This window comes from Nonlabens sp. MB-3u-79, assembly GCF_002831625.1.
Classification (GTDB): Bacteria; Bacteroidota; Bacteroidia; order Flavobacteriales; family Flavobacteriaceae; genus Nonlabens.
In genome coordinates, this window is record NZ_CP025116.1 from 1 (window position 1) to 57,671 (window position 57,671).

General features: G+C 36.6%; 55 protein-coding genes (1 of these 55 running past the window's edge). 32 read left to right on the forward strand and 23 right to left on the reverse strand.

The annotated features are described in order from the left end of the window. Both dnaA and CW736_RS00010 read left to right on the forward strand, forming a co-directional pair. Positions 1-1,428 carry a chromosomal replication initiator protein DnaA gene (dnaA, locus tag CW736_RS00005; protein WP_101011957.1) on the forward strand — a complete coding sequence of 476 codons (1,428 nt, stop codon included), beginning with the start codon at positions 1-3 and terminating at the stop codon, positions 1,426-1,428. Between the two features lie 23 nt (positions 1,429-1,451). Further along, entirely contained in the window at positions 1,452-1,901 is a 450-nt protein-coding gene (locus tag CW736_RS00010; protein ID WP_101011958.1) for a low molecular weight protein-tyrosine-phosphatase, read from the forward strand. A gap of 93 nt (positions 1,902-1,994) precedes the next feature. Here CW736_RS00010 and CW736_RS00015 read toward each other — a convergent pair whose 3' ends face one another. From CW736_RS00015 to CW736_RS00030, 4 genes are all read right to left on the reverse strand, one after another. After that, positions 1,995-3,050 (reverse strand): AMP-binding protein, encoded by a 1,056-nt coding sequence (locus CW736_RS00015; protein ID WP_101011959.1) that lies wholly within the window; start codon positions 3,048-3,050, stop codon positions 1,995-1,997. A 6-nt stretch (positions 3,051-3,056) separates the two neighbouring features. Then, on the reverse strand, positions 3,057-4,019 hold the full coding sequence (locus tag CW736_RS00020; protein ID WP_101011960.1) for a CPBP family intramembrane glutamic endopeptidase: 963 nt from the start codon (positions 4,017-4,019) through the stop codon (positions 3,057-3,059). 3 nt (positions 4,020-4,022) lie between these two features. Next, entirely contained in the window at positions 4,023-5,066 is a 1,044-nt protein-coding gene (locus tag CW736_RS00025) for an o-succinylbenzoate synthase (RefSeq protein ID WP_101011961.1), read from the reverse strand. 283 nt (positions 5,067-5,349) lie between these two features. Continuing rightward, a complete protein-coding gene (locus tag CW736_RS00030) occupies positions 5,350-5,799 on the reverse strand; it encodes a DUF4442 domain-containing protein (protein ID WP_101011962.1) in 450 nt (149 codons plus the stop codon). 160 nt (positions 5,800-5,959) lie between these two features. On the opposite strand from CW736_RS00030, the gene CW736_RS00035 reads away from it, so the two are divergent. The 4 genes from CW736_RS00035 to CW736_RS00050 all read left to right on the forward strand — a co-directional run bounded on the left by CW736_RS00035 (position 5,960) and on the right by CW736_RS00050 (position 9,518). Beyond that, positions 5,960-6,460 (forward strand): DUF4870 domain-containing protein, encoded by a 501-nt coding sequence (locus CW736_RS00035; protein WP_101011963.1) that lies wholly within the window; start codon positions 5,960-5,962, stop codon positions 6,458-6,460. Between the two features lies 1 nt (position 6,461). Further along, positions 6,462-6,803, forward strand: coding sequence for a PadR family transcriptional regulator (locus CW736_RS00040; RefSeq protein WP_101011964.1), 342 nt, complete (start codon positions 6,462-6,464; stop codon positions 6,801-6,803). Next, the gene (locus CW736_RS00045; RefSeq protein ID WP_101011965.1) at positions 6,800-8,584 is read left to right on the forward strand and encodes a PspC domain-containing protein; all 1,785 of its coding nucleotides are present in this window, start codon (positions 6,800-6,802) and stop codon (positions 8,582-8,584) included. Before CW736_RS00040 ends, CW736_RS00045 begins: the two co-directional genes overlap by 4 nt. Positions 8,585-8,693: 109 nt before the next feature. Then, positions 8,694-9,518, forward strand: a complete 825-nt coding sequence (locus tag CW736_RS00050) for a GIN domain-containing protein (protein WP_101011966.1) — start codon at positions 8,694-8,696, stop codon at positions 9,516-9,518. 190 nt (positions 9,519-9,708) lie between these two features. Here the strand turns inward: CW736_RS00050 and trxB are convergent, their stop codons facing one another. After that, positions 9,709-10,695: a thioredoxin-disulfide reductase gene (gene trxB, locus CW736_RS00055; RefSeq protein WP_101011967.1), complete on the reverse strand. Its 987-nt coding sequence runs from the start codon at positions 10,693-10,695 to the stop codon at positions 9,709-9,711. A 118-nt stretch (positions 10,696-10,813) separates the two neighbouring features. On the opposite strand from trxB, the gene CW736_RS00060 reads away from it, so the two are divergent. From CW736_RS00060 to CW736_RS00095, 8 genes are all read left to right on the forward strand, one after another. After that, the gene (locus CW736_RS00060) at positions 10,814-11,362 is read left to right on the forward strand and encodes a cupin domain-containing protein (protein WP_101011968.1); all 549 of its coding nucleotides are present in this window, start codon (positions 10,814-10,816) and stop codon (positions 11,360-11,362) included. 58 nt (positions 11,363-11,420) lie between these two features. Beyond that, positions 11,421-13,199, forward strand: coding sequence for a Na+/H+ antiporter NhaC family protein (locus CW736_RS00065; RefSeq protein WP_101011969.1), 1,779 nt, complete (start codon positions 11,421-11,423; stop codon positions 13,197-13,199). A 51-nt stretch (positions 13,200-13,250) separates the two neighbouring features. After that, positions 13,251-14,126 (forward strand): MBL fold metallo-hydrolase, encoded by an 876-nt coding sequence (locus tag CW736_RS00070; RefSeq protein ID WP_101014967.1) that lies wholly within the window; start codon positions 13,251-13,253, stop codon positions 14,124-14,126. Positions 14,127-14,137: 11 nt separating this feature from the next. After that, positions 14,138-15,049, forward strand: coding sequence for a patatin family protein (locus CW736_RS00075; RefSeq protein WP_101011970.1), 912 nt, complete (start codon positions 14,138-14,140; stop codon positions 15,047-15,049). 413 nt (positions 15,050-15,462) lie between these two features. After that, a complete protein-coding gene (locus CW736_RS00080) occupies positions 15,463-16,098 on the forward strand; it encodes a peroxiredoxin (protein ID WP_101011971.1) in 636 nt (211 codons plus the stop codon). A gap of 91 nt (positions 16,099-16,189) precedes the next feature. Further along, complete coding sequence (locus CW736_RS00085) at positions 16,190-16,501, forward strand: thioredoxin family protein (protein WP_101011972.1); 312 nt, start codon at positions 16,190-16,192, stop codon at positions 16,499-16,501. Further along, a complete protein-coding gene (locus CW736_RS00090) occupies positions 16,482-16,730 on the forward strand; it encodes a DUF6952 family protein (RefSeq protein ID WP_101011973.1) in 249 nt (82 codons plus the stop codon). Before CW736_RS00085 ends, CW736_RS00090 begins: the two co-directional genes overlap by 20 nt. 155 nt (positions 16,731-16,885) lie before the next feature. After that, positions 16,886-17,788 carry a DUF6268 family outer membrane beta-barrel protein gene (locus CW736_RS00095; RefSeq protein ID WP_101011974.1) on the forward strand — a complete coding sequence of 301 codons (903 nt, stop codon included), beginning with the start codon at positions 16,886-16,888 and terminating at the stop codon, positions 17,786-17,788. Positions 17,789-17,876: 88 nt separating this feature from the next. Here CW736_RS00095 and CW736_RS00100 read toward each other — a convergent pair whose 3' ends face one another. Then, positions 17,877-18,419: a hypothetical protein gene (locus CW736_RS00100; RefSeq protein WP_232735371.1), complete on the reverse strand. Its 543-nt coding sequence runs from the start codon at positions 18,417-18,419 to the stop codon at positions 17,877-17,879. 110 nt (positions 18,420-18,529) lie between these two features. Here CW736_RS00100 and CW736_RS00105 point away from each other — a divergent pair, with 110 nt between their 5' ends. Next, positions 18,530-19,240 (forward strand): DUF4197 domain-containing protein, encoded by a 711-nt coding sequence (locus CW736_RS00105; RefSeq protein ID WP_101011975.1) that lies wholly within the window; start codon positions 18,530-18,532, stop codon positions 19,238-19,240. A gap of 265 nt (positions 19,241-19,505) precedes the next feature. Further along, entirely contained in the window at positions 19,506-19,703 is a 198-nt protein-coding gene (locus CW736_RS00110) for a Lacal_2735 family protein (RefSeq protein ID WP_101011976.1), read from the forward strand. A 10-nt stretch (positions 19,704-19,713) separates the two neighbouring features. Here CW736_RS00110 and CW736_RS00115 read toward each other — a convergent pair whose 3' ends face one another. From CW736_RS00115 to CW736_RS00145, 7 genes are read right to left on the reverse strand one after another with little or no spacing between them, the layout of a single operon-like run. Continuing rightward, positions 19,714-20,151, reverse strand: a complete 438-nt coding sequence (locus CW736_RS00115; protein WP_101011977.1) for a hypothetical protein — start codon at positions 20,149-20,151, stop codon at positions 19,714-19,716. Continuing rightward, a complete protein-coding gene (locus CW736_RS00120; RefSeq protein WP_101011978.1) occupies positions 20,148-21,482 on the reverse strand; it encodes a DUF58 domain-containing protein in 1,335 nt (444 codons plus the stop codon). Before CW736_RS00120 ends, CW736_RS00115 begins: the two co-directional genes overlap by 4 nt. Next, on the reverse strand, positions 21,482-22,615 hold the full coding sequence (locus CW736_RS00125) for an AAA family ATPase (RefSeq protein WP_101011979.1): 1,134 nt from the start codon (positions 22,613-22,615) through the stop codon (positions 21,482-21,484). Before CW736_RS00125 ends, CW736_RS00120 begins: the two co-directional genes overlap by 1 nt. A 3-nt stretch (positions 22,616-22,618) precedes the next feature. After that, complete coding sequence (locus tag CW736_RS00130; protein ID WP_101011980.1) at positions 22,619-23,908, reverse strand: DUF4350 domain-containing protein; 1,290 nt, start codon at positions 23,906-23,908, stop codon at positions 22,619-22,621. After that, the gene (locus tag CW736_RS00135) at positions 23,908-24,678 is read right to left on the reverse strand and encodes a DUF4129 domain-containing protein (RefSeq protein WP_101011981.1); all 771 of its coding nucleotides are present in this window, start codon (positions 24,676-24,678) and stop codon (positions 23,908-23,910) included. The genes CW736_RS00130 and CW736_RS00135 overlap by 1 nt, the downstream gene beginning before the upstream one ends. Beyond that, the gene (locus tag CW736_RS00140) at positions 24,668-25,603 is read right to left on the reverse strand and encodes a hypothetical protein (protein ID WP_101011982.1); all 936 of its coding nucleotides are present in this window, start codon (positions 25,601-25,603) and stop codon (positions 24,668-24,670) included. The genes CW736_RS00135 and CW736_RS00140 overlap by 11 nt, the downstream gene beginning before the upstream one ends. Continuing rightward, complete coding sequence (locus tag CW736_RS00145; protein ID WP_101011983.1) at positions 25,572-26,552, reverse strand: stage II sporulation protein M; 981 nt, start codon at positions 26,550-26,552, stop codon at positions 25,572-25,574. The genes CW736_RS00140 and CW736_RS00145 overlap by 32 nt, the downstream gene beginning before the upstream one ends. A gap of 39 nt (positions 26,553-26,591) precedes the next feature. Between CW736_RS00145 and CW736_RS00150 the strand changes: the two genes are divergently transcribed. Then, on the forward strand, positions 26,592-27,314 hold the full coding sequence (locus CW736_RS00150) for an RDD family protein (protein WP_101011984.1): 723 nt from the start codon (positions 26,592-26,594) through the stop codon (positions 27,312-27,314). Further along, positions 27,311-27,937: a trimeric intracellular cation channel family protein gene (locus tag CW736_RS00155; RefSeq protein ID WP_101011985.1), complete on the forward strand. Its 627-nt coding sequence runs from the start codon at positions 27,311-27,313 to the stop codon at positions 27,935-27,937. The genes CW736_RS00150 and CW736_RS00155 overlap by 4 nt, the downstream gene beginning before the upstream one ends. Positions 27,938-27,979: 42 nt before the next feature. Here CW736_RS00155 and CW736_RS00160 read toward each other — a convergent pair whose 3' ends face one another. The 5 genes from CW736_RS00160 to CW736_RS00180 form a co-directional block, all read right to left on the reverse strand. Next, positions 27,980-28,852 (reverse strand): rhomboid family intramembrane serine protease, encoded by an 873-nt coding sequence (locus CW736_RS00160; RefSeq protein WP_101011986.1) that lies wholly within the window; start codon positions 28,850-28,852, stop codon positions 27,980-27,982. 2 nt (positions 28,853-28,854) lie between these two features. Continuing rightward, positions 28,855-29,502 (reverse strand): rhomboid family intramembrane serine protease, encoded by a 648-nt coding sequence (locus CW736_RS00165; RefSeq protein ID WP_101011987.1) that lies wholly within the window; start codon positions 29,500-29,502, stop codon positions 28,855-28,857. After that, positions 29,503-31,335, reverse strand: coding sequence for a DNA mismatch repair endonuclease MutL (mutL, locus tag CW736_RS00170; protein WP_101011988.1), 1,833 nt, complete (start codon positions 31,333-31,335; stop codon positions 29,503-29,505). It abuts the gene before it with no gap. A gap of 8 nt (positions 31,336-31,343) precedes the next feature. After that, a complete protein-coding gene (locus CW736_RS00175; RefSeq protein ID WP_101011989.1) occupies positions 31,344-31,625 on the reverse strand; it encodes a riboflavin synthase subunit beta in 282 nt (93 codons plus the stop codon). A gap of 563 nt (positions 31,626-32,188) precedes the next feature. After that, the gene (locus CW736_RS00180) at positions 32,189-33,808 is read right to left on the reverse strand and encodes an ABC-F family ATP-binding cassette domain-containing protein (protein ID WP_101011990.1); all 1,620 of its coding nucleotides are present in this window, start codon (positions 33,806-33,808) and stop codon (positions 32,189-32,191) included. Between the two features lie 141 nt (positions 33,809-33,949). Between CW736_RS00180 and CW736_RS00185 the strand changes: the two genes are divergently transcribed. Then, complete coding sequence (locus CW736_RS00185; RefSeq protein WP_101011991.1) at positions 33,950-35,419, forward strand: redoxin domain-containing protein; 1,470 nt, start codon at positions 33,950-33,952, stop codon at positions 35,417-35,419. Between the two features lie 72 nt (positions 35,420-35,491). Here CW736_RS00185 and fsa read toward each other — a convergent pair whose 3' ends face one another. Further along, positions 35,492-36,148 (reverse strand): fructose-6-phosphate aldolase, encoded by a 657-nt coding sequence (gene fsa, locus CW736_RS00190; protein WP_101011992.1) that lies wholly within the window; start codon positions 36,146-36,148, stop codon positions 35,492-35,494. A gap of 114 nt (positions 36,149-36,262) precedes the next feature. On the opposite strand from fsa, the gene CW736_RS00195 reads away from it, so the two are divergent. The 6 genes from CW736_RS00195 to CW736_RS00220 all read left to right on the forward strand — a co-directional run bounded on the left by CW736_RS00195 (position 36,263) and on the right by CW736_RS00220 (position 44,556). Further along, positions 36,263-37,075, forward strand: coding sequence for an SUMF1/EgtB/PvdO family nonheme iron enzyme (locus CW736_RS00195; protein WP_232735372.1), 813 nt, complete (start codon positions 36,263-36,265; stop codon positions 37,073-37,075). A 292-nt stretch (positions 37,076-37,367) separates the two neighbouring features. Further along, positions 37,368-38,318 (forward strand): calcium/sodium antiporter, encoded by a 951-nt coding sequence (locus CW736_RS00200; protein WP_101011994.1) that lies wholly within the window; start codon positions 37,368-37,370, stop codon positions 38,316-38,318. 120 nt (positions 38,319-38,438) lie between these two features. Beyond that, complete coding sequence (locus tag CW736_RS00205; RefSeq protein ID WP_101011995.1) at positions 38,439-40,625, forward strand: glutamine synthetase III; 2,187 nt, start codon at positions 38,439-38,441, stop codon at positions 40,623-40,625. A gap of 392 nt (positions 40,626-41,017) precedes the next feature. Continuing rightward, positions 41,018-42,196, forward strand: a complete 1,179-nt coding sequence (locus CW736_RS00210; RefSeq protein ID WP_101011996.1) for an AIR synthase related protein — start codon at positions 41,018-41,020, stop codon at positions 42,194-42,196. 303 nt (positions 42,197-42,499) lie between these two features. Next, entirely contained in the window at positions 42,500-44,074 is a 1,575-nt protein-coding gene (locus CW736_RS00215; protein ID WP_101011997.1) for a hypothetical protein, read from the forward strand. Between the two features lie 35 nt (positions 44,075-44,109). Then, positions 44,110-44,556: a hypothetical protein gene (locus CW736_RS00220; RefSeq protein WP_157810843.1), complete on the forward strand. Its 447-nt coding sequence runs from the start codon at positions 44,110-44,112 to the stop codon at positions 44,554-44,556. A 239-nt stretch (positions 44,557-44,795) separates the two neighbouring features. Here CW736_RS00220 and CW736_RS00225 read toward each other — a convergent pair whose 3' ends face one another. Continuing rightward, on the reverse strand, positions 44,796-45,278 hold the full coding sequence (locus CW736_RS00225) for a peptide-methionine (S)-S-oxide reductase (protein ID WP_101011999.1): 483 nt from the start codon (positions 45,276-45,278) through the stop codon (positions 44,796-44,798). A gap of 62 nt (positions 45,279-45,340) precedes the next feature. Here CW736_RS00225 and prfA point away from each other — a divergent pair, with 62 nt between their 5' ends. After that, positions 45,341-46,417, forward strand: a complete 1,077-nt coding sequence (gene prfA, locus CW736_RS00230) for a peptide chain release factor 1 (protein WP_101012000.1) — start codon at positions 45,341-45,343, stop codon at positions 46,415-46,417. Between the two features lie 32 nt (positions 46,418-46,449). Then, positions 46,450-47,259 (forward strand): orotidine-5'-phosphate decarboxylase, encoded by an 810-nt coding sequence (pyrF, locus tag CW736_RS00235; RefSeq protein WP_101014969.1) that lies wholly within the window; start codon positions 46,450-46,452, stop codon positions 47,257-47,259. A 271-nt stretch (positions 47,260-47,530) separates the two neighbouring features. On the opposite strand, the gene CW736_RS00240 is transcribed toward pyrF, so the two are convergent. Continuing rightward, positions 47,531-48,331 (reverse strand): SAM-dependent methyltransferase, encoded by an 801-nt coding sequence (locus CW736_RS00240; protein ID WP_198519324.1) that lies wholly within the window; start codon positions 48,329-48,331, stop codon positions 47,531-47,533. Between the two features lie 62 nt (positions 48,332-48,393). On the opposite strand from CW736_RS00240, the gene CW736_RS00245 reads away from it, so the two are divergent. Both CW736_RS00245 and CW736_RS00250 read left to right on the forward strand, forming a co-directional pair. Then, complete coding sequence (locus CW736_RS00245) at positions 48,394-49,545, forward strand: class I SAM-dependent RNA methyltransferase (RefSeq protein WP_101014970.1); 1,152 nt, start codon at positions 48,394-48,396, stop codon at positions 49,543-49,545. Between the two features lie 268 nt (positions 49,546-49,813). Beyond that, on the forward strand, positions 49,814-50,482 hold the full coding sequence (locus tag CW736_RS00250; RefSeq protein WP_101012002.1) for a ZIP family metal transporter: 669 nt from the start codon (positions 49,814-49,816) through the stop codon (positions 50,480-50,482). Between the two features lie 27 nt (positions 50,483-50,509). On the opposite strand, the gene CW736_RS00255 is transcribed toward CW736_RS00250, so the two are convergent. Together CW736_RS00255 and CW736_RS00260 are read right to left on the reverse strand one after the other, a co-directional pair. Beyond that, positions 50,510-51,481, reverse strand: coding sequence for a type I phosphomannose isomerase catalytic subunit (locus tag CW736_RS00255; protein WP_101012003.1), 972 nt, complete (start codon positions 51,479-51,481; stop codon positions 50,510-50,512). A 28-nt stretch (positions 51,482-51,509) separates the two neighbouring features. Continuing rightward, positions 51,510-52,325: a dolichyl-phosphate beta-glucosyltransferase gene (locus CW736_RS00260; RefSeq protein WP_101012004.1), complete on the reverse strand. Its 816-nt coding sequence runs from the start codon at positions 52,323-52,325 to the stop codon at positions 51,510-51,512. Positions 52,326-52,507: 182 nt separating this feature from the next. Here CW736_RS00260 and CW736_RS00265 point away from each other — a divergent pair, with 182 nt between their 5' ends. The 3 genes in view from CW736_RS00265 to CW736_RS00275 are tightly spaced (at most 5 nt apart) and all read left to right on the forward strand, a layout consistent with a single transcriptional unit that may run on beyond the window. Then, the gene (locus tag CW736_RS00265; protein WP_101012005.1) at positions 52,508-55,549 is read left to right on the forward strand and encodes a hypothetical protein; all 3,042 of its coding nucleotides are present in this window, start codon (positions 52,508-52,510) and stop codon (positions 55,547-55,549) included. A gap of 5 nt (positions 55,550-55,554) precedes the next feature. Then, entirely contained in the window at positions 55,555-56,781 is a 1,227-nt protein-coding gene (locus CW736_RS00270; protein WP_157810844.1) for a hypothetical protein, read from the forward strand. Next, on the forward strand, positions 56,778-57,671 hold the 5' portion of the coding sequence (locus tag CW736_RS00275; protein ID WP_101012007.1) for a glycoside hydrolase family 2 TIM barrel-domain containing protein. The gene runs 618 nt beyond the window's last position; only the first 894 of its 1,512 coding nucleotides appear in the window; the start codon lies at positions 56,778-56,780; its stop codon lies off the right edge, out of view. The genes CW736_RS00270 and CW736_RS00275 overlap by 4 nt, the downstream gene beginning before the upstream one ends.

The window sequence follows — 57,671 nt, forward strand, 5'->3', positions numbered from 1 at the left end:
ATGGCACTGACTTCAGAATCGGTATGGGAAAATTGTCTAGTATTTATAAAAGACAATATTGCTGCCCAAGCCTACAAAACATGGTTTGCACCAATCAAACCTGTAAAGCTAACTGATACAGCCTTAAGTATACAAGTGCCAAGCCGTTTTTTTTATGAATGGCTAGAAGAACACTACATCAAATTATTAAAAACTGCGCTTACCCGTGAATTAGGAGAAGGAGCTAAATTGATCTATGCGATCAAGATGGAAAATCCTACAAAAGGTATGGAAGCTTTTACCGAAAAAATTCCTAGTAGCAATCGCTCCATCAATAACTCTCAGTCTGTAGATGCACCTGTAAGAAGTAAAAGTCCTGAGCTTAAAAACCCTTTTATCATACCTGGGATTAGAAATGTAAAGATTGAGTCACAACTCAATCCATCCTATAACTTTGAAACCTTTCTAGAAGGAGACTCTAATAGACTAGCACGTAGTGCTGGAATGGCTGTTTCTAATAAACCTGGTGGAACTAGCTTTAATCCGCTATTAATTTTTGGTGGTGTAGGATTAGGTAAAACACACCTTGCTCATGCTATAGGTGTAGGAATTAAAGAAAACTATCCAGACAAAACAGTTCTTTATATCAGTGCCGAAAAATTCACACAACAATATATAGAGTCAGTACGTAAGAATAATAGAAATGATTTTATTCACTTCTATCAGATTGTAGATGTGCTTATCGTAGATGACATTCAATTCTTTGCTGGAAAAGCAAGTACACAAGATGTCTTCTTCCACATATTCAATCACTTGCATCAAAATGGAAAACAAGTCATTTTAACTAGTGATAAGAAACCTGTGGATATGCAGGACATAGAACAACGACTTCTTTCTCGTTTCAAATGGGGACTTAGTGCAGAGTTAAATCACCCAGATTATGAAACTCGTGTTTCCATTATCAAGAATAAGCTCTACCGCGATGGCGTAGAAATGGATGATGATGTCATTCACTATTTAGCAGATAACATTAAAACAAACATTAGAGAACTGGAAGGAGCTATCATCTCTTTGATTGCGCACTCTTCTTTTAATCGTAAGGAAATCACCATAGATCTTGCTCGTAAGATTGTAGAAAACTACGTTAAGAATACAAAACGAGAAATCTCTATCGATCAAATACAACAAGTAGTAAGTGATTACTTCTCTATGGATGTAGAAACTTTGCAATCCAAGACGCGTAAACGCCACATTGTACAAGCCAGACAACTAGCGATGTATTTTTCTAAAAAACTTACTAAAGCTTCTCTTGCAAGTATAGGAACACAAATAGGTAAAAGAGACCATGCTACTGTACTGCACGCTTGCAAAACAGTTGATAATCTTGCTTCTACAGATAAGCAGTTCAACAAATACGTAGAAGACCTTCATAAAAAATTAGCTAATTAGTGAATGAGAAAACAAACATATTAATGGTATGTTTAGGAAACATCTGTCGATCTCCACTTGCTGAAGGCTTGATGAGATCAAAACTCAACTTTACCAAATTTACGGTAGACAGTGCTGGAACAAGTGGCGGACATAAAGGACAAGCTCCTGACAAAAGATCCATCGCTATTGCAAATAAAAATGGTTTAGACATCTCCAATCAAAAGAGCCGTAAGCTTCTAGAAGAAGATTTTAAAAATTTTGATTTTCTTTATGTAATGGATCAGTCCAATTACAATGATGTAACTGCTCTCGCCAGCACAGAAGAAGAGAAAAAAAAAGTGATCAAAATTTTAGACGAAGTTTTTCCAGGTGAAAACCTAGATGTACCAGATCCTTATTACGGAGGTTCTCAGGGTTTTGAAAACATATACCGCATGCTGGACCGAGCCACTGATGTTATTGCTCAGAAAATTGACAATCGTATAGAATAAACACGGTAGTCAGAAAAAAAAACAACCCCATCAAAATCTATTGATTTTGATGGGGTTGTTTTTTTACAGGCTTTTCATTTCCTCCGTACTTTTCTATCGATGATCAGAAAATAATTTTTCTAAAACCACTCTTTTATCCATTTTACCGGTATGCGTTAAAGCAAACTTATCTACAAAATAAATTTCTTTTGGTATTTCAAACTTACCCAGTTTTTGGAAGGCGTGTTGCAGGTCTCTTTCTTTGCCTTCCACAATCAAAATCACTTTCTGTCCTAATTCTTCATCTGCTTTTCCTGATATAAAAAATGATTCTGAAATATAATGAGATAATTTTTGTTCTATTTGAGCAGGATGCACCTTAACAGACCCTGTATTAATGACATCGTCTACTCTCCCCAATACTTTAAATTGTTTGTCATTAATCAACTCTACCAAGTCATTAGTAACTAAAGAAGTTCTCGCTAATTGAGGCGCATAAATTACCAATCGGTTTTCTTTATCTTTTTCAATTTGAACACCGTCCAAAACGGTGTAATTGTCTTCGTAAATAGGATACAACTCTCTTACTGCAATATGAGAAGAGGTCTCTGTCATTCCATAGGTGTGAAATGCTTTGGTATGCTTCCCTTTAAGTTTTTCAATAAGGCTTTGAGAAACCGCCCCACCACCAATAATGACTTTTCTAGCTTTGTGAATATCATCTAGAGATTTAGAAACTTGCAAAGGAGACATAGCAGTAAAGTCATATCTCTTTTCGGCTTTTCGAAGTGGTGTGGTACTCGGCTGTACGAGATCTATATGCCATCCCAACATCATAGCTCTCACCATCATCATCTTTCCTGCTATATAACTCAAAGGCAAGCAGCACAACACCTCTTTTTCTGCTCCTATATCAAAATACTCACCAGTCATTACCGCACTATTGATCATGTGCTGTTTGTCTAATTTATATTCTTTAGGAATTCCTGTAGAACCACTAGTTCTCACGGTAACTACATCAAAATTATCCAGCCAACTCAAGAGGAAATCGCCTATTTGCTTTTCCCACTCCTCGCCTTCTTTGATATAACTATAAGCCACGATCATGACTCCTTCATAATCTAAGGAGTGACCATTTAATTTAAAAGTCGGATGTATTTTAGGGATCATAGTTTATTATTCTTGAAATTCGTCATAAGAAGATTCTCCTTCTATTGCGAGAAACTCCTCCTTGCTCAGTACCCTACCAAACAATTTTTCTTTCCAGTTTTTCCATTTATAAATCTTACCTAAGATAATTAATAAAATAGGGTAACCTATAAATATGGGTAAGGCATCTATGATGGAAAACGAAGGCATAACAGATGTGTCCAAATAAACAGAATCTGTTTGTATAGCGGTCCAAGTAGAGGTTATTAATAAAGCTCCAATTATATTATTTGCTGCATGAAATCCCAACGCAAGTTCCAAGCCCTCATCCAGCAGGGTCATGGCTCCTAAAACAAGTCCTGTACCTATATAAAAAATCATTATTGAAGGACCTAATTTCTCCACTTCTGGATTTGCAGCATGCATCACTCCAAATAATACAGAAGTAACTATCCAAGAAACCGCTCTGCTTTTAGTTGCTATTCCCAAACCTTGAAGCAATTGCCCTCTGAACAAGTATTCCTCAAAACTTGTTTGAAATGGAAATAACACTAATGAAATGATGAGCAATGGCAGGAAACTAGTCCAGTTAAATTGCAACTCATAATTCTCAGGAACTGAGTAAACAGCTATAAGGGTAGTTACTGCAGAAAAAGTTCCCCAAAGCACAAACATCAACCCTATGCGTTTCCAATCTATCTTTTTACGGGAAGTGGTGAATTGAGTAAGTGTCTGTTGATGAATAAATTTTACCCAAAAGAAAACAGCTAATAAACCCACAACGAAAATCATAAGATTTATAGCTAAGAAAACATTCTTCCCTATTTTATCAATCATCTGACTCATAAGCGCCTCCATAGACTGATCACTTTCAGAAAGCATCAGCTTTGTAGACACATAATTAAAAGCCATTAAAAGTATAAATAGTACTGGAATTATAAAAAAGTTCCAAGCCCCTAGTTTTCCTTTATAACCTTGTTCTATATACATATTTTAAAACTTTAAATCATTAGTATTCCAACTGCCAGATGCGTTACAGTACAAATGACCTTTTTTAATCTCCAAGGGTGCGTCTATATTATTAGTGTAAAGCGATCCTGTTCCCAGTCCTTGTGGCATTTTATTGCCTAAGGTGTAAGTAAATTGCGCAATCGCATTAAGACCAATATTAGATTCCAGCGCACTGGTGACCCACCAGTTGATCGCTCTTTCTGTTGCAAGATTGATCCATTCTCTACTGCTTTGAAAACCACCTATTAAAGCAGGCTTTAAAATGATGTACTGTGGTTGGATGGTTTCCAGACAGTTTATTTTTTCTTCAATGTCGTACAAACCTATCAACTCTTCATCCAGTGCAATGTCTAAGGGTGATTGCTCACAAAGCCTGGCCATTTCTTGCCACTGCCCTTGCGCTATAGGCTGCTCAATACTGTGCACTTGATGTGAAGCTATTTCTTCCAATTTCTCCAAGGCATTCTCTGGGGTAAAAGCTCCATTAGCATCTACTCTTATGGTAATCTCGCTTTCGCTAAAGCGGGAACGTATTAATTTTAACAGACTCATTTCAGACTCAAAATCAATAGCACCTATCTTCATTTTAATACAATCAAACCCTGCCTTAAGTTTTTCTTCTAACTGTTGCATCATAAAATCTTGATTCCCCATCCACACCAAGCCATTGATAGAAATAGCATCGTGTCCTTCAGTAAACATAGAAGGAAATAAGGTAAAAGGGTCACTGGATTGCAAGGATTTCATCGCCATTTCATAACCGAATAAAATAGAAGGCCATTCTTTCAACGCCTGCATCATTTTTACTAGTGGCAATTTGATATGATCACAAGTCCATTGAAGTTTTTCTTCAAAATCAGTCCGATCATCTATAGAAAGACCTGGAAACATATTCACCTCTCCTATTCCTTTCTTCACTCCATTATCGATCATCAAAAACCAGGTGTTTTTTGTTTTTAAAATACCACGGGAAGTCCCCGCAGGTTGCTTGAACTCTAAAACGTACTTCTGGAAAGCTGCTTTCATGGGGTGAAGATAATAACTAGTAGTTTTTTGTAGGAAGAGATTATGAAATAGTTAGGAAAAAGAACTCAATATAGAGCTACGAGGTCAGCGATGAGTTGCAAAAGATGTGATTTCTGAGTAGCAGTATGGAGAATGCTACTAAAAATTGACAGACAAACTTGGCTCTCATTTCTTTCCCCTTCAATGTTCCAGAATAAAATGTCCGATTCAGCCTACTGACTACTGGCTATTAGCTAGTGGCTACTGAAACTGTCTACTGTCTACTCAAGACAGACACAACCTACTATTTTCTCTTCACCGTCCATTCAAATTGAAATTCGCTCACTTGCACTCCATTTTCATTCACTCCTTTAGAGGTCATCCATAAAGTTTGCCCTTCTCCTGTGGCTACTGTTTTTGCTATGGCTTCTTTTATCGCTGCTCCATCATGACATTTAAAAGTAATCCGTCCGGTAGCTTTTTTAGTAAAAGAGGCTTTATTGTTAGCCACAAGCATAGAAACTTTGGCGTCACTTTTATGTATATACGACATCACTAAAGACCCAGTAGAAAGTTCTGCTGCCATGGCTTGTACGGCAAAGTACATACTCTTAAATGGGTTCTGATTGAACCATTTGTGTTTTACGCTAACCGTACAGTTTTCTGCATCAATTTCTGTACATCTCACACCCGACCACCAGCAACTTGGTAGCTTTAAAAAGGTAAATGCATTAATTTTTTTAGGCGTGATCATAACTTTAACATTTTGTACAAAAGTAGTAAAAAGGCTTCTATTTATAACGCTTTCGCGAAAGCGAAACTATCAAAAAAACCAGCCGATAAAAAATATATGGTACTTTGTATTGCATAATACTATCTTTTAACCATATATTTGCATAAGAAAATAATAGGCTATGGAATCAACAAATCAAAATAACTACAATAATATCGCTACCGGTATTCATTTATTAACCTTCGGAAAATGGATTTTCCCTCTTGGGAATTTTGTCCTTCCTATTTTGTTATGGATGATTAATTCTAAGAAATCTGATTTTATAGATAGACACGGTAAACAAGCGATCAACTTTCAGATCAGCATCACGCTTTATACGATTGTCCTGGCTTTTATAGGCGGCGGCATCATCATAGGATCGATGATTTCTGGTGGTCCTAGTTTATGGGAAGCGATGGATCACGGTAATGATTTTCCTTTCTGGAATGACATGGGCATTTTTAGTACCATTATAGCAAGTGGTGTTATTTGTGGTACTGCCATACTTATTCTAGGTGTAATCGACCTGGTATGTACGATTCAAGCTGCTATTAAAGCCCATGACGGTAAAGATTACAATTATCCAATAACGATTCATTTCATCCCTCATCATGAGGAGGTAGAAATACCTAATAAAAAATAATATGAAGATAGAAAACACAAAAGCGCAAATGCGCAAAGGGGTACTTGAGTACTGCATTCTATCCATCTTAAAGGAAGAAGATGCCTACGTGGCAGAGATTCTGGGCACCTTAAAAGATGCTAAAATGCTGGTAGTAGAAGGAACCATCTACCCATTACTCACGAGACTTAAAAATGCGGGATTGCTCAACTATCGCTGGGAAGAAAGTACCGGCGGCCCGCCACGTAAGTATTACGGACTCACTGAAACAGGTAAGATTTTCCTGACAGAACTGACCACCACTTGGGATGATCTTAAAAATGCAGTAAATTTAGTAACCAAATCAAAAATGACAAAATCATGAACAAGACCATCAATATAAACCTAGCTGGGCTGTTCTTCCATATAGATGAAGATGCCTATCAACGACTGCAACGTTATATAGCAGCAGTGCGTAAATCATTTGCTGGCACTAGCGGTGCTGACGAAATAATGAGCGATATAGAATCGCGCATTGCCGAACTTTTTCTAGAAAAAAGAGCTAATGAAATGCAAGTCATTTCCATTACTCATGTAGAAGAAGTGATTGTTATCATGGGGCAGCCTGAAGACTATGAAGTGGACGAAGAAATTTTTGAAGAACAAACTTCTCGCAAACAATATAGAAGCAGCGGCAAAAACAAACAACTTTTTAGAGATACTCAAAACGGTTATATAGGCGGGGTTTCTGGTGGTATAGGATACTATTTAGGAGTAAATGCTGTATGGGTACGTGTGCTTTGGGTGCTATTGGTCTTCTTTAGCGTAGGCTGGGCCATACCTGTTTATGTATTGTTATGGATTCTGGTTCCAGACGCAGTAACCACTAACCAGCGTCTAACGATGATGGGCAAAGAGGTGAATATCTCCAACATTGAGGAAAATTTTAAGCAGGGTTTTGAGCCTGTGGTCGATGGGCAGACCGACGCCGACCACCATATCCTAGGTCAAAAAGGAAAACGCGGCTCCATTAGATTCTTTAATTTATTAGGGAAATTAATCAAAGGCTTTTTTAAAGCACTGATTAAAATAATAGGATTGATTGTTTTTTTAGCGGCAGTTACGGCGCTTATTGCTCTAATTATCTCTACCATAACGGCTAGTTTTGTAAATGTAGATGGTCAAAATTTGATACATTTCTTTGACCTAGTGGTTCCTCAACATCAAGCCTCTTGGATCCTCTTAACAGCTGGGGTTTTAGCTTCAGGAATACCTTTATTGATACTAGCTATTCTAGGTCTTAAATTGTTAGTGAATAATTTAAAATCTATAGGGATGCCTGCAAAAATAGTTTTGGTAGTTCTATGGATCATATCAGTAATAGTTCTTAGTGTATCTATTGCAAGAATTGCTGCTAGTCAAGCCTTTGATGGGAATGTCATCAAGGTAAATGAATTTGAAATTGATAAAGAAAAGGTCTTTAACTTACAGTTGTTGAAGGATAATTACTTGGGAGACCAGATTTATGTCAATAACAACGGGATCAAAGTCATCGATTATAAAGGTGAAAAAGCTATAAGAATCGATCAAGTTCACGTGGCCATTGCAGTGAGTCGAGATAGCCTGGCGCATGTAAATCTTAACTTTAAAGCAAAAGGAGATTCTTTTGACACAGCAAAATTAAATGCTGAATCATTAGTATACGAGTACCAGTTAACAGACTCTACTTTTGTGGCACCTAACTATATCATCGCTCCTAAAGGCTCCGGATTACTCGGACAAAAGGTAAATGTGACGATTTACCTACCTGAAGGGACTAAAGCAAAAATGAATGAAAAGTTTCAACACCATTACCGAGGAGACTGGATGATAGATGATGCCTTGAATCTAGGAGGTCTTAAAAATAATACCTTCCAAATCAAAAATGCAAAAGCGGTATGCCTTGACTGTCCTGTTATAGAAGAAAGAGAATCTGGAGATGACCAGAGTTCTAAAGCTATAGACTCCACCACTACCACTGATGGGAAATGGAAATACTCTGATGAGGAAGATGAGAAAATAACTTCTCGTAAATCGATAACTATAGGTGATACAAAAGTGGGTGAGGTTGTGACTTCTAAAAAAGTGACAGAAAAACCTGTTGAAATAAAAGACAACATAAATTAAACAATTTTCAGTTGACGTTCTACGCTTGTGATTGAGATGTAGAACTCTTAGCCGCTCCATTTCGCTATGGAGCGGTTTTTGTTTTACCTTTGACAAATAAATTATCCTCATGAAAAAAATACTGCTTTTTGTTTTTGCGTTGACTACTACCCTGATAAGTGCACAAGATCTGATCAAAGTAAAAGGAAACCGTGAGGTAACTACAGAGATAAGTCCTCTCGCACCTTTTAAGATGTTAGAGATAAGCGATGATTATGAAATAGAAATCGTCCCTGGGGGTTCTCCACAAATAGAAATCACTACAGACTCTAATTTACATCAACACCTTGCGGCAAGTGTTATTGATGGTAAACTAGTGGTTACCACTACGGCTAGAATACGATCTAAAAAAGAGATGAAATTTCGCATTATTTACGGACCTGAATTAAAAACTATAACCGTTACTGATGATGCCGTGCTCTCCTCTGTTACCAGTCTTATATTTGAAGAACTGGAATTGAATATAGAAAAAGATGCCGAAGTTTACCTGACTGCAAGTGTAACACGCTTAACTCTTAATGCAGACCTCAGTACCAAATCAGAATTGAATCTAAGTGGCAAAAATGCCGTGATCAATCTCAAAAATAATGCTGATGTAAAAGCATTGATCAAGTACGACAACTTAGAATTGAATATGAAAGATCGAGTAGACGCAAAAATAGAAGGAGATATCAAAAACGGTCAAATAAACATGACTGATACTGCCTCTCTGGAAGGCAAAAACCTCATTTTTGATGATCTAGAATTAAAAATCAATAATAATGCTAAGACAGGAATTAATGTAAAAAACACCCTTTCCTTAGACTCTAGTGATGATGCAGAAGTAACTCTTTACAACACTCCTAAAATAGACATGAAGAGTTTTATCGGAAAATCTGTTTTGAATAAAGAGTAAAATTAGTCTTAAGTCAATTTTAATAAAACCCCTAATCAAATCCATTGATTAGGGGTTTTATTATGAGATCTTATAAATTTCACAAAACAAATGTAAGGAAATTTATACCTGGCGTTTTAAAATTAAAAAAGTCTCTTTGAAGCTAGTTCAAAGAGACTTTTTTATGATCAAACCAGAGTGCTTGAAACACTTATTTAATACTGTAATCTCCAGCGATAGCTTTTTCTACCACCCCTATTTCGGCAAGATAGCGCTCCGCATCTAGAGCAGCCATACAACCTGTTCCTGCAGCAGTAACGGCTTGTCTATATATTTTATCTTGTACATCACCCGATGCAAAGACACCTGGTAAATTGGTTTTAGTAGATCCAGAAATGGTTTTTAAATAACCGTCTTCTTCCATTTCTAATTGGCCTTTAAAGATATCTGTATTAGGCTTATGCCCTATCGCAATAAACAATCCTGTAATCTCAATATCGTGCTTTTCTTGTGTCTGGTTATTGAAAATACGCAAACCTTCCACAACGCTGTCTCCTAAAACTTCATCTACTTCAGAGTTATACAATACTTTAATATTCTTTAAACTATGTACTCTGTGTTGCATCGCTTTTGAGGCACGCATGTGATCTTTACGCACTAGCATAGTAACGTTCTTACAAATATTAGCCAGGTACGAAGCTTCTTCTGCAGCAGTATCTCCTGCTCCTACTATAGCTACATCTTGATTTTTATAAAAGAAACCATCACAAACGGCACAAGCACTTACTCCACCACCTCGTAGCTTTTGTTCACTTGGTATATTTAAATATTTTGCTGTTGCACCAGTAGAAATAATTACGGTATTGGCTTCTATTTTTGTTTTACCATCTACAATAGCAGTATGAATACCACCTTTTTCTTTAGAAAAATGCACTTCAGTAACCATTCCTATGCGCACTTGCGTTCCAAAACGCTCTGCTTGTTTCTGTAGGTCAACCATCATTGCAGGTCCATCAATTCCATCTGCATAACCAGGAAAATTATCAACTTCAGTAGTTGTTGTAAGCTGTCCACCTGGCTCCATACCTGTATACACCACTGGCTTCATATCTGCACGGGCAGCATAAATAGCAGCTGTATATCCTGCAGGTCCTGAACCTATGATCAAACATTTTATTCTTTCTATATTCTCTGACATAATTGTAAAACTTTGTGGCACAAAGGTAATAGGATGACTTCTCAATACCTTTATCTAATGATCACTATTTATTATCCTTTTATTAAGGAATTACATAATCGCGAGATACCTTTGATTCATGCCACAAATATACCTCAATCCTATAACCAAAGAAAAAGCAAGTATTCTTAAAACTAGTGCTCAAACTCAGGGCGCTTATACCTTGATAGAGGTGGAATTACAACCTGATGGCGGTAACCCCATACATTTTCACGAGCGGTTTACAGAAGAATTCTACCCGCTAAAAGGTACTTTAGGGGTTCATTATTTAGGTAAGGAGCTCTTCTTAAAACCTGGAGCGCATTTTAAAGTACCCGTGTTGGATGTGCATCGATTTTATAATCCAGGCGATCAATCTATTGTTTTTAGAGCAAAATTAGAACCCGGACAGCCAGGATTTGAAAACTTTATTGCCGTCCTTTTTGGTTTAGTCCGTGATGGAAAGACCTTTGGTAGGAATCAGATTCCGTTTCACCCATTTTATGCGATCTTATTACTGCATTGGGGTGATACTCAAGTAGATCATCTCTTGTTTAGACTCATCAAACCCTTTTTTTCTGTATTGGTTACGCTTTCGCGAAAGCTAGGTTATGAAAAACACCTGCTACAAAAATATAAATCTCTTTAACGTCTAGTTTGCAACTCACTTTACAAAATCGTAACATTACAGTTCATCAAACGCCCTTATGGAAAGCCAAAACATCAACCAGGAAGACGAAAAAATAATTGAAAATAGAGAACTAAATATATGGGAAGCGCTGATTCCCGTTTTTGCCCTTGTCGGGATGCTCGCTGTTAATGTGTATATCTACGGTGATGATTCTTTAGCTGGTTCCAACCAGTTTGTCTTATTATTAGGCGCTACGGTAGCTGGAATAGTGGGCTATTTTAATAAAGTTTCTTATACCTCTATGGTAGAAGAAGTAGCACAAAACCTCAAATCTACTACCGGCGCGATTTTAATTCTATTAATGGTAGGCGCGCTTGCAGGTACTTGGATGTTGAGTGGTATTATCCCCACTATGATTTATTACGGCCTTGATATTTTAAATCCGTCTATATTCCTTGCAGCCTGCGTCCTTATTTGTGCGGTAATTTCTATCGCGACTGGAAGCAGCTGGACGACTAGTGCTACCGTAGGTATTGCTTTAATAGGAATTGCCGGCGCACTAGACATCAACGCAGGAATGACTGCTGGTGCAGTATTGAGTGGCGCTTATTTTGGCGATAAGCTGAGTCCGTTGAGTGATACGACTAACCTGGCTCCTGCGATGGCTGGAACAGACCTTTTTACACACATCAGATACATGACCCTGACCACCGTGCCTACTATTGCTATAACGCTACTTGTTTTTGTAATTATAGGCTTTAGTTTGGACACCACTGGGTCTGCAAACGTTTCAGAATATCAAACTACGATTGCTAATACTTTTAATACTAGTCCTTGGTTGTTTTTAGTTCCTGTGATTGTAATAGCAATGATCATAAAAAAAGTATCTCCTTTATTAGCCTTATTAATAGGAACTTTATTAGCTGGAGCCTTTGCCTTAATCTTTCAGACTGGTATTATATGGAGTCAAGGAATGAAGTATGATATTACTGAAGTTAAAGATGAATTAAAACAATATGTAGATTGGGATGCTGTTTCTAGTAATAATTTTCAAAATCCAGGAACATATAATTTAATAGTAAAAGAAAACTCTGGTATTACTTTATCAAATCCTGTTGTATTTAATTTACCGAATGGAGATCAAACGCAGGAGTTTTCAGCTACTGAAAAAACTACTGTGTTTAAAAATGGAAAAACAATAGGAGAGTTATCATTAAACGCAAAGTCGACAAGTTTTGTTATAACAGCATATTTTGCTATAATGGATGCTATTACTGTTCCAACGGCTGTAACGCCAGTTACGGATAATCTTAAAATAAAAGAAAAACTAACTGGCCTCTTTGAAGGAAAAGGAATGGAGTCCATGTTAGGAACGATTTGGTTGATTATTTGCGCGATGGTTTTTGGAGGTATTATGGACGCTATAGGTGCTTTATCACGTATCAGCCGTGCATTACTTAATTTATTTGACTCTGTTTTTGGGCTGTTTGCAAGTACGGTAGTCAGCTGTCTAGCGATTAATGTGACCGCAAGTGATCAATACCTAGCCATTGTCGTACCTGGAAAAATGTACGCTAAAGCTTATGAAGAAAAAGGTCTTGCTCCAGAAAACCTATCTAGAACCCTAGAAGATTCTGGTACAGTAACCAGTGCGCTGATTCCATGGAATACTTGTGGTGCGTATCAAAGTACCACCTTAGGCGTAGACGTGAAGGATTACTTTATCTATGCAATATTCAACTGGCTTTCTCCTTTTATGACCTTATTATTTGCTGCTTTTAGAATAAAGATCAAACAACTAAGTACCCAAGAACCTAACAAGAGTACATTAGGAGAAGAAGCTTCACAATTATAGGAGCAATCCTATAGGGATGGCTCTTTTACCTATATTATAAAAAAAATGAAAATGAAAAAATTACTTTTTGCGCTAACTTTAATAACTGTGCTCTTTTCTAATGCACAAAATAGATTTGATAACGTAGAGATCATTACTCATGAGGTGAACCAAAACGTTTACATGCTAGAAGGGGCTGGAGGGAATATATTGCTTCAAGTAGGAGAATCTGAAGTAGTCATGATCGATTCCCAATATGCACCTTTGAGTGATAAATTAAAAAAGGAAATCGCAAGAATTACTGACAAGCCTCTTACGTACCTCATCAACACACACCATCACGGTGACCATACGGGAGGAAATGAAAACTTTAATACCGACCAAGTAACCATCATTGCACATACAAATGTGATGAAGCGGTTGACCGAAAGTGAAAAAAGCAAAGGTTTTCTACCTGAAAAGGTACTTGAAGAAGCCTATGAACTGTCTCTAGTTGACGAAAACAACTTGATTATTCATGTGCACCATGCGCATACAGACGGAGATAGCTTTGTTTACCTTACTAAAAACAATGTGGTTCATACTGGAGATGTGTATTTTAATGGAAGTTATCCTTTTATAGATCTCAACTCTGGCGGTTCCATAACTGGGTACATCAATGCTCAAAAACAGATATTGACTACCATAAATGAAAAGACTAAAATAGTTCCTGGACATGGAGCTATTGCCTCTTATAATGACCTCGCTGACTACATCCCTATGCTGGTAGATTTAAAGACACAGATTCAAAAAGAGATAAGTGATGGAAAAACTCGAGAACAAGTAGAGAAAAACAATTCCATAACTAAAAAATACGATGCTGAAGGATTTGGTGATGGGTATATCAGTCCAGAGAAAATTCGGACTATAATTTACGATAGTTTAATTCTAGAGGCCACCCACAAGTAAAATAAAATTCTATGAAAGCTCTTGTGATTTCTGGTGGTGGTAGTAAAGGAGCTTTTGCAGGTGGTGTGGCACAGTACCTGCAAGGAGAATTAGGTCGTGAATACGATTTATACATTGGTACTTCTACGGGAAGCCTGCTCATCTCGCATCTCGCATTAAATAAAATAGCTGAAATTAAAGAAGTTTACACTAATGTCAATCAATCTTCGATTTTCAATCGCAGACCTTTTTTGGTAAAGCAGGATAAATTTGGTCAGGATCAAATCAGCATCAACCATTTTAAGGTATTGCGTAATTTCTTTAGAGGGTCTAAGACCTTTGGTGAGAGTAAAAATCTAAGAAAACTAATTACCAACACGCTTTCTAAAGAAGAGTTTTTATTACTTAAAAATGGTCCTAAAGATGTAGTTGTGACTGTTTCTAACCTTTCTTTAAATGAAACCGAATACAAATCTATCAAGGATTTTGATTACGAAGATTTTGTAGATTGGATCTGGATTTCTTGTAATTACATTCCATTTATGAGCTTGGTCACAAAAAATGGTTGTGAATATGCTGACGGAGGTTTTGGGAGTATGGTTCCTATTAAAGAAGCTCTGGAACGAGGTGCCACTGAGGTAGATGTCATTATTCTAGAAACAGAAGTGACCCATTACAGCAACTTACCTTCTAAAAACGTATTCTCTCTTTTATCTAATCTTCATGGCTTTATGATGGACCGCATCGAAAAGCAAAACATAACTATTGGGAAATACGTCGCTGGCCATCAAGATGCAATTATCAACTTATATTACACTCCTACCGTGTTAACCACTAATTCTTTAGTCTTTAAAAAAGAGAAGATGAAACAATGGTGGGAAAGCGGTTATCAATTTGCGGCGAGTAAAAATATAGACAATAATGAAATTAAGACTGATGAATAGTAACCCGTAAAACAAAAAGTATCAGATGATTCTCTTTATAATAAGGAACTTGTTTATTTACTCCGGACTAGACGTCGGTAAGGCTAGGAATAAAATTACAACTAAAAAAAAGCTGCTGTAAACCTGCAAATCCATCAGTTATCGTTTTGTTAACTATTGAATTACCGATAGTTTACATGATTCTAAATTGAATGCAGCTATTCTAATAAGATGTTTTAGGACAGGTATAACTTAACTCAACCCTTCTCATAAGTGTAGAATACTATGGATATCAACGCAACCTATTCTTAAAGCTTACTTAAATAGTTAAAATCTATCATAACATTTGTTAAGTAGATTGAAAATGTTCCGCTTTCGCGAAAGCGGACACTACCTTTGCAGATGCAGTTAAAGAATAACTTAAAACATAAAAAATGGCTATAGTAGGTAGAAAATTTCCGAATCTAGAGGTAGATGCAATGAATGAAATGGGAGACACATTTAAATTAAATGTATTTGAAGAAGCAAAAAAGAAAGGCAAAAAGGTGCTTTTATTTTGGTACCCAAAAGATTTCACATTTGTATGCCCTACAGAATTGCATGCATTTCAAGCAGCTTTAGGTGAATTTGAAAAAAGAAATACCATAGTTATAGGTGCTTCTTGTGATACTCCAGAAGTACACTTTGCATGGTTAAACACCTCTAAAGATAATGGTGGAATAGAAGGTGTTACTTATGACATCCTAGCAGATACCAACCGCAACCTTTCTGGCACACTAGATATTTTAGATATCGAGGTAGAATACAATGATGAGTTAGAAGACAATGTTCTTGTAGGTGATAATGTAACTTATAGAGCTACTTACTTGATCGACGAAGAAGGAACTGTATTTCATGAAGGAATCAACCACATGCCTGTAGGAAGAAATGTAAATGAATTCCTAAGAATGATCGATGCGTATACACACGTACAGAAAAATGGCGAAGTATGTCCAGCAAACTGGGAAGAAGGTAAAGAAGCAATGGGAGCAAATCGCAACGCTACTGCTGAGTACCTTTCTAAAAACTAATTAGAACAATAGTAGAATCCATAATTAATGAGGAAAGTAGGGATCAACATCTTTCCTAGTTTCCTCATTTTTTTTTTAAAACCATTTTATAATGCAAATATTAGATCAAGATAATCTACAAGAAATCGTTGCCAACAACGATACAGTTGTAGTACAATATATGGCTACTTGGTGCGGCAACTGTCGTGTGATGAAACCTAAGTTTAAGAAACTAGCTTCAGAAAATGAAAACACTGTTTTTATTCTTGCCGATGCTGAGAAGTTTCCAGAATCACGAAAATTAGCAACCGTGGATAATTTACCAACTTTTGCTACTTTTAAAAATGGTGCCTTTGTGAACCAAGCGCAAACTAATAAATTTGAGAACCTTAAAGACTTAGTACATGAAGTTACCAGTAATTAGACATTTACAAAAAAATGCTAGCGCAGAAGCTTTAGAAACTACTTTAGAAGTTTTAGAAAGTTTTTCAGAACACAGATCTGTTTCTGAAGAAGAAATGGATGTGGTAGGAGAATTGATTACTAACATATGTGGCGCTCTTGAAGTACATGCTAATGTAGCTCAAGGAATGAGTGGTATAGAAGCTGCAAATGCGTTTGCACAAAAAGTAATGGGATCTATAGACCAATAGTCAGTATTCCTTTAATTAATAGAGTCTTTAACCTGTTTGGTTAAAGACTCTATTAATTTTAATTTTTTTTTAATAAAAAACCTATAAAAATTAAAAAAAATGTAAAATTAATAATCATCGTGGTATATTTTTACTTAATAAATAAAAACAACCTCATGAAATATCAAATTTCCTTATTAGTCATCCTTTTTGGTTTTGGTTTTGCATCTGCTCAAAACTATTTAGATCTCGCTCGTTTAAATGTTTCTAACACTTCTATGGAAACATTAGAAGGAGATCAAGCAGTACATGAAACTGATATCACCAATTTCAATTTTGAATTTCTTTACCCTACTCCTATAAATGATAAGACGGTTCTTATAACTGGTATTACCGTGGAGAACACAGGTTTAAGTCTTACAGCTGGCGCAGCTAGTGAAGGTCTTACCATGACCAGACTTAATCTAGGAGCAAAAATTTCCCACAACTCAAAATGGACTGGAACCTATTTATTACTACCTAAAATCGCTTCTAATTTTGAAGATCTGGGTGGAGCCGATTTTCAATTTGGTGCTATTGCCTTATTAGAATACCGTCATAAAAACAGATTTAGAACGAAGTACGGTTTATACAGCTCTTCTGAAGAGTTTGGCGCAATTATAACGCCTTTATTAGGAGTTTACTATAGAACACCTAACAGTAAATTTTACATCGATGCTGCATTCCCTATTAGAATGGAAGCTAATTACAGTCTGACTAAAAAATTGAGTTTGGGAGCTGATTTACGTACTTCTATCAAATCTTATAATTTAGGTGGTGGCATTGTTGAAACTTATGTTCAAGAAGAATCTATTAGATTTGGGTTGTACGCAGGCTATTCCTTTATGAAAGATCAATTGATTGTGCGTGCGAAAGCAGGTCTAGATACTACCGACTACGGATTGTACCAAAGTGGTGATACCGTAGGCGCACAAGTTCTTACTGTTGCTCTTGGTGGTGATGATAGAACTCGATTGAATAATGAATTTGACAGCAGTATTTTTGTCGGATTTGACATAATTTACAGATTGGATCTCTAAACACTCTTTACTAAAGACACTAATTTGCGCGGCATTAAGAAATTGTGATTTCTTAATGCCGCGCTTTTTATTTCATTAGTTGCTTTGTTTAATTAGGTCGTGTGTCTCCTAATCTCATATAGGTTGCCGTGATGGTTTCCCCTTCGTCACCCACATCACTTTCTAAAAACATGGTGTTACTTGATATTCCCTGAGCTAACAGAAGGTCAGCATTTGCATCATTACCTAAAATAGTTTTTTTACTTACCGTAGATGTGATTAAAATGAGTGTAAAAAAATGGCTGCCTTTTCTAATGACAAAGTAGTTATCTGTAGGCTTTCCTGATAAAATCATGGAATCAAGAAGTTGGTTATTTTGATACAGTTCCACTTTTATTTCTTTTTCATCTGTATATTCAAGGAATACTTGATTCCCCTCACTCGGGTCGTGTACCTTCTTAGAATGGTGTAAACAGAGATCATTCCACAAACTATTTTCTGGATCGTCTGGGATATTATTTTCATAGAGCCCTGTGAGTAGTGTTTTAGTTAAAACAACTGGTTGGGACGTTATCCGACTAGCAAGACCTCGTGTCGTATAACAGCTTGTGAAAAACAAAGAAAGAAATAGCACTAAGAAGATTTGTTTCATGATGGTTGTTTAGATCAAAGCAATTTATCAAATTTTACACCAGTATCCTTCTGTTTTACATTCTTTCCATAGTGTCGTTTTCCTATTATCTTTGAACAAAACACCATCCCATGAAAAAAATCACCTGTATCCTGATCGCTATGATTACTTTGAGCAGTTGTGGCAGCTTGCAAGAAATCGTAAACGACTTACCTCAAGGCGGTGGCGCGCTTTCTCAACTTGATATAGGAAATGGCTTGAGACAAGCACTAGATCAAGGAATTGATAAAGAGGTGACCAAATTAATGGCTACAGACGGTTTCTATAAAAATGATCTCGTTAAAATTTTACTCCCTGAAGAATTACAAAAAGTAGATAATGGTTTAAGAAGAATAGGGTTGAGTAGTGTTGCAGACGAAGGTCTTAAACTGCTTAACCGCGCAGCAGAAGATGCTACTCAAAAGGCGCTACCTATCTTTGTAGAGGCCGTAAAAGACATTAGCTTTGACGACGCAAAGAACATCCTTTTAGGAGATCAACGTGCAGCAACCTCTTATCTAGAGAACAAAACACAGCAAGCTCTTTACGCAAAATTTAGTCCAGTGATTCAAAACAGTCTGGGCAAAGTAGGAGCAACAGACTTGTGGAGCACAGCTATTACTCGATACAATAGCATCCCATTCACCAACCAGGTAAATCCAGACCTAACTGATTACGTAACTCAAAAGGCTTTAGAAGGAGTTTTTAAGATGATCTCTCAGGAAGAAATACAAATAAGAAATAACCTAAGTTCCAGAGGGACAGACTTGTTAAAAAGGGTTTTTGCTTTACAAGACAAGTAAGACACTTTTCTACGCGAGCTTTTCACTTTTTAGTCATCTTATAAGTGTCCATCAAGACATATTAAGGGATAAAAGCTATGGATGTTTACATTCATAGCTTTTTTTATTAAGAGCAGTAAGTTTCTTTCTATTAGGATCCAACCACTGTAAGTATTACTGATATTAATAGATTTTTAACCTAAGAAATTTAAACCTTAACCAATTGTTAGGATTAAAAAATGAGGTTGCTGATTATTTTTGCAACTGCATTTAAAATACCTTAAGAATGGAATATGCTTATAAATCATACGAAATAGACTTCGAGAAATTACAGAGACTTGAAAAAAGATACAGCTCTTTAATGAAGAAGTCTTTTAACGCCGGTTTAAAAAACAGAGCTTATAGCGATGAGCTTAACAGTAAGGCTTTAGAACTCAGAAAAGAGATACATATCTTAAGGTCTGAATTACTTACAGACGCTTAAATTATCAATGTTATTTACTCCTATAATTATAATGCTGTAATTTGATCAGATCCAGCATTTTTTTTATGTCTTTTTCTCTCAAATGATCTAAAGGGAATGTATCTAATCTATTGATGCGTTCTATATGCAGCACCTCTTCTTTTATATAATAAGCAGATAAAAACTTGACGTCCACTTCAAGTTTCTTCCCTTTGATGGTCAATTTAAATTGATCACCTCTCCTCCAATCAAACGCATTTTTTCTGGTGGATTGAAAAATACGGTAAGATATTGTTGACAAATACAGCAACCATATAATATGGCCTAGCCATTCCTTATCCACAGACACCAGATACATTATTACGAGAACCCCTATAATACTCGCTATAGTTACAACAGGATACGACCACTTTGGATAATCCTTGAACAAATCATTAAAAAAATAAAGCTTCTTTTTAGGTTTCATCATAACAATCCGCGGGCTTTAATCTCTAAGTATTTATTGATCGTATTTACTGTTAACTGTTGTGGCTCTGTCAATATGGTTTGAATTCCATATTTGTTCAATTCATTTACAATCAATTTTTTCTCGTAAATAAACTTCTCTGCAATGGTTTTTTGATAAATCTCCTGAGTAGATACCGCAGGTTGCTTGACCAGTTCTTTAAGCTCTGTATTCTCAAAAAAGATAACGACTAACAAATGGTTTTTTGCTATCGCCTGAAGGTATGGAAGCTGTCTATGTAACGCGTCCATGGTTTCAAAATTAGTATACAGTAATAAGAGACTGCGTTGTGTAATGGACCGCTTGATATCTATATACAATCTAGCAAAATCACTCTCTTTAAAATCAGTGTCTAAATTGTATAAAGTTTCTAATATCAAGTTCATTTGAGAGGCTCTTTTTTGAGCCATTACCTGGTTAGAAACTTTATCAGAAAAGCTAAACATCCCAGCCTTATCCCCTTTCTTCAAAGCGATATTTGAAATCACCAGTGTTGAATTGATCGCATAATCCACCAACTTCAATTCTTCAAAAGGCATTTTCATCACCCTTCCTTTATCGATGACCGAGTAAACGGGTTGGGATTTTTCATCTTGGAATTGATTGATCATCAACTGATTTCGTTTGGCACTCGCCTTCCAGTTAATGTTGCGCACATCATCACCAGTAACATAATCTTTAATTTGCTCAAACTCCATGGTCTGCCCTATTCTTCTTATTTTTTTAAGACCGTAGTCTCTTAACTTGTTCGTAAACGCCATCAACTCATACTTGCGCAATTGCAAAAAAGAGGGGTAATTAGGCACCATGGCATTTTGGTTAAAAGAAAACTTTCGCTGAGCAAACCCCAAAGTCGTACTCGCAAAAACTTGCAACCCACCAAAATGATACTCGCCTCGTTGTGTTGGTCTTACTGTATAAGGGAACGTTTTAGAATCCGACATCTGTAGGAGTTCTTTGATCTCAAAGCTCCTCTCCTGAAACTGAACTGGCAACTCATCAATAATTTTTATGTGAATGGCTGAGTTGTATTGATTCGTTATCAATATGTCTACTGGATTCTTATCTCCATTGGAGAATTTATCAGGTAAATTACGACTTGCTTTTATTGCATTTTTAGTCCTGTACAATAGCAAAACATCAAAAACAAGCAAGCCTATCATCACAAAGAACCCGATCTTGAAGTAATCGATCAAACGTTCAAAAAAGAACGCAAAGACAAATAGCACTACCAGGATTCCCAGTGCGATAAAAAATCGTTGTTGCAGATAAAGGCTATTAAAAAATTTCTTCACTATCTAGGAACCTCTATGTTTTCTAAAATCTGTGCCACGGCTCTGTCTGCAGTAAGCCCTTCCATTTCTCGCTCTGGAGTAAGAATAATTCGATGACGCATTACGGCAGTAGCTATGTATTTGATATCGTCTGGAGTAACAAAGTCGCGACCCATAATTGCCGCATAGGCCTTAGCACCATTCATAATCGCAATGGAAGCACGAGGTGAGGCACCGAGATAAAGGTTAGGATTGTTACGGGTGTTTAAGATGATCTTTGCAATATATTTAATCAAGTTGTCTTCTATCACAATCTCCTTAACCGTTCGTTGGTATGTAGCTATTTCTTGAGCATTCATCACCGCATTTACGGTAGACTCTGCATCGGTATTTTTACGGGCATGCTGCTCTGTAAGAATTTGAACTTCTTCCTCTAGATTGGGGTATCCCACATTTATTTTAAACAAGAAACGGTCTAGTTGTGCCTCTGGCAGCCGGTAAGTCCCTTCTTGTTCTATGGGGTTTTGCGTAGCAAAGACCAAAAACGGCGCCTTTAAATCGTACTCTTTCCCGTCTATGGTCACTTGTCGCTCTGCCATAGCTTCAAAAAGTGCTGCCTGCGTTTTTGCTGGCGCTCGGTTGATCTCATCGATCAGTATAATGTTGGAAAATATAGGTCCTGGCTTGAATTCGAACTCGTTATTTTTCATCGAGAATACTGAGGTTCCCAAGATATCTGACGGCATTAAATCTGGCGTAAATTGGATTCGTGAAAAATCTACATCCATGGTTTTAGCGAGCAGCTTTGCTGTTACTGTTTTGGCTACTCCAGGAACTCCTTCTATTAAGGAGTGTCCGTTTGCTAGTATGGAAACGATCAGTAAATTGATCATCTCTTCTTGTCCAACGATCACCTTGCGCAATTCGTTTTTGATTTTATAAACCGCAGCACTCAAGAGGTTCAAATCCAGTCTGTTTTTAAACTGTAAAGAGTTGGCTGGATCTTCTACTGTTGTTTGTTCCGCTTTCGCGAAAGCGGAATCATCTCCTGACTCATCACTTTTTTGAACAGATTGCTCTTGTGCAGGCTCTTGTGCCGGCTGCCCCTGTTGTTGATCTTGTGACTTATTCCAGTCGTTATTATTTTCTTCCATTTCTTAATCTTTAAAAAAAGAGTCTATCTTTTTATTGAGTTGTTTTAATTCGTAATCACTGTGTACTGGCTTGCTGCGTAAGTGATTGATGTATTCTATAACATCTTTAGTTTGCTCTTGTGAAACACCGGTTTTAACGGATAAACGCTGGATAAAAATAGCATTCATCTTCTCCGTATTCACAAAGTATTTTGATCTTAATTTTTGTAGAAAAAAGTTGATTTTCTTATGAATGATTCCGGACACATCACCACTTTGAAAATACAAATTCCCTATAGTCTTTGTAAACTCTACCGTACTGTTCACCAACGGTTTCACCACTGGAATAGCGCGCTGCTCTCGTTTTGCCTTAAATATAAAGTACAACAATACCGCACCCAAACTGATGTACCAAGACCATTTCAAAGCAGCGTTAGTAAGAATAAACCTCATTGGAGAAGATACGACTCGCCTACCTGATTTTCCATAATCATCAAAGTAAACAGGACCATCATTGAGATAAGAAAAGACCTCACTTACGTATTGTTCTTTACCTTGCTGAAGCATATAATAATTAGTAAAAGCAATAGGATTGAGGTGGTAATAAATAGCTCCATCTCCTACTTTTAATTCTATAAAATTAGCTTGAGGAACTTGCCTAGACTTCGACTTTTCAATCGCATTTTCTATAATCGTTTGATTAGATTCCTGTTCAGAACCAAATTCTTCTCCAAATATATTTTTTAGATATCCTTTTACAGGCTCAAATGGCAAAACCTCCCCGAGCACAGTGGTTATAGTAGTGTCGTAACTCACAAAGTGACGGTAGCTACTTCCTTTTTGATAAATATAACTTCGGTTTTCAAACAACGGATTATTTAAACGTACTCGAACTGTATCTTCCTCGTAGTAGCTATAATATGGGTTGGATTCTAATTTTAAAGAATCTCCAAAAGCCCCTGTAACACTTTGAGTGGAAATAAAAACTTTGTTACCCCGTTCAGCAAATTCTAAGAGATCATCCATCTCTGTTCTATCAAATATTAGGTAATTATTAATAAAGATATAATTAGCATTTGTATCTTCTTTATGATTTTTTAGGAAACTAACCGGATCAACTTTTACACTTTCCACTTCTTCATTAAAGAGCTCATCCAGTTGATCATACAGCACGTAGGCACCATAAGGAATCTTATCTACGCTGGTATAACTTTCTTCCCAGCTCAATGGTTGTGGGGCAAGGGTTTCTAGAAGGAGTAATACGCCTACCACTCCAAATATGATATAGAGGTATAATTTAGATTTCCTATCCATCAGGCAGCTCTATTTTTAAGTGTTTGAAATTCTGCTACTGCCTCTCGATAAGTTTCTTCCCCTATAGGAAACTCTCCATACCAGACGTGATCGTATAAATAGGATACTTTTTTAAAGTGCTCTTTAGTGTCCAAGTTTTTCAATTCTCTGTAATAATCGGTATTGGTTTTTTGAAAGTCCCATTCAATTAAATTTTGAGCACTCAAGCTTTTTAACATCGCTAAATATTGATAGCGTACCGCATTTCTAAAATTACCTTCTCGCTCGTTGCTTTGAATAAGATCCGTAAAGTCTATTTCTTCTATATGAATTTCTTCCATCACTACACTACTGGTATTGGTAGTTGTTCTCCCAAAAAGCTTAGAAGCGTTTTCGTTACCTAGCAGCTTCACTATCATAAAAACAACAACTGCACCGATAAGAAAATAGAAGACATAAGTGAGTATTTTAATGGTGAATGGCGATAGGGTAAAGCCAAATATATTTTGAATTCCCTCGATTATCCAACTTATAAACCTACTGAAGAGGTTCTGGCTGCTGGTTTGGGTACGTTCATAATTGAACGCTTCTCCTGAGTATGCTCCTTTTAAGTCCTCATCTATTTTACGTACGCTAAGGTCTCTAGTATCGTAGTTTCTTCCTAGGGTATCAACTATTTGAACAGGCTGCTGCTCTATTTTTTTAATTAAATCCTCAACCACTTGAGCCTTTCCTATATTTGAAAAAGCGAGTGCACTAAACAGGATGAATAAGTAAGCTCTATTCCTCATTCTCAATTCCTAATTTAGAAATACGACTTTTTAAAAACACGTTGTATTTAGTCTCGTGCAGATTAAAATAAAGGTAGCCCATGACAAACATCATTAAAAAGAAAGTCAGTATTCCTGTAATGCTATTGATGGCATAAAAGAAAAATTCTATCGCTTTAATAAAGATATTGTCTTCTAATTCTAGATTATCTTCTGCAGTATTATAACTGTAAAAACCTATAATGAGTGCTGGTAATAATTGAAATAAAGTAGAAGTAAGATAAATAAGCACTGTGCTGATAAAGGAAACTCCTAAAGCTTTCCAGTATTTAGAAAACAGCATTTCCCATCCTTTTCCTATGGCCGCAACAGCATCTATATGCTCATCATAAGCATAAGAAAACATGCTCATACCTATCCAAGTAAAATAGGAAATCATAATTATGGGAAATATGATCAACACCCCTACTATAGGTATGATAATAGCGATAACAGAAACTATAGAAACTGGTATAATCGCAATTCCACCTATCAATAAGATGAGAAACATACCCCCAAATTTCCTTTTAGCAAAATGAAACACTTCTTTATAGTTGGGGTTACTCCTGCCATCTCTTTCATACAATCGCAAATAAACACCTGCTAAACTTGCGTTTAAGAGGATCACAATCACATTAATAACAAAACCTATAGCACTAGCCGCAATACTAGTTTCTAGTGATCCAGACATCGCCTGATCAAGGTAAGAACCATTTGATAATGCTATTAAAGCATCCAAACCTGTATCTGCAAGATAATTAGTCAAAAAAAGAATGATGATAAAAATAAAATTATAAGTAATGAATACCTTAAAAATATTTTTATGGTCGCCTTTTAAAAAATCAAAATAGGCGGTTATTACTCCACCAAAATCCCTACGCAGCCTCGGCTCTATGTATTTGTTCATATTTGTTTTTAACTATTCTAGGATAAACCCCATAATACCATATAATTAACGCTGCACTTCCTATTACAATAACCCAGTTGATGATAGCAGGCATAAAAGCATATCTAGTAATAAATCCTTCTATCAAGCCTGCTAGGATAAATAAAGGAATAGTGCTCACCATCACTTTTAAACCAGCTTTTGCACTTTTTATTAATGAATATTTACGTTCATAAGTCCCCGGAAACAGTATTCCATTTCCTAAGATAATGCCCGCAGCTCCACAAACAACTATGATAGAAAGTTCTATAGTACCATGCAACATAATAACGCGCCAGGCCTCTAAACTTACTCCTTCTTTATAAAACATGGTGAAAAATGCACCTACCATAATACCATTACTGAAAATCACATATAAAGACCCTATCGAAGTAAGGAAGCCTAGCGCAAAGCACATCATTCCTACTCTTATGTTATTGATCGTAATTCCTAAAAACATACCCCCTTGACCACTGTCCTGATAAACAGCTGTCGGGTTCCCTGCTTCTATATTTTCTAAGGTCATGTTTACGTAGCCGTCTCCTAGGATTAACCTTACAAAACTATCATCAAAGAGCGTACTTATTGTCCCTATGCCTACTGCGACAGTAAAAGCTAGAATAGCTAAAAGAAATTCTTTTTGATAACTAGAAAAAAACAATGGAAAATCTGTCTTAAAGAACTTTACAATGCTATTTTTGCTCTCCTTCTTATTGATATAGATCTTTTGATGCGCCTGACTCGCTAGCGAATTTAAATACTTTAAGGTATTTGAATTTTCATAATAAGTCTGTGCATACGCCAGATCATTAGTAAGATGTATATACAAGTCAGATAAATGATCTGGATTGATCTTTATATTAGCATCTAATGCTCTTTCAAAAGCAATCCATTTTTCTTTATTTTGCTTGACGAAAGCAGCTTCGCGCATGTGCTAATTTTTTGAATAAAGATATAAACTTACAACCGTATGTCAAATACTGCAATTAACACGGCACAAAATGTAACTATTGAGTATGAATTTGCTGGTATAGGAAAACGCATTTTAGCTTTTTTACTCGATGCTGTCGTGCTCATTATTTACATCATCACTGTGTCACTAACGGTTTACAAAGCAGTGGGCTTGTTTGATGAAAATAACGTATTAGGAATACGCGAGTTATCCCTTCTTCCTATTTTTTGTTATTCGTTATTCATGCATCTTGTATTTAATGGTCGCACGGTCGGGAAATTTATCATGGGAATTAAAGTAGTTAAAGAAGATGGATCTCCTGCTAGACTGTCTGATTTTCTTATAAGATGGATCTTAAGACTTATAGATATTGTTTTATTCTTTGGAACCGTAGGAGTGGTAGCCATTTTGTTTTCAGAAAGAAAACAACGATTGGGAGATATAGCAGCAAAAACAATTGTTATCAATACTAGAAAAAGCACTAAAATTTCTCATACTATTCTAGAAGACCTAGGTCATGATTACCAGCCACAATTTCAAAATGCTTATATTCTTACTGATGCTGACGTAAATGAGATCAAAGACATCTACCGTCTCGCTGAAGAAAGTCGTGATTATATGACTTTAAAAGAACTTCGCGTGAAGGTAGAATCACTTCTAAACACACAATCAGATTTAAGAGACGGTATATTTATACGCACGATTCTTAAGGACTACACTTACTTAACTCAAGGACGATGAATTTTATAGAAGTTATTGACCTTATAGGAACGATAGCTTTTGCTATTTCTGGTGCTTTAGCAGCTTTTTCAAAAAAATTAGACCCTTTTGGTATTGTGATTATTGCCTTTGTAACTGCTGCTGGCGGTGGTACCTTAAGAGATATCCTTATAGGTATTCAGCCTATTTCATGGATGCGCAATATGACTTTTATTTACACTATTTTAGCCTGTGTTGTCATCTCTTTCTTTTTTAGAAAATACTTATTAAAGCTGCGTACCACGCTGTTTTTATTTGATACGATAGGAATAGGACTTTACACCGTTGTAGGCTTAGAAATGGGACTTAAAGCAGGACTACACCCATTAATTTGTATTGTACTAGGTTGTACCACAGCTTGTTTTGGTGGTGTGATAAGAGATATTTTAGTAAATGAAATTCCGGTGATTTTCCGTAAAAACATATATGCAACCGCATGTATTTTGGGCGGCGGTGTGTACTTTATACTTCTAAAATTTAAATTACCCCTAGAGATTGTTTTCCCTGCCTCAGCAATTACCGTAATCGCTATAAGAATAGCCTCTGTAGTTTTTAAAATCAACCTACCATCACCTTACTCTAAAGAAGAAACCCCCGAAGAGTAACTTGATAATTATGCTTTCGCGAAAGCGGAACAACTAAAATACCTAATCTTTCCCCGCCTTGAATAGATAATCCTTTTCTGCTTTAGAGAGAGATTCATAACCACTAGAAGAAATTTTATCCAAAATGGAATCCACTTTTACTTGATCTGTAGATTTAGCAGCAGCAGACTTGGAAGCCTTGTTATTCCCTTTATAAACCGTCTTCATCTTTGCTTTGCGCTCTGATTTTGTGGAATTGGACGTAGACTTAAAAAGGCTGGTAAAATAGTCTCCTATTTTTGCAAAACCCTCTAGAATATCTATCCCCTCTTTCATACGTAAGGCGGTATAATAACCTACTCCTGCTCCTGCAAGATGTGCTAGACTGCCGCCTGTATTTAATTGTAAGATTACCATAGCTAAATTAGACGCTAAGAAAAAATAAGCAAAATATTTCAACTTGATATTCACAAATATGAGTCGGTATTCGGACTCTGGAAAGTAAAAACAAGCAAAAAATATTAAAGCAAAAACTCCTGCACTGGCACCTATCATGCTGCCTCCTTTAAAGAACCCAGGCATTAAACCAGTAGCCAATATAAAAGAGATGGATCCTGCTAAAACTCCCAAAAAGAATAGGGACAGCAACTGCCTCCCTTTAAATATATTCAAGACATACCTTCCCGCAATGTAAATCCCAAACGCATTCCCTATAAAATGCCATAAATCTTCATGAAGAAAGCCGTAAGTAATCCAGCTCCAAGGTTGTAATAAGGCAGGTAAAAAACCATTGGGTAATACCAATTGCATATAGGCTGGCTCATAGACACTACTTAAAATCCAACCGAATAGCGTGATGAAAAATAAAATCGTAATGAGCTGACCACTCGTGTCAAACGTGGCGTATTTTGCCTTGAATTTATCCCAAATATTCATACTTAATTGATTCTGTATTTGTCCATATCATTTTTCTTCCAGTACCACACCATTATAAAACCAAATATGGCTCCACCTATATGTGCCAGGTGTGCCACAGAAGGATTACTGCCTATGATGTGAAAGGTAGCCAGTAATTCTTTGATCATATAGAACCCTATCAAATATTTAACTTTTATAGGAATCGGAATGGGGAACAAAACTAACTTCTCGTTGGGATACAACCATAAAAAAGCTGCCATGATTCCATATACCGCACCACTTGCTCCTACTGATGGAATTCTATAACTGGTAGCCATAAAATAAGCATTATTGAAGGTGAAACTATAAAAGTCTACCACAGCAACGGTTAGAAAAGCACCTATTCCACACATGAAGTAGAAGAACAAAAATCGTTGAGACCCCATCCATCTTTCTATTGCTGGCCCTAAAAAAAGTAGTGCAATCATATTACCTAGCAAATGAGAAATATCAAAACTATGCACAAACATATGCGTAATAGGTTGCCAGATTTTGAAATTAGGATTCTTAAAGAACCACAATGCAAAGGTTTCAAATAACTCTGGTGCCAAAAAGGTAATACCTAGATAAACCATCACATTTATGATGAGAAGGTTCTTAACCATAGGTGATAAGCTGATATTGAACATCTAATTAAATTTTGAATGAAGACTATCTCCCGATAGGTTGATAAATATTTTTTTTCCTGAAGCGGTGACTTCTGGCTCTTTGCAGGCAAACAATTCGTCTACTAAGTTTTCCATCGCTTGACTATTCAACGCCTCACCAGTTTTAATAGACATAGTGACAGCCATAGTCTGGGCAAGTCTGTCTGCTGGGGAATAGGTGTTTTCTGGCAAGTCCTGTTGCTCTTTTGCAATAACAGCCTCTAAAACAAAAGGAACATCCTTTTCTTTTAATTCTAATGGAAGCCCTTCGATCTCTACCACATTGTGCTCTAATGTTTTAAATAAAAAGCCTGTATGTTCCAGTTCTTCTTGCAAATTGATAAGAACAGCCACTTCATCTACCGGTAAATTGAGCTTTATAGGAAAAAGCAATTGCTGGCTTACTCCGTTTTGAACGGTAAGCTGTCTCAATAACTTTTCATACAGAATACGCTCGTGTGCGCGTTGTTGATTCACCACCAGCAACCCACTTTTTAATGTACTGATTACAAACTTGCGCTGTAACTGAAAAATATTGCGCTGCTCTACTTCTGCTTGTTGAAACATAGAAGAAGTAGAACCCTCCATATGCGTCTCATCAGTAAGCTGTGTGGTTTCTTCTATTCCTGCATACAAAGCTTCCCATGGTTGCGTTGATGGTTTTTGAAAAGAAGGTGTTGGATAGGATTTATTGGTATTGCTTTCTTGTTGGAAGGGATTAAAATCATGATTTACTTCTATCTTAGGAACTTGCGAGTGTGCATTTTTTGCCACATCATAAGGCACTTCATATTGCTTTTCTTGCTGAAAATCAATAGCATTTACAGAAAACTGCCCTAGAGCATGCTTGACACTTGCTCTAAGAATGGCGTATAAACTGTGCTCATCATCAAACTTCACCTCTGTTTTTGTTGGGTGAATATTAATATCTACGCTATCTCTAGGAACCGTGAGGTATAGAAAATACGACGGATTTGATTTGTCTTTTAAAAGACCTTCAAAAGCACTGGCAACCGCGTGATTCAAATAATTGTGCTTTATAAATCTATTATTCACAAAGAAGTATTGAAGACCGCGAGTTTTTCTAGCAAATTCGGGCTTCCCTATAAAACCTTTAACCGTCATCAACTCAGTTTCTTCTTCTACAGGAACTAGTTTTTCATTAGTCTTAGATCCCATAATCCCGACAATACGTTGTCTGTAAGTACTTTTTACCAAGTTAAACAAAGAAGTGTCGTTGTGAGAAAAACTCATCGCTACCTCTGGATGTACCATAGCTACTCGGTGAAACTCATCAGTAATATTGCGCAATTCTACTTGGTCTGATTTGAGAAACTTTCTTCTGGCGGGTACATTATAAAATAAATTACGCACACTGATCATAGTACCTTGAGAGGTGACTACAGGTTCTTGTCGGGTGACTTTACTTCCTTCTATTTCTAATAGGGTGCCTAAATCGTCTTCTTGTCGTTTGGACTTTACAGAAACTTGTGAAATGGCAGCCACTGAAGCAAGTGCTTCTCCCCTAAACCCTTTGGTGTACAGGTTAAAAAGATCATCTGCAGTGGATATTTTTGAGGTAGCATGACGTTCAAAAGCCATACGAGCATCTGTCATGCTCATTCCGTTTCCATTATCAATCACCTGGATTAAGGTTTTACCAGCATCTTTGATAATGAGCTGTACATTAGTAGCGCCAGCATCGATGGCGTTTTCTAGCAATTCTTTAACCACACTTGCTGGTCGTTGCACCACTTCTCCAGCCGCTATTTGATTAGCAACATGATCTGGCAATAATTTTATAATGTCTGACATGAAGCCAATTAAAATCTAAAGATGGATAAATCAAAATCGATGATCCAGAGAAATAGGAGAACTAGAATAGTTATAATAATCAAAAGTCTTCTTTTCACCACTACATCTGCTCCTTGTTTAAGATCTTGAATCGCATTGCCGAATTTACCTTTTAACCCTACACTTTCCACCGTATAGCGCTGATCATCAAACTTATGTTTGATTTCAAAAGGCTTTGCGCCAGTACTACTTTTATAGTAACGTGGCTCATAATCGTATTTTTTATTCTTTCTGCGACCTATAAATCCCATAACCTCTGGTGTTTTACAAATTTAACGAATACTCGTTAGAACTAGTGCAAAGATTGTTCCTAATAAAAAGTGAAATGTAAAATCAAAAAGAGATCAAAACTCGCTCTGAGAAAATGCCAGCAGATCCCATTGACCTAGCAGACGTTTCTCCAAGGGGAAAAACTCGTCAAAAAACTCTCAGAAACTGTAAAGGATTCCATATTAAGTGCGGAAAATAATTTCCAAAGTTACCATTATAAAATACTGCCTACTCAAATTTGCGAGCGCAGCGAGCAAATTAACCTGCCTACTGAAAACTGAAAACTGAGACTGTAAATTGTAAACTGAGACAGAGACTGATTCCAGCAGGCCCCTTTGTCCTGCGGACATGATGCATTCCTCTCGTTGCACTCGTCGGATGCCGGAAGGGGAAAAACCTCGTCAAAAAAATATCGGGAACTGCAAAGGATTCCGCATCAAGTGCGAAAAATAATTTCCAAAGTTACCATTGTAAAATACTGCCTACTCAAATTTGCGAGCGCAGCGAGCAAATCAACCTACCTACTGCCTACCGGAGCTGTAAACTATACCGTGTACATCTTATCTCTCAATTCCTTGATCTTCTTATCGTCCATATATTCTTCAAAAGTAGTATAGCGATCTATCGCACCATTAGGAGTCAATTCGATGACACGATTACCTACTGTTTGAGCAAACTCATGATCATGAGTAGTTAAAAGTACGGTTCCTTTAAAGTTTTTAAGACTGTTGTTTAAGGCTTGGATGGATTCCAGGTCTAAGTGGTTGGTAGGTTCATCGACAATAAGAACGTTTGCTCTTTTCATCATCATGCGGGATAGCATGCAACGCACCTTTTCTCCTCCAGAAAGTACACGAGCACTTTTTAAAGCTTCTTCTCCAGAGAAAATCATTTTACCTAAGAAACCTCTAATATGAACTTCTTCTCTTTCCTCTTCTGTTTGCGCGTACTGTCTTAACCAGTCTACTAAGTCCAAGTCTACATCAAAAAACGCTGAATTATCAACAGGTAAATAACTTTGAACTGTAGTCACACCCCAATTAAAAGCTCCAGAATCTGCAGTTGCACGATCGTTTATAATATCGTAAAATAAAGAAGTCGCGCGGCTATCTCTAGAAAAAACAACGACTTTATCACCTTTAGCAAGGTTGATGTCTATATCTTTAAAAAGCACTTCTCCATCTACAGAACCTGTAAGTTTCTCTATATTGAGAATTTGGTCTCCAGCCTCGCGATCTCTGTCAAAAATAATAGCAGGATAACGTCTAGAGGAAGGTTTGATTTCAGAAATGTCTAATTTATCTATCATCTTCTTACGAGAAGTAGCTTGTTTAGACTTTGCCATGTTAGCACTAAATCGAGCAATAAACTCTTGTAATTCTTTTTTCTTGTCTTCGGCTTTTTTATTTGCTTGCTGGCGCTGTCTTGCGGCTAGTTGAGAGGACTCGTACCAGAAGGCGTAGTTACCACTATATTGATTGATTTTACCGAAATCAATATCGGCTATATTGGTACATACGGCATCCAAGAAATGTCTATCGTGAGATACTACGATTACCGTGTTTTCATAATTTGCTAGAAAGTGCTCTAACCATGCGATCGTTTCATAATCTAAATCGTTAGTAGGCTCATCCATCACCAGCAGGTCTGGGGAGCCAAAAAGTGCTTGTGTCAACAATACACGCACCTTTAATTTATTATCCATATCACTCATCAAGGTAGAATGATATCCCTCTCCTATTCCTAAGTTAGAAAGAAGCGATGCCGCAGCGCTATCAGCATTCCAACCGTCCATTTCTTCAAAAGCGACTTGAAGCTCTCCTATTTTATCTGCATTCTCGTCGTTATAGTCTGCATAGAGTGCGTCAATCTGTGCCTTTAATTCATAAAGAGGCTTGTTCCCTTTAAGCACTGTTTCCAGAACAGTATCCTGATCATGGGCATTGTGATCTTGCTCAAGAACAGACATTCTCTTGCCCGCCTGCAGATTTACATGACCACTAGTAGCATCCATTTTACCAGTAATAATTTTAAGGAAAGTAGATTTACCTGCCCCATTTGCACCAATAATTCCGTAGCAATTACTACCACCGAATTTTGCATTTACCTCGTCAAATAATACGCGCTTACCGAATTGTACCGATAAATTAGAAACCGTTAACATAGATTGATTTTTGAATTTGCAAAAATACTCATTCTATGGAGTTTAAAAAAAACTCTTTGCTATCATTTTAACAAGGCATTAACTGATCTTTTGGATCAATAAGTCTTTTTTTGTAATAACCTCCATCTATTTAGTGTCTTTATGTTTAAAAAACTATCGCTTTCGCGAAAGCCTAACCGTATCATTTCCTTTACCATTTATACAATGGCATGCCTGCTATTACTTTCTAGCTGTGAAAATGAGCAACAAGGCGACACGACTTCTATAGTGCTTACTGGAAAGATTATTAATCCACGAACAGATTATGTAATCTTAAGAAATTATTCCGGTATACAAGACACTTTAAAGTTAAATGCAAAAGGTGTATTTAGCAAAAAGTATGAAAATATAACGCCCGGACTATTCACGTTTGTGCATACTAATGAATACCAGTCCTTCTATCTAGGTTATGGAGATACTTTGAGATGGCGATTGAACACAAAGGCTTTTGATGAATCACTAGCTTTTACTGGAGCAGCGGCAAAGGAAAACAATTATCTCATTGACTTGTTTTTAGAAATCGAAAAAAACAATAGAAGCTTATTAAGTGAATACCAAAGAGAGCCTAGTAACTTTAAAAAAATGATCGATGGCCTTACAGAGGCAAGGATCAAAAAATTAAAACAAGCCGCAAGAAAAAATAACTTCCAAGATCCTTTTGTTGAAAACACTATTAAAATTATAAAATTCAATGGCTGGTCGAGACTAGAGCGTTATGCCTATACCCATTATGGTAAAAACGAAATCCTAAAGAGTGATGTGTTGCCCTCTAATTTTTATTCTTATCGACACCATCTAGAAATATGTGACAGAGAATTGCTTAACAATTATGCCTACCGACCTTATGTCATTTCTCTAGTCTCTAATATTGCTCTATACAACTGCGCTCGTAAACACGGTTCTGGAAAAGCTGTGGATAGAATGGGGTACGATTATCGCAAAGAAAAACTTCATGTCATCGATAGCCTATTTACAGATCAGGAACTAAAAGGACTGTTTGCAGGAATAGAAACTAGAAACTTTATAAGAAGCAGAAAAAATGCTGCCGAAATCAGCGATTTAGTTTCTGAATTTCTAGAAATGTCTCAAGATAAAGTTCTTAACGACAACATTACTAAAATGGCTGCGACCTATATGAATTTAGATCCTGGCAATAAACTTCCTAATTTTGAATTGTATCAATACAACAACAATAAGATCACTAATTTATCTTCACAGGTAAAAGGTATAGGGGTTCTTTTCTATTGGTCTAATGAAAACGAATCTTACGCCCTACGCATTCATAAAAAAGTAAACGAGTTAAGAGAAAAGTATCCTGAAATCAATTTTATAGGTATCAATCTTGATAATCCTACCAGCAATGTATGGCATGAGGCAAGTGAAAAATTTGGTTTTAATGAATCCTCAGAATTCCAGCTAGTAGATAATCAGTCTATCAGTAAGCAACTTGCTCTTAGAAATGATAATCGAAGTATGGTAGTTGGTGGTCCAGAGCTTACTATTTTAGATCCTAACATCAACCTATTTCATTATCAGATAGAAACCACCTTATTGGGACACCTAAGCAGGTAATCACTCCTTTTAAAAATAAAAGCGGCCTAAATAGTAATTTAGACCGCTTTTTTATTTTAAAAAGTCAATTGTTTATGAATTCCCTTTTTTATAGTCAGCAAGGAATTTTGCAAGACCTATATCTGTTAATGGGTGTTTTAACAATCCTTCTATAGAAGAAAGTGGTCCAGTCATGACATCTGCCCCTAATTTTGCACAATCAATGATATGCATGGTGTGTCGTACTGATGCAGCAAGAATTTGTGTCTCAAAACCGTAGTTGTCATAAATCATTCTGATCTCGGCAATAAGGTTTAAACCATCGGTACTGATATCATCAAGTCTGCCTATAAACGGTGAAACATAAGTAGCACCTGCTTTTGCAGCAAGTAATGCTTGCCCTGCACTGAAAACAAGTGTAACATTTGTTTTAATTCCTTTATCTGTAAAATACTTACAAGCCTTCACACCTTCTTTGGTCATAGGAAGTTTTACCACTATCTGATCGTTTAGGGCAGCAAGAGCTTCACCTTCCTTTACCATCCCTTCAAAATCTATAGAAATAACTTCTGCACTGACATCTCCATCTACCAGCTCACAGATTTTTTTATAATGGTTGATAATATTTTCTTCACCCGTTATTCCTTCTTTAGCCATAAGAGAAGGGTTAGTGGTTACTCCATCGAGAATACCCATATCTTGGCCATCTGCGATTTGTTCTAGGTTTGCGGTATCAATAAAAAATTTCATCGTTGTGTGTTAAGATGTTAATTAAAACTGTTCTACAAAAATGAAGATTACCTTTCTTAAATAAGTATTTTTATAGAATTAAATATGATTATTTTTTAACAAGCCATTTTTATTATGACCAGATTTACAAAATACTCATTTGCAGCGATATCTATCTTATTTCTAAGCGGTAGCTGTAGTCTATTCGAGCCTATAAATGCTAAGAAAAAGGTAAAGGTTACCGATTCTACGCCTCCAGGAACTTTAATGTTAACAGAAAATCTGTATATAGACCGCGTACCGGTTACTAATTTCATGTATCAAGAGTTCTTAGATCACTTAGAAAATTACTGGTCTTTAACAAAACATGAAAAGATGAAGGATTTACCGCGTTATGGCCTTGATAAAAACCTCATTTTTAAACCTCAAACAGGTAGTCGCAGGTTATTTAGAGAAGCCAGTCTTCAAAATCCGCAAGAAATGCTTACCAATAAATTAAGCATGGAAAATTATTACAACAGTCCGTTTTTTCAGTCACACCCTGTTGTAAATGTAGCTAAAAAGCAAGCTGAATTATTCTGCTTATGGCGCAGCGATATTGTCAATGCCGTATATGCGATAAAAAGCAACAGCGCAACGCAACGTGAACGTTACCCTAATAAAGTGCTATACAGGTTGCCCACCGAGCGTGAAATGATCAAGGCACAAAACAAATTGGAGCGCGAGTTGAAACTGTTGAAATATCAAGGTCAGATTTATGCCTACACGGGAGATTCAGCCCTGTTTAGTAAGATGCAAGACAACACGGACCAAATGACCATAATGGAAATCAAAGAAATAGGAAAGAACAAGACCTACAACTCCCTGCTGGATCGCAATCTTTCTTATTACAATCAACAGGAATTGAAAACCGGTTTTAGATGTATTTGTGAGGTCGTGAATAATTAAAAAGTTGTTTTTGATAATTCCGCTTTCGCGAAAGCGGAACTAACAACCTACAACAAGACCATCCCAATACCTTATTCTATGTTTTTATCATTACTAAGAAATCTTTGAGAATTACTTTAATGCTACTTAGCTCTTCTCTAAACTTCATTCCACTAACAGAAAAGTTGCTTTTAACTCTTAGAATTCTTCAAATACTTTAAAAAAACGCAGCTCTTAGGAGTCCTGCTTTTTCACACTTAGTATTACAATTGGTAGCGATTATCTATTATTTTTGAGCCTTTAATTATCCCCCATGAGTATATTTTATTTATTAATAGGCTTGGTACTTCTCGTAATAGGTGGTGAATTTTTAGTTCGCTCCTCAGTAGGCCTGTCCTTAAAACTTCATCTTTCAAGAATGATCATTGGCCTTACCGTGGTTTCTTTTGCTACCAGTGCTCCAGAGCTTATTGTAAGTGTACAGTCAGCATTAGACGGATTATCAGGACTTGCTTTAGGAAACGTTATAGGTTCTAACATTGCAAATATTGCACTAGTCTTAGGTACTACTGCTTTAATTGCGCCACTAGCAATTGATAAAGACTTTTTTAAATTCAACTGGCCGTGGATGATGGGTTTCAGTATTCTGTTATATATATTACTTCTTTCAGGATATAATTTAGTACGCTGGGAAGGAGCTGTATTATTAGGTGCTATAGTTGTTTTTCTTATTTTGTTGATTAGAAGAGCTCGCAAAAACCCAGAAGCCGCAGATGTAGAAGAAGAATTACAAGAAGCCAAATGGTGGAAAATTTTTCTATTCTTATTTTTAGGAGGTATTGCATTATGGCAAGGGAGTGAATTACTCGTTCAAGGCGCTGTGGATATAGCTGCTAAATTAGGTATTCCCGAAAGTATTATTGCTGTATCGATGGTCGCCATAGGAACTTCTGTACCAGAACTTGCTGCCTCTATTATAGCAGCATTGAAAAAAGAAAAGGCCATTTCTTTAGGTAACCTAATAGGCTCTAATATATTTAATATAGGTTCTGTATTAGGAATTACGGCCTTGATCCAACCCATACAAATTGAAGAAAAAGGAATGGGCTTGTTAACTAATGATATTTACTGGATGTTGGGTATTGCATTTGCGCTGTTACCCTTGGCTTTTTTACCTAAAGCCTACCGAATCTCTCGGTACAAAGGAGTCCTTTATTTAGTAACCTACTTACTTTTTATCTACTCGGCTTTCTCTACCCTATAAATCATAGGGTTTGTTTACAAAAATTATGATATTGTTGATATTTAACCTCGTTTTTTTTAGGGCTAGATTGTCATATTATAGTATTTTTGCAGCAATCTTTGAATAATAAACTCACAACAGATGTCTACATTAAGATTTCAAGCTTTAAAAGAAACACTCAACCGCAAAGAAATTGCTGTTAATGAACCAGCAAGACGAAGCGATATTTTTGGAAAAAACGTCTTTGGCAAAGGTGCGATGCGCCAGCATTTAAACAAAGATGCTTACATAAGCGTACAAGACGCCATCATCAACGGTAGTAAAATTGATCGCAATATTGCAGATCATGTTTCTACAGGAATGAAGGAATGGGCGATCCAAAACGGTGCTACTCATTACACGCACTGGTTCCAGCCTCTAACAGGTGCAACTGCTGAAAAGCACGATGCATTCTTTGAATTAGAAATGGACGGTACCGTAATAGAAAAATTTGGTGGTGGACAACTCGTTCAACAAGAACCAGATGCTTCTTCTTTTCCTAACGGAGGGATCAGAAACACATTTGAAGCTCGTGGTTATACCGCATGGGATCCTACATCTCCAGCTTTTATTATGGGAACTACACTTTGTATTCCTACTGTATTTGTAGCCTATACTGGTGAAGCATTAGACTATAAAACACCTCTTTTAAGATCTTTACAAGCAGTTGACAGCGCAGCAACAGATGTATGTAAGTATTTTGATAAAAATGTATCTAAAGTGGTTGCTACTTTAGGATGGGAACAAGAATATTTCCTAATCGATAGTGCCCTTGCAGACTCTAGACCAGATTTACAATTAGCTGGTCGCACCTTATTAGGTCACTCCTCTGCAAAAGGACAGCAACTAGATGACCACTACTTTGGTGCTATTCCTACACGTGTATTGAACTTTATGCGTGATATGGAAACCGAATGTATGCTTTTAGGTATACCTGTAAAGACACGTCACAATGAAGTAGCTCCTAATCAGTTTGAGTTGGCTCCAATTTTTGAAGAGGCAAACCTTGCTGTAGATCACAACTCTTTACTTATGGATGTGATGAAAAAAGTAGCTTCAAGACACTTTTTCAAAGTATTATTCCATGAGAAGCCATTTGCAGGAGTAAATGGTTCTGGAAAACACAACAACTGGTCACTAGCTACTAATACGGGAGTCAACTTACTTTCACCTGGTAGCACACCTATGAAAAACCTTCAGTTCCTAACCTTCTTTGTCAATACGATTAAAGCGGTTCACGATCATGAAGAATTAATCAGAGCCACTATTGCTAGTGCCTCAAATGACCACAGATTAGGAGCTAATGAAGCACCACCTGCCATTATTTCTGTATTTATCGGCTCTCAGTTAACCAGAGTCCTTGACGAGTTAGAAAAAGTAACTGATGGAAAACTTTCTCCAGAAGAAAAAACAGACCTTAAACTAAACGTAGTAGGTAAAATTCCAGAAGTAATTCTTGATAATACCGACCGTAACCGTACCTCTCCTTTTGCTTTTACAGGAAATAAATTTGAATTACGTGCCGTAGGTTCTACAGCAAACTGTGCTAACCCTATGACCGTTCTTAACGCGATTGTTGCACAACAATTAATCGAGTTTAAAGCCGAAGTAGATGCGCTTATAAAAGACAAAAAACTCAAGAAAGACGAGGCTATCTTTAATGTGCTAAGAGAGTACATCAAGAAATCTAAGAAAATCCGTTTTGAAGGAGATGGATATGGAGAAGCTTGGGAAAAAGAAGCTAAAAAACGTGGTTTAAGTAATAACAAAACAACACCTAACGCTCTTAAGGCTAAAATATCTAAGAAAAGTATCCAACTTTTTGAAGGCTTAAACATTATGAGCAAGGTCGAAACGGAGTTGCGTTATGAAATTGAAGTAGAAGAGTATGCATTACGCATACAGATTGAAGGACGTATTTTAGGAGATATCGCTCGCAACCATGTAATTCCAACAGCCATCAAATATCAAAATACATTGATAGAAAATGTGGTAGGATTGAAAGAGATCTTTGGAAAAGACTTCAAAAAAATGGCCAAAGAACAAATGACTCTTATTGAAGAAATTTCTGAGCATATCGAGAATATCAACAAAGGGATTACAGAAATGACCGAAGCTCGTAAAAAAGCCAACAACGCTAAAAATGCAGAAGCAACTGCCGCTTCTTATTGCGATGATGTGAAGCCGTACTTCGATGTGATACGTTACCACTGTGATAAACTAGAACTACTTGTAGATGATGAAATCTGGCCTTTAACTAAGTACAGAGAATTATTATTCACTAGATAATTCACCTTTATTTTATAATTTATAAAGCCCTAGAATTTATGTTCTAGGGCTTTATTTTGTTCAGTTAATTTCGCTTTCGCGAAAGCGAGATAAATGATAACACAAGAAATAAAAAAACACTACTCACTCAAATCCTACTTATTAAAAAGACATGTTATTTCGCCTGAAGAATCCTATAACAAACATTTAGAACCTAAATTATTGGAAAGAAAAATAGAGGAAGATATTTGTTATGGAACCTTAAATGGGAGCATGCAGTAGAAAACGGCCCGACTGTGAATTAAAACTGGAGACTTCTATATTATTAATTTTCTTAACAACCTCTTTATACTTTTTTCTTAATAATTAGCACTTCATACTTTGTACTTAAATCTTAATAGTAACTTTGCAGCATGAGCCAAGACATTTCTAAAAGATATGCGCAGCGCGGTGTGAGTGCTGGCAAAGAAGACGTACATAATGCGATCAAGAACGTAGATAAAGGATTATTCCCACAAGCCTTTTGTAAAATTGTCCCTGATTCATTGACTGGGTCAGAAGAGCATTGTTTGATCATGCATGCAGATGGTGCTGGGACGAAGTCCAGCCTGGCCTATATGTACTGGAAAGAAACTGGTGATGTCTCGGTATGGAAAGGAATCGCTCAAGACGCCTTGATTATGAATGTAGACGACCTGCTTTGTGTGGGAGCTACAGATAATATTTTACTTTCTAGCACCATAGGAAGAAATAAAAACTTGATAACAGGAGAAGTTATTTCGGCCATTATCAATGGAACAGAAGAGCTCATAGCCGATCTTAAAAAACACGGTGTAGAAATTATCTCTACCGGTGGTGAGACTGCAGACGTTGGGGATCTCGTAAGAACCATTATCGTAGATTCTACAGTTACCGCTCGTATGAAACGCTCTGACGTAGTAGATAATGCCAACATAAAAGCTGGAGACGTCATTGTAGGATTGTCCAGCTCTGGACAAGCTTCTTATGAAACGGAGTACAATGGCGGTATGGGGTCAAATGGTCTTACCAGCGCAAGGCATGACGTTTTTAATAAAAGCCTTAAAGAAAAATACCCAGCCAGTTATGACGCAGCCGTTCCTGAAGAACTGGTATACTCCGGTTCTAAAAACTTAACCGATTCCGTAGAAGGAAGCCCGCTGGATGCTGGTAAACTGGTCTTATCTCCTACTCGTACCTATGCGCCTATCATCAAAAAGATTCTAAGCGAGGTTAACCGAGAAGATCTACACGGAATGGTACATTGTTCTGGTGGTGCGCAAACTAAGATTTTGCATTTTGTAAAAGACTTACACATCATTAAGGATGATATGTTTGAACTACCGCCATTGTTTAAAATGATTCAAAAGGAATCAGGAACAGATTGGAAAGAAATGTATCAGGTATTCAACATGGGCCACCGTATGGAGCTCTATGTAAATGAATCTATCGCACAAGAAATTATAGCGATCTCCAAATCTTTTCACGTAGATGCAAAAATCATAGGTCGTGTGGAAGCTGCAAGCTCTAAGAAACTGACTATTGACAGTGAGTTTGGAGTTTTTGAGTATTAGATTTTATGGTTGACAGCTTTAAAGTTTAATCTTGATGTGGTGTTATTTATTCCCGTTGAACATTATTTTTTAAAACCTCCTCCACAACTTCTAACTTTGGCTTTGTATAGCGTTTGCAAAAAGGTGCGCCAAATCTGGTATGCTCACGTCTTTCTCCGGTTATTTAGAAATTCTTAAACAATTGTTTAAGAATTGTTTAAGAATGAAATAGTGAGAAATTTCGTATTATTCAAATTAATATGTTAATAGAATTTAATGATTTTTAGTCAACAGCATCACTTTATTTAACTTTACCCTGACTACATGAATAAAAGTATAAAATCAAAATTTTCTGTAATACACCTGCTTATAGCGCTAGCTATTTTCACCCAGTCTAGAGGACAAGTGGCACCTGGAGGAGTTTCGACAGACTTAGCATTGTGGCTAAGGGCAGATGCTGGTGTGAATTGTAATACAGATGATTGTGATGTAACTTCATGGGTTAATCAAGAAGGTACTACAAGTTGGGACGCCAGCGGTACTGGTGCTACTAAATGGAAAAACAACTCCACAGACTTAATAAATTTTAATCCATCATTGAGTTTTACGGATGATGTACAACCGCTTCAGGCGACTAATATTTCTAGAACCAATGGAACGAGCTCCACTATGTTCATAACAGGAGAAGTAAGTTCCATTGCCGATCAATGTTTTATAGAAATAGGAAGGACTACTAGTAGTAGAGCTTTCTTTATAGATCAACGGTATTCTGACAACACTAACTTTTCCACAAATATTACAATTGACAGTCCCCAAGTATGGTCTTTAACAGATATTGGTGGAACTGGTACCACTACCGTCTATGAAACAACCGCTCCCATCATGTCATACAGTAATAAGCTTTTCAATTCTAGTTGGACCTCTGGAGCTACTTATACCATAGGTGACGACATTACAGGAGATAATAGATTAACGGGATTACTCAGTGAGGTTATTTATTATGATACGAACCTCTCTGCTGCAAATAGAGCTCGAATAGATTCCTATCTAGCTATTAAGTACGGCATCTCGATTAATGATGGATCAGGAGCCGATTACGTTTCTACAAGCGGCTTTAATTACTGGGATCACATCAGCAACTCGGGGTATAATCATGATGTTTTTGGTATAGGCCGTGATGATAACACTGCTTTAAACCAGAAGATATCAAAATCAGAAAATGCTAATACCTTTTTAACTATAGCAATAGATAACGATTTCACAAGTCCTAACACCAGCACCACTAGAACATCAATATTTAATAATGACTTATCTTATCTGATGTTAGGAAACAATAACGGTAACTTAACTGTTTCTCCCACAGCCTTAACTAGCATACACCCAAATTTCTACCGAATTAATAGAATATGGAAAGCCCAAGATACAGGTGGCGTGCCATGTGTTAACTTTCAATTTGACACCAGCTCATTGTCTGCAACTGCTACCCAAAACTGGTATGTGGTGGTAGCAAGTGATGCAAATTTTACCTCTAATCTAGATTATAAAAAAATAGATATAGGCGCTAATGCCGTCGTTAATCTTGATTTAAGAGATAACGAAAGCAGCTTTATAACTCTGGCAAGAATAAATACTAATGACATTACTAACGCCTCATCTCCTAATGGAGTTGTGGGAATTCAAACAGCTAATCCTAAAAATTATTCTTATTTAGACGTAAGAGGTGGCGACAAAGGATTTGTAGTCTCCCGATTGAATCAAACAACCATAAACGGTTTATCCCCGGTGGCTGGAATGCTCTTATTTAATACGAGCACTTCTACTTTTCAATTATATAATGGTACCAACTGGCGCGATTTAAATGATCCTTCAACCATGCGCCTCCCAAGATTTTGCAATTAGATATGAAAGCGATAATTATTTTAATTACCACACTCATGAGCGCATTCTGCACAGCTCAAGTTCTTATAAATAGAACAACGGCTTCTAGTAGCTCTGTGGTTCTTGAATTTGGCAATGAGGCTAAGGGAATCGTATTAGAACCTATAGACCTTCTTAGCAGCCCGAGCACGGGTACCTTAATTTTTGATGACAACTCAGGTAGTTTTAGATACTTCAACGGTACATCATGGAGTCCTGTAATTACTGGGGGAACTAGCAACTCTGTTACCAGCTACCCAGCGAGCGGCCAAATTATTTTAAACGATAGTAATTCTGCAGCTGATGGTATCTTTATTATTGAAGATGATGCCAGAGCAATGGTTCTTCCCGTAGTTCCTAACGGAGCCTTAACAATAAAAGAACCTTCTATAGGTCACATGTATTACGATCCTGTAAGCCAAAGTATTAAAGTATTTAATGGTGTTTCTTGGACTAGTTTTTAAGTCTATCATGTTGATAAGGTGTACCTACCACACCTTTTTTTTAACCTACAAGAAAAATCTAATTCATCAAGTAGACTAATACTTTCAACGACCGCTAGCAAGTTTTGGTTTCCTATAAAGCTGTTGATGGGATATATCCAAAGCAAGGCTGTTTCAAAATTTATTCTCAGCTTCTCATCGATAAAGAATTCCAAAGCTTTTATTTTTCAAAAATATTCTTAGACTCTAAATAGCAGCAATCAATTAATGGAGCTAGTCAACTTCTTTACCAGCTTCAGTTTAGGCTCAATATAGCGTTTGCAAAAAGGCGCCTCTGGTCTGGTTTGATAATAATTCTGAATAGACTCCCGCGATGGCTCAAAGGATTCCAATTCCAAAACTTTAGTGATGTATGTTTGTTTTCGCTTTCGCGAAAGCGAGCTAATAATTACTTCTATTCTATTTTTTAATTCTTCATCAATATAATAGATCGCACTTCGATAATCATTACGACGACTGTGCTGCTTTGTTGCAGCATGTGTCTGTAGATGGATATCGATTAATTTTTCCAAATCTACTTGGTCTGTAAAATGAATGATGACTGCTTCACTCTTGTTCTCATACGGAGCCGTGCTTGAAATATAACCTTGCTCTACGCTTTCCACACCATCAATTGCTTGAAAAACAGCTTCGGTACACCAATGACAACCACCGCCAAGACCTAGTTGAGTATTCGTTTTCATATGTGATAATATAGTAAAAATTACGGGCAAATTCCGTATTTTCGCAGGACTTGAAATAGACCATGATAGATAAATTAAATATTGTAAAAAACCGTTTTGACGAGATAAATGACTTGATCATACAGCCAGATATTATTTCTGATCAAAAACGATATGTACAACTTACAAAAGAATATAAAGATCTTAAAAACCTCATGGACAAACGTGAGATTTATATAGAACTGACTGCAAATTTAGAAGAAGCACAAGAAATCATATCAGACGGTAGCGATGCCGATATGGTAGAAATGGCACAGATGCAGCTAGAAGAAGCTAAAGAAGCTATTCCTGCTCTAGAAGAAGAAATACGCATGATGCTGGTTCCTAAAGATCCAGAGGATTCTAAAAATGCCGTTATGGAAATACGTGCAGGTGCTGGTGGTGATGAAGCGAGTATTTTTGCTGGTGATCTTTTTAGAATGTACGAAAAGTATTGCTCTAGTAAAGGCTGGAGTACCAGTATCGTAGATACCAGTCATGGAACTAGTGGTGGTTATAAAGAAATCATCATGGAGGTAAATGGTGAGGACGTTTACGGTACCTTAAAGTTTGAAGCTGGAGTGCACCGGGTACAACGGGTCCCTCAGACAGAGACTCAAGGACGAGTGCATACAAGTGCTGCAACAGTTATGGTATTGCCAGAAGCGGAAGAATTTGACTTAGAACTCGACATGTCTGAAGTACGTATCGAGCGCACTACATCAACTGGTCCTGGAGGACAGTCGGTAAACACGACTTACTCTGCTATTAAATTACACCACGAGCCTACCGGAATGATCGTGAGCTGTCAAGATCAGAAGTCTTCTCATAAAAACTTAGAGAAAGCCCTCAAAGTATTGCGTTCTCGTTTATATGATATCGAACTCGCAAAGAAAATGGCAGCCGACTCTGAAAAACGCAAGAGCATGGTAAGCACTGGTGACCGTAGTGCCAAAATTAGAACCTACAACTACTCTCAAGGACGTGTAACAGATCACCGCATCAATTTAACTTTGTACGATCTAGATAACATCATCAATGGTGATATTCAAAAAATTATCGACGAGCTGCGATTGGTAGATAATACGGAGAAGTTGCAAATGAATGATGACGGAATATAACAGCGCATGCGATGCGCAGACAAGATAAACCGATGACCGTACAAAAACTAACCACTCAAATACTTCAAAAAAAATCCTTCCTTTGTGTAGGCTTAGATGTGGATTTAGAAAAGATGCCAGCTCATTTATTGCAAGAAGAAGATCCTATTTTCGCTTTCGCGAAAGCGATTATAGACGCCACGCATGACTTATGTGTAGCTTATAAACCCAACACGGCATTCTTTGAGGCTTATGGAGTAACAGGATGGATAGCTTTAGAAAAAACCATTAAATACCTCAACGAGAACTATCCAGATCACTTTACGATAGCCGATGCCAAACGCGGAGACATAGGAAATACTTCTACTCGATATGCCAAAGCCTTTTACGAAGATTTGAACTTTGACAGTGTCACGATTGCTCCTTATATGGGAAAGGATTCTGTAGAACCATTTCTTGCTTTTGAAAATAAATTTGCTATTCTTCTCGCACTCACATCCAACCAAGGAGCTTTTGATTTCCAGACCAAATTAATAGATGGAAAGCCCTTGTATCAAGAAGTGCTTAAAACCACTTCGCAATACAAAAACAGTGATCGATTGATGTATGTGGTAGGCGCTACAAAAGCGGAGTATCTTAAAGAAATACGTGAAATTGTCCCTAATGCTTTTTTATTAGTTCCTGGCGTAGGCGCACAAGGTGGCAGCCTGGAAGAGGTAGTAAAGTATGGTAAAAACGATCAAATAGGATTATTAGTCAATTCTTCTCGTGGAATTATCTACGCTTCAAAAGAAAAAGATTTTGCTGATGCTGCACGAGCAAAGGCAATGGAATTACAACAGCAAATGGAATCCCTTTTGTAAAACACATGAGGATGATTCTAGCAGTTCCCACTCAAATTTAGAACAATTCATTTCTTTAAATTAGATCGCTCGATCCTAATTTTCAAGGATGACCATACCATTCTAATAAAAATTAAGGAATTTCTTGCATCGCAGCCATTGTAATTATCTAAACAAAGGCTGAGCACAGGTTGTAAGTTTACTGCAAGGCGGAAAACTAAAATTTAAATCGCATCAAGTTAGATTCAAAGCGATACTACAATACAGTCGAATAAAAGATAGAAGGGATATTTTAATTTCTAAAAATCATGATCAATCGCTCTGAAGTTTGTTGATCGTAGTCCTCTAGTTGGTAATTTCCATAAACATCTACTAAGTCTAATCCTGAAGCGGCAAAATAGCTTTGAAAATCTTCTAAAGTTAACGCGCTTACTCGTTCTGTAAAGTGGTAATCGTGGTCGTTATCCCTAAATTTTATATCCTTATATATAAAACCATTTTCAAAACGTCTGGTATTGTGAAAGGTGATGCCTGCTTCGGTTTTGGAATTTTGTGCTACCAAGTTTTTAATCACCTGAGGTACATTCATAAAATCAATCACTCCGTAGCCACCTGGTTTTAGATTTTCTTTAATAGCCATAACCGTCCTCAAATTATCGGCGGCATCATCAAAGTAACCAAAACTAGTAAAAAGATTAAAAACAGCATCAAAAATCTGATCATAAGCAAGCGTCATGTTGTGCACATGAAACTCGATACGAGAAGTATCTATAGGAGCTAAGCTGCTACTTTCTTCATGAGTCGAATCATTCAACACAGCTTTTCTCAATTCCGCTTTCGCGAAAGCGATACTACTATCACTTAAATCAACTCCAGTGACCCGATATCCTAGTTGATTGAGATACATACTATGACGACCACGGCCACAGGCAAGGTCCATAATATGAGCATTCTCATCCAACTTTAATCGCTGGGTAAGGCGCTGCATAAACGCTCCAGCCTCGGTGTAATCTCGATCTCGGTAAAGGATGTGGTAATAAGGGGTATCGAACCAACTAGCGAACCATTGATCTGATGTGTTTACATTGCTCATAGACCGCAAAAATACCTTAATTTTGTGGATCAAATTCCACGATGATGTCCCAAAATTTTAAGATGATTGCCAAAACGATCTTTGGCCTAGAAGAAGTACTTGAACAAGAACTCAAACAACTAGGCGCCATGAATATAAAGCGTGGTGTGCGCATGGTTGAATTTACTGGGGACCAAGGATTTATGTACAAAGCAAATATGATGTTGCGTACCGCAATCAGGATTTTAAAACCTATTTATAGTTTTAGCGCACGTAATGAAGTAGATCTTTACGATGGGATATATCAATACGACTGGTCAAAGCATCTTACACACCATGACACACTTGCTGTTCATGGTACCATTTCCTCGCAATACTTTAACCACAGCCAGTATGTGGCATTGAAAACTAAAGATGCCATTGTAGATCAAATACGTCGCAATACCGGCCAAAGACCAGATGTGGATACCAAGCATCCTGATTTGAGAATATCAGTACATATTAACGATCAAACCGTAGACGTATCATTAGACACAAGTGGCGAGCCTTTATATAAACGCGGTTATAGAAGTATGACCAACGAGGCTCCTATTAATGAGGTACTTGCAGCTGGAATCATTTTATTGAGTAATTGGGACCAGCGTTCTTCATTTATCGACCCTATGTGTGGTAGTGGAACAATTGCTATTGAAGCAGCGATGATAGGGGCTAACATTGCTCCTAACATTAACCGTAACGAATTTGGTTTTGAAAAATGGCCAGATTATGACAACCAGTTGTTTGAAAATATTCAAGAAAGCTGCTTGAAAAAGATACGGGAATTTGACGGAAAAATTATCGCCAGAGATGCAGATGGTTACACCGTAGAAAAAGCGGTCGAGAATGTGAAAAATGCCAATCTTACCGACTTTATAACGGTAGAAAAAGGCGATTTCTTTAGAGACCACCAAAGCGCTAGTGCGTTCTTAATGTTTAACCCACCTTATGATGAGCGTATTTCTGTGGATGTGGAAGAATTTTACAAAGAAATAGGTGACACCTTAAAACAACGTTATGCTGGTTCTACAGCATGGATGATTACTGGAAATCTGGAAGCATTGAAATATGTAGGCTTGCGCCCTTCTCGTAAGATCCAATTGTACAACGGTAAAATTGAGGCGAAATTAGTGAAGTACGAAATGTATAAAGGGACCAAGAAGTTGCATAAGGTTCTTGCTCGTGAGGAGGAAGAATAGGTTTTAGGGATGAGGGATGTGGTAAACTATATTTACTAACCTTGCTTTAGAATAAATAGATCCCTGATAAATTTGGAATTTGCTTTTGCTTATATTTCACATCTCGAGCCAAATTTTCTGGGATGACTATCTAAGTAAGAACTCCAACTTCATTTTAATTAAATTTGCGTTATAAATGGCCGATCCCTGATAAATTTGGAATTTGCTTTTGCTTTTACTTTAACTTTACATCTCGAGCCAAATTTTCTGGGATTACCAAAGACTAAAAATGAATTTACTATTACCATTTCTCGCCGTTTTATTGGGTTTTGCTGCGGCATTACTTTTAAAAGCACAATCAAAAAGCCGCATGAAATTGCTACTGGCTTTTTCTGGGGCCTTTTTATTGAGTGCCGTAGCCAGTGAGTTTTTACCTGAGATTTACGAAAGTGGAGACCGTACTTATGCTGCTTACCTTATGGGTGGGGTTTTCTTGCAAATTATCCTAGAGTTTTTCTCTAAAGGAGCTGAGCATGGTCATTTACATATCAATAAAAAAATGCCTGTATTTCCCTATTTGCTTTTTGGAAGTTTATGCTTGCATGCATTTCTAGAAGGAATGCCATTACAAGGGGAAACCAGTATGATTTATGGAATCTCCATTCATAAAATACCTATTGCCTTTATTTTTACTTCGTTTTTATTATCCAGTCATTACAGTAAGTGGAAAACAGTCCTGATTATATTATTTTTTGCAGCGATGTCACCTTTGGGAAGTCTTGCTGCTGGAAATCTAGAAATCCTTCAAGATTTTATGCTACCCATCAAAGCTTTAGTAGCTGGAATTGTTCTTCATGTCTCTACTACGCTGATTCTAGAAGCTAGTGAAGCGCATAAGTTCAATCTGTCTAAGATTGTGGTCATGGTTATCGGTGGTGTTTTGGGGTTTTTATTGTAGTTGTTGAGAGTTTTAAAATTGAAGTCCCTATTTAATATATAATTCAATTATTTTGGCAGCTTGGGTTTCTAGCAATACTTGCCTTGCATTTGCTGGAACAAGAACTGTTTCTCCAAAACTCACTTTTTCTTTAGAATCATTTACTGAAATTTCAAAAGATCCTTCCACACACATATAAATAACAAAAGAGTCATTCTGAGAATAATCAATGGAAGTTTCTTGATCTATTTGTATAACTGTAGAAGTAAAATAGGGACAACTGGCTAGAACACGAGCATTCTTATATGAGTTGTGACCTGCTGTACTATTTGATTGAGGTATATTCCTTTTTACAGCCTTTAAAGATTTTTCTAGATGTAATTCTCTTTCATTACCATTGACGTCTTTACGATCCCAATCGTAAATCCTATAGGTAATATCTGACGTTTGTTGGATCTCTGCCGCAAGAACACCTGCGCCTATGGCATGTACTTTACCTGCTGGAATAAAAAACGATTCGCCCTTATTTACTTTTTGTTTGTTTAAAATTTGATCTACATTATCTTTTGTGAGTGTTTTCAATGCATTAGTAGTCACATTTTCATTCTTAAAGCCATTGATTATCGTTGCATCTGCTTCTCGATCCATGATGTACCACATTTCTGTTTTACCATAAGCATTATGCTCTGCTTTAGCCATTTCATCATCTGGATGTACTTGTACAGAGAGATCTGTTTTTGCATCTAGATATTTGATCAATAGTGGAAAATCGTTTCCAAACTGACTGTAATTCTTATTTCCTACAAATTCATATCTATGATCTCTAATGAGGTCTGTTATACTACAACCTTTATAGACTCCATTATTTACTACAGATATATGACCTTCAACTCCTGATATCTCCCAACTTTCTCCTATCACATCACTTGTTGTTTTTTTATTCAAGAGACTTTTTAATTTTGATCCTCCCCAGATTTTTTCTTGAAGGATAGGCTCAAATTTTATAGGGTAAGCTGTCATAGTCGTATTGTTTAGGATAAATAAAGTTTTAAGCTGCGATAGATAATTCAGTCGAAGACTCACTCATAGCAAAAGGAAATGACGAGGTATGGTTTGTTGAAGGGACACTATTTAACAAGTTATAATTGACCCATATTTGGGTCAACTTTGCAGGTATAATTAAAGCATCTTTTGTTCTTAATTTTGAATCGTTCACATGAACCCATCTCATTAGTGGTTGCTCTGTAATTCTTTTCATAACATTCTTTTCTCCTAAATATTTTTTGAGTCTTAAGAAAATCTCTACATCAAACAACCACCTGCTTAAAAATTCCTCATAATAAACTACGGGTACAATATCTTTGGTAAATACTTTTGCTCCACATTGAGTATCTCTTATATTCATTCCGAGAACAAGCAGGATGAATTGTTTGATAAACTTCGAGAGAATATTTCTCATAAAGTCTCGTTCGATTTTACTGCTTCCACCAGAATTTCTTGAACCAAATACCATGATCTGATTATCTCTCATTAACGTTTTTACTAAGTCTTTAAAATCTCTAAAGTCTGTAGAAAGATCGGCATCCATAAATCCAATGTTTGATATATGGGGTTGACTATATAAAAAACGAGCTCCTGCCCTAACAGCGGTCGCTTTTCCTGAGTTCTTTTTTACGTCGATTACACTAATTGCATTTGGAGCTAGATTCTTCATATTATGTAGAACCTCTAAGGTATTGTCTTTACTTCCATCATTTACAAAACACAAATGGTAATCTTCATTTTCTTGAATAAAAGACACAAAAGCTTCTTGGTTTAAGCGTTTCTCTTCGTTGTAGCAAGGGATAATAATTCCTGTTTTCATAATTTTATTTTTAAATATTATTACTAATTACGATACAAACATATCTCGGTATAGAGACTGAAATCGACATTTTCGATAGACACCCAATTACTTTAGACAGAAACCACTCATCGATAGACCAGCCATTTATCGAAATAATTATCTTTACATGGCTTAAAGAAACACTACTTTTCAAGTTCTTAATGAGGACCTCAAAAACAAATAAATACCTAATCACCGCTGTACTTCTTGGAATTATATTCCACGGAACTTCTATGTTCTTCACTTTGGAAAGAACTTATGATGCTTTGATTCATTTGTTTTTTGCAAACCATTATGCAACCAGCTGGTTTGAACCTTGGAGCTATAGCTGGTACACTGGCTTTTCCGCTATGGGGTATCCACCTCTTGTGCATCAATCTATAGGAGTACTCTCCTTAATAGGCGGGCTTAAATTTGGAATGTTTACCGTTGCCTTATTAGGTGTCATCTTATTTATAACAGGAGTTTATCGTTTTACTAAAGTGATCATTCCTAATGAAAAAGCAGCTGGATATGCCGCCATCATGGCTGTCTTTTCAACTTGTTTTGTAGAAACACTGCATGTTTTTGGTCAATTGCCCAGTATCATAGGGATCTCTATTCTTATGCATGCTTTGCCCGAGGTTTACAAATGGTTGAAGTCAGGAAAGAGAATTGCACTGTTCAAAGCGCTCGCATTACTTGCCATAACGGTCACTTCTCATCATGTCACTCCTATTTTTGGAATGGTATTTTTTATATTCCCCTTAATAGGTACGGTAATCATGGATGCCGCACGAGAGAAAGTAAATAGCAACAGTGAGGTTACTTTTTCCGTTTTCGCGAAAGCGTTCTGGAACAAGCTAATGCGTATAATTATTTTTGGGACTTGCTCTTTAATTTTAATCATAGTTTGTATCCTACCCTACTGGATCAACACCAAGAACAACCCCATTACTCAGGTACCTATACCTCATGGCTCCAGAGATAACTTCTTAGAAGTAACATCTTCTGGACTGGTCTTTTTTATAATTCCATGGGGAGTATTATTGCTGTTTCTACCATATTTTTTATACAGATTTTACAGCAAGAGGTTGTTGTTTTTTGGCTTTTCATTTAGTCTTCTTTTTATTTTGGGAACTGGAGGCACGACTCCTATTCCTTTAAAGTTATTAGGTGAAAACGCTTTTAATATTTTGACCCTGGACCGATTCACTTTGTGGGCATCGATCATGGCGTTACCTTTATTTGGTGAGTTTTGCTACCGATTTACAGATGGAGACTATAAAGAAATCTTGCAAAAAAAATGGGGTACTGTGTTGCATCGATCCATTGGTGGTTTTCTAGCGATTGCTTTTATATTTATGGCAGTTTTTACCATGACCTTAGGAATATTTAGACCTATCCAGCCAGATGAAATCAATATGCAACCCATTGTTAACTTCCTAAATGAGGACGATCATGATAGATGGCGGTATTTACCATTAGGTTTTGGAGATCAAATGGCATGGCTATCAGCACAAACTAATGCAACTACAGTTGATGGCAATTACCACTCTGCAAGGCGGTTACCAGAACTTACTTCTAGAGCAGTAGAACGACTTGAAAATTCTAAGCACCATGGAATTGAAGGGTTGGGCTCTTTACAGCAGTTTCTGACCGTTCCAGAGAAGTTTCATTTGAAATATGTTTTCTCTAACGATAAGTTTTATGATCCGCTACTCTATTTTACTGGTTGGCATAGATTGAGTTTATTAGAAAATGGTATCACGGTTTGGGAAAAAGCAGGAATCACTCCTTTACCGAGCATCTTACCTAAAGATGATGTCCCTTTATTTCAAAAATTGATGTGGGGAATTATTCCCATTTTTACGGTAATTTTGTCCATATTCTTATATTTAAGAAGTGTGTGGTTCCACTCCTTCAGAAAAAAAGAAGATAGACAACTCTTCCTTATTGATAAGGGCCTTACATCTCGTAAAGGACAAAAATGGTTATACCGCACCTCCTTATGTTGGTCAGGAATCATGTTACTGCTTACCGCTTATATGGTTTATGGTATTTATATAAAAAAGGCCGTTCAATTAACCCCAGAAAGTGTGATCACTGCTTATTATGATGCTTTAGACTTTAAAGAGTTTGAAAGAGCACATTCTTATATAGATCCAGCCAGTGAGAAAGACATTTCACAATTCATGCTTGAAGTATCGGTAACTGATGGTTTATTAAGTTCTTATTCAAAAATGGATAGTATTGCAGTAAGCGTTCTGGATAAAAATGAATGGACCGCTAGTGCAGTAGCAAAAATCAAATGGATCACACCACTCAAAGAAATTCAAACTACAGACACACTTTCTATAAAAAAGCATCAAGGTAAATGGTACATCGTGCCTAAAAGTGTGGATCCTTATATCCCGCCAGATCAATTAATGCTTGAGAGCAGCACACGTTTCTTTAATCATGGGAAACGTAAAATAACCTCAGAACAAACCTTTCATGAAGATGTTTTGAAACAACCGGTCGTAGAAGTTACTACAGCAAAAATGATTCAAAGAGACTCGATTTTTTACATCGTGGGTTCTATTCAAAATGTAGATAATATCCCAGCAGATATTGCAGTTACTGGAGCATTGTATGATAGCGAGAATAATGAAATAGCTAGATATAACGCGCAAGATATTGTAAAACACAAACTACTGGCCAAAGAAACTACACCGTTTTTAATCCAATTTGACATCACTTATGATAAGGATCAAACTTTTGTGGTACCTACAAATTTTGAAGTGCAAGTAAAAGCAAATGTTGCCACCACAGATTTGCATCAAACTGTGACACCATCACAAATTCAAATTAACGGATCGCAGTTGGAAGGCTTTTTGTTCAACCCCAGTATAGAGGCTGCTACCATTCCTCAGTTACTATTGAGTTATTATAATGACTCTAAAGAATTGATCTGGACAGAGTCCATTTATATAGATCAAAGTGTGCGACCGCAACGTAAAAGAGCTTTTTCCATAGACTTACCAGACTTAGAGCAGCCTATAGTTGTATCTTCAAGTCTTTTGAATATTTCTGTAAATGGATTGCCCAATGAAAGTATTTCAGATAAAGTACATCCCAACAGAAATACCGCTGGAGAAAAGGAATTTTTAATACCTATAAATGGCATGCCTTATTCCTTTATTTCTATTACAACTAATTCATATATAGGAAATCCGCGATGAGAAATTTGCATAGATTCATTAACTTTTTGATTCTTATCGCTATTGTAGCGATGTCTTTTTCTTGTTCTGAAAATAAGGAGTTGAAAAAAGTGGCTATATCTCCTAATGCCTTTCAAGTAAAAGCACCTATGGACCAAGTCGTTACTAAAAAAGGTATTGATATTAATTTTAAAACCTTTGATAAAAACTCTTATAAACTACTAGAACTTCTAATTTCAGGAACCTATGGAACTACTGTATTAAAAGCAAAGCTCGATCATATCCGACTAAACATTCACATTCCAAATGTTATTTCTAGACATGCTGGAATGCTCACGTGGGAACTTATCGGTAATGGAAAAACCATTCAAAAAGGCACATTCAGACTTCTACCTAACACAAAAACTTTAAAAACCATGGAGAACTATGTCGGGCCACGCAGTATTATTTCTAACGATCGAGATTACACCATGCTGGTCAGTATTCCTGTAGACAGTTTGGATAATATGTTGCCAGATAAAACTCCATTAATAATGCGCCATCAATTTAAAGGCAACATCACAACCACTACTCAAGAAATCACCACTGGTTTTGCGTGGCAAAGAATCCTAGCGCCATTGACTACTGGTCGTTTAATTACGGGCAGTACCATGGAAACTATTTCTTCAAAAGAATTAGTTGTAGATGTATTTCCAGATATCGCCACAGCTTTTAAAATCTCTGAAAACAGCAACCACAATTATGCCGATGGAAGTGAAATCATCACTCTTAAAACTGATCAGATTAAAGATCGCTATGGCAACATTACTACTGATGGAACACTGGTCACTTTTTTCATAAAGGACAACCTTGATAAAAGATGGCAAACTACAGGAAGCACTATAAATGGGTACGCTTTCGCGAAAGCGTTACATCCACAAACTCCTTCTGCCTGGACGATAAAAGGAGTGATTACTGGTATGGTAGAAAGTCCAGAATTAAACATTAATTTCCAATCTATTATTGATCAAATTCCTTTTACTTATACAGAAAATAACAGGATTACCATTGGTCCATTGACCAGTTACTTAGGACAACTTGTTCCAGATGGAATTCCAATAAGTATAAAATTAAACGCCAAAGAAATCATTCTAAAAACAAAAAACGGTACTGCAACACATTCTTATGACACAAAAATGATAGCACCTGGCACCTATGATTTAGAAATTAAAACCTTAGGTATAACGACCGTAAAGCCCATAATATTAAGGTGAAAAAAAACAAACTATTATATCGATCTATTATCATAATCGCATTTCTATGTATTAATGCTGGGATTATTTATGGTATAAGTCAAGTTATGGCTTACCTCAACACTGGTGCTGATACTTCAAAAATATTACATCTCGATCTGGCACGTACCGATTATTATTTACCTGAAGTGACTTGGGTTTCTATCAATAATCCAGGAAGACCTCTTGAGTTTGCTAACCAACAAAAATTGGAACAGGATTATCTAGATGCTTGGCATGTAAAGAACCTAGCTCTAGAAACTAATAATACAGACGGTATTTATGATCATTATACAAAAAGTGCTCAAGAAAAAGTAAACGCTTTAATTGCGTACAATGCGGCGCAACAACTTCAAATAAAATCTACAACTCTTAGCCACAACATCTCCCTAGAATTTTACAGTGCTGACGGTACCATTGCTGTATTAACCGATAAAGCAGTTACTGGAATCGAGAACATATATCGCAACGATCAATTGATTAAAGAAAGAGAATTTAATGAAGACTATAGAATCATCCTTTTACTAGAAGATGGTTTCTGGCGGGTGAGGCATTTTGAGAAACTAGCCATAAATAAAGTTGTCACTTTTGACAAAACGATTCCTTTAGATATAAAACTTATAAAAGGAATTAATTATTATCCTGAGAACTATCCCTGGGATACCTTTAATGAAAAAGTAGACTCTACTGTTTTTGCACAAGATTTTAAAATTATAAAAGACTTGAATTTAAATACTATACGCATTTTTATAGGTTATGAAGATTTTGGAAAAGCAACTGTAAATGATCTAAAACTTAAAAAGCTTCAAACACTTTTAAATCAAGCGCACCAGGTCGATTTAAAAGTGATGATTAGCCTTTTTGATTTCTAT

Bases quoted from the DNA above. Each gene is read 5' to 3' on its own strand.
- dnaA (WP_101011957.1), top strand. From the start codon at position 1: ATGGCACTGACTTCAGAATCGGTATGGGAAAATTGTCTAGTATTTATA.
- CW736_RS00010 (WP_101011958.1), top strand. From the start codon at position 1,452: ATGGTATGTTTAGGAAACATCTGTCGATCTCCACTTGCTGAAGGCTTG.
- CW736_RS00015 (WP_101011959.1), bottom strand. From the start codon at position 3,050: ATGATCCCTAAAATACATCCGACTTTTAAATTAAATGGTCACTCCTTA.
- CW736_RS00020 (WP_101011960.1), bottom strand. From the start codon at position 4,019: ATGTATATAGAACAAGGTTATAAAGGAAAACTAGGGGCTTGGAACTTT.
- CW736_RS00025 (WP_101011961.1), bottom strand. From the start codon at position 5,066: ATGAAAGCAGCTTTCCAGAAGTACGTTTTAGAGTTCAAGCAACCTGCG.
- CW736_RS00030 (WP_101011962.1), bottom strand. From the start codon at position 5,799: ATGATCACGCCTAAAAAAATTAATGCATTTACCTTTTTAAAGCTACCA.
- CW736_RS00035 (WP_101011963.1), top strand. From the start codon at position 5,960: ATGGAATCAACAAATCAAAATAACTACAATAATATCGCTACCGGTATT.
- CW736_RS00040 (WP_101011964.1), top strand. From the start codon at position 6,462: ATGAAGATAGAAAACACAAAAGCGCAAATGCGCAAAGGGGTACTTGAG.
- CW736_RS00045 (WP_101011965.1), top strand. From the start codon at position 6,800: ATGAACAAGACCATCAATATAAACCTAGCTGGGCTGTTCTTCCATATA.
- CW736_RS00050 (WP_101011966.1), top strand. From the start codon at position 8,694: ATGAAAAAAATACTGCTTTTTGTTTTTGCGTTGACTACTACCCTGATA.
- trxB (WP_101011967.1), bottom strand. From the start codon at position 10,695: ATGTCAGAGAATATAGAAAGAATAAAATGTTTGATCATAGGTTCAGGA.
- CW736_RS00060 (WP_101011968.1), top strand. From the start codon at position 10,814: ATGCCACAAATATACCTCAATCCTATAACCAAAGAAAAAGCAAGTATT.
- CW736_RS00065 (WP_101011969.1), top strand. From the start codon at position 11,421: ATGGAAAGCCAAAACATCAACCAGGAAGACGAAAAAATAATTGAAAAT.
- CW736_RS00070 (WP_101014967.1), top strand. From the start codon at position 13,251: ATGAAAAAATTACTTTTTGCGCTAACTTTAATAACTGTGCTCTTTTCT.
- CW736_RS00075 (WP_101011970.1), top strand. From the start codon at position 14,138: ATGAAAGCTCTTGTGATTTCTGGTGGTGGTAGTAAAGGAGCTTTTGCA.
- CW736_RS00080 (WP_101011971.1), top strand. From the start codon at position 15,463: ATGGCTATAGTAGGTAGAAAATTTCCGAATCTAGAGGTAGATGCAATG.
- CW736_RS00085 (WP_101011972.1), top strand. From the start codon at position 16,190: ATGCAAATATTAGATCAAGATAATCTACAAGAAATCGTTGCCAACAAC.
- CW736_RS00090 (WP_101011973.1), top strand. From the start codon at position 16,482: ATGAAGTTACCAGTAATTAGACATTTACAAAAAAATGCTAGCGCAGAA.
- CW736_RS00095 (WP_101011974.1), top strand. From the start codon at position 16,886: ATGAAATATCAAATTTCCTTATTAGTCATCCTTTTTGGTTTTGGTTTT.
- CW736_RS00100 (WP_232735371.1), bottom strand. From the start codon at position 18,419: ATGAAACAAATCTTCTTAGTGCTATTTCTTTCTTTGTTTTTCACAAGC.
- CW736_RS00105 (WP_101011975.1), top strand. From the start codon at position 18,530: ATGAAAAAAATCACCTGTATCCTGATCGCTATGATTACTTTGAGCAGT.
- CW736_RS00110 (WP_101011976.1), top strand. From the start codon at position 19,506: ATGGAATATGCTTATAAATCATACGAAATAGACTTCGAGAAATTACAG.
- CW736_RS00115 (WP_101011977.1), bottom strand. From the start codon at position 20,151: ATGATGAAACCTAAAAAGAAGCTTTATTTTTTTAATGATTTGTTCAAG.
- CW736_RS00125 (WP_101011979.1), bottom strand. From the start codon at position 22,615: ATGGAAGAAAATAATAACGACTGGAATAAGTCACAAGATCAACAACAG.
- CW736_RS00130 (WP_101011980.1), bottom strand. From the start codon at position 23,908: ATGGATAGGAAATCTAAATTATACCTCTATATCATATTTGGAGTGGTA.
- CW736_RS00135 (WP_101011981.1), bottom strand. From the start codon at position 24,678: ATGAGGAATAGAGCTTACTTATTCATCCTGTTTAGTGCACTCGCTTTT.
- CW736_RS00140 (WP_101011982.1), bottom strand. From the start codon at position 25,603: ATGAACAAATACATAGAGCCGAGGCTGCGTAGGGATTTTGGTGGAGTA.
- CW736_RS00145 (WP_101011983.1), bottom strand. From the start codon at position 26,552: ATGCGCGAAGCTGCTTTCGTCAAGCAAAATAAAGAAAAATGGATTGCT.
- CW736_RS00150 (WP_101011984.1), top strand. From the start codon at position 26,592: ATGTCAAATACTGCAATTAACACGGCACAAAATGTAACTATTGAGTAT.
- CW736_RS00155 (WP_101011985.1), top strand. From the start codon at position 27,311: ATGAATTTTATAGAAGTTATTGACCTTATAGGAACGATAGCTTTTGCT.
- CW736_RS00160 (WP_101011986.1), bottom strand. From the start codon at position 28,852: ATGAATATTTGGGATAAATTCAAGGCAAAATACGCCACGTTTGACACG.
- CW736_RS00165 (WP_101011987.1), bottom strand. From the start codon at position 29,502: ATGTTCAATATCAGCTTATCACCTATGGTTAAGAACCTTCTCATCATA.
- mutL (WP_101011988.1), bottom strand. From the start codon at position 31,335: ATGTCAGACATTATAAAATTATTGCCAGATCATGTTGCTAATCAAATA.
- CW736_RS00175 (WP_101011989.1), bottom strand. From the start codon at position 31,625: ATGGGATTTATAGGTCGCAGAAAGAATAAAAAATACGATTATGAGCCA.
- CW736_RS00180 (WP_101011990.1), bottom strand. From the start codon at position 33,808: ATGTTAACGGTTTCTAATTTATCGGTACAATTCGGTAAGCGCGTATTA.
- CW736_RS00185 (WP_101011991.1), top strand. From the start codon at position 33,950: ATGTTTAAAAAACTATCGCTTTCGCGAAAGCCTAACCGTATCATTTCC.
- fsa (WP_101011992.1), bottom strand. From the start codon at position 36,148: ATGAAATTTTTTATTGATACCGCAAACCTAGAACAAATCGCAGATGGC.
- CW736_RS00195 (WP_232735372.1), top strand. From the start codon at position 36,263: ATGACCAGATTTACAAAATACTCATTTGCAGCGATATCTATCTTATTT.
- CW736_RS00200 (WP_101011994.1), top strand. From the start codon at position 37,368: ATGAGTATATTTTATTTATTAATAGGCTTGGTACTTCTCGTAATAGGT.
- CW736_RS00205 (WP_101011995.1), top strand. From the start codon at position 38,439: ATGTCTACATTAAGATTTCAAGCTTTAAAAGAAACACTCAACCGCAAA.
- CW736_RS00210 (WP_101011996.1), top strand. From the start codon at position 41,018: ATGAGCCAAGACATTTCTAAAAGATATGCGCAGCGCGGTGTGAGTGCT.
- CW736_RS00215 (WP_101011997.1), top strand. From the start codon at position 42,500: ATGAATAAAAGTATAAAATCAAAATTTTCTGTAATACACCTGCTTATA.
- CW736_RS00220 (WP_157810843.1), top strand. From the start codon at position 44,110: ATGAGCGCATTCTGCACAGCTCAAGTTCTTATAAATAGAACAACGGCT.
- CW736_RS00225 (WP_101011999.1), bottom strand. From the start codon at position 45,278: ATGAAAACGAATACTCAACTAGGTCTTGGCGGTGGTTGTCATTGGTGT.
- prfA (WP_101012000.1), top strand. From the start codon at position 45,341: ATGATAGATAAATTAAATATTGTAAAAAACCGTTTTGACGAGATAAAT.
- pyrF (WP_101014969.1), top strand. From the start codon at position 46,450: ATGACCGTACAAAAACTAACCACTCAAATACTTCAAAAAAAATCCTTC.
- CW736_RS00240 (WP_198519324.1), bottom strand. From the start codon at position 48,331: ATGAGCAATGTAAACACATCAGATCAATGGTTCGCTAGTTGGTTCGAT.
- CW736_RS00245 (WP_101014970.1), top strand. From the start codon at position 48,394: ATGATTGCCAAAACGATCTTTGGCCTAGAAGAAGTACTTGAACAAGAA.
- CW736_RS00250 (WP_101012002.1), top strand. From the start codon at position 49,814: ATGAATTTACTATTACCATTTCTCGCCGTTTTATTGGGTTTTGCTGCG.
- CW736_RS00255 (WP_101012003.1), bottom strand. From the start codon at position 51,481: ATGACAGCTTACCCTATAAAATTTGAGCCTATCCTTCAAGAAAAAATC.
- CW736_RS00260 (WP_101012004.1), bottom strand. From the start codon at position 52,325: ATGAAAACAGGAATTATTATCCCTTGCTACAACGAAGAGAAACGCTTA.
- CW736_RS00265 (WP_101012005.1), top strand. From the start codon at position 52,508: ATGAGGACCTCAAAAACAAATAAATACCTAATCACCGCTGTACTTCTT.